A 57671-nucleotide genomic window follows, 5' to 3' on the forward strand; every position below is an offset into this window, starting at 1 on the left:
GAGCGCAACATGCCCGCCGCCTCGGCGACGCTCCGCAGCGCGGCGGTCACCGCCGTGGTCCTCGGCAGCCCCTTGGCCGCCGCCGAAATCCGCCCCAGCTCCGCGGTGGCGGCCTGTTCGTCGGCTTCGGCGGTATCAGCCTCGCCCACAGCCGTTTCGATGGCAGTGGCCAGCTCGGCCAGCCGCAACTCGCGCCGGCGTGCGCGGGCGGTGGTGCCGATGAACTCGGCGTCGGCCTTGATGTGCCGGCCGACCTGAACCCCCTGCCGGTACCGGCCGTCGGTGGCGATGGTGAGCTGCCCGTCCGCGCCGACCGGCTGCGCCTCGGCCCCGGTGACGGTGCGTCCCTTGCCATCCGCGCCGTCCGCCGTCACCGACCCGGCGGCATCGCCGGTCCCGGGCGTATCGGCCGCCACGGCATTCGCGTCCGGGGTGGCGACCTCGTGCAGCGCGATGGACGCGAGAATGCCGGAGACGATCTGGCGCGGTACGGTCAACGTGTCCGAATCATCCTCGACCACAAGCACATCGGCCAGCGTGCGGCCGGTGGGGCGCAACTGCTGCGGCAGCGGCGTCAGGAACTGGTCGGAGGCATGGTCCGGCAGGTCGGCATCCGCGCACACCCAGGCGTCGAGCAGGTTGGCGGCCTGTAGCGCAGCCTCGATCCCAGCTGCCTCGTGGGCACCGACGCCGTCGGCGAAACGCACCAATCGCCACAGCGGCGCGCCGGTCCGATGCGGCCGCACATCGGTCCGCGCCGCGAAAGCCGGTGGCGCGTCGTCGCGTTCGGCCGCGACCCGCTCCCGCTCGGCGCGCAGTTCGCCCGCCCGTGCGGTCGCTCGGGCCGCCCGTGCCCGTGCCTCCTGCCGCCGCGCCCGGATCTCCTCGCTCAGCGGCTCGGTGCGTTCGGCGAGCACTTCCGCCGGTGTGGCCGGAACCGAGCCGTCGTCGCCGCTGTCGGGGCGCGGGGCGTGCTCGGTGCCGACCTGCCCGAAGGCGCTGTCGAGCGCCTCGAAGAGACCCTTGCGAATCGGCGCATACACGTCGCGGTGCGAGTCCCACCAGTCACGCAGGGACACAGCGGTATTCGACCGCGCCAGGGTCACAGCGGCCTCCGCCTCGGCCAGTTCGGCGGCGGCGGATTCGCGCAGCTCCACCGCGCGCTGTCCGGCGCGTTCGGCCCGGGTGCGTTCGGTCACGGCCTGGTCGACCAGGGTGAGAGCGCGGCGGACGGCGCGGACGTCGGCGTCGCGCTCCTCGGCGTGGGAGCGGACGGAGGTGGTGAGGTGGTCGGCGCGGGCCGATTCGGGCAGGGCCGACCAGCCGATGCCGGCTTCCTCTGCGGCGGCACGGAGTTCGTCCTCGCCGCGGGACAGCGCGGAGGCGGCGTTGGCGACGGCGGCCCGGGCGCGTTCGGATTCCTCGAGCCGCTGGTCCACGGTCTGACGGGACTTGAGTGCCTTGTCGCTGTGCACGGCGGCGGAGGTTTCCAGCCGGCGGACGGCGTCGGCGAGATCGTCGAGCTGCTGCTTGCCCTCGTAAGCGCTGGAACGCTGCAGGGTTTCACGGTCGGCGAGGGCCTGCTCGTAGGCGCGATCGGCGTCCTCGGCGCGAGTCTCGGCGCCCGCGCGCTCGGTGTCGCGGCGCTTGCGCAGGGCGGCGGCCGCGTGCAGGGCGGTGCTGGAGTGGGTGACCGCGTCCAGGCGCACCCGCACCTGATCGATGTCCGTCTTCGCCTGCACGGCAAGGTATTTGCGGTAGACGCTGACGAAATCGCGGGTCGCGGTGTCGGCCTGGACCAGGCCCTCGAGGGTGCGGCCGACCTCCTCCATATCGCTGAAGGAGCGGGCGGCGTCCAGGATCAGTTGCTCGTCCAGGGGGCGCAGACCATCGGTGAGCGCCTGCGAGAGGCCGCGCGGGTCCAGGTTCTTGGCCAGCTGCGGGCGGCGCAGCGTCAGGATCAGATTGATGAGCTGGTCGTAGCGCTGCTGGCCGAGCCCGAACATGCGGGCGTCGATGGCCGTCCGGTACTCGACCGGCCGGTCCACGATGGCGTCGGAGCCGATCTGTTCGGCCAGTTGCTTGCGGGTCAGCGGTCGGTCGTCGGGGCCCAGTAGCGAGAAGTCCACGCCCACCCGGCCGTCGGCGACGAAATACCAGCGGGTCACCTTGTCGTTGGAGCGGGTGGCGCGCATGCCGATGCCGATGGTCACCGTCTCCGGCTCGGTCCAGCTGCCGCGCGCGAACTCCATCCACACGTACGAGTAGGCCGATTCCTGCTTGCGGTACAGCAGGTTCGACTTCATCGTGCGCTCTTCACCCGCGAACGGATTGAGCCGCCGCGGTTCGATCCGCCCGTCCAGCACGAACGGGAACAGCACCTCCAGGGCCTTGGTCTTACCCGAGCCGTTGGGCCCGCGCAGCACCAGCCGCCCGTCGGCGAAGCAGAACTCCTGGTCGCGGTAGTCCCACAGGTTGATGATGCCCGCCCGGGTGGGGACGAAGCGCACTCCACCGTGAATGTGGTCGGCCATCAGTTCCCGGATCCCTTCTCTGTCGAGCTTTCCGCGGGCGCAATCGAACTGTCCGCAGGCACGGTGTTCGCGCCGAGTTGTGTGGGGGAGATGAACAATTCGGTTTCCGCGCGGGTGCGGATCGTGACGATCGCGCCCCGGTACCGGGCCAGGGCGGGCAGGATGAGCAGGCCGCCGTCGACCAGCTCCACCAGCCGCAGCCGTTCCAGCAGCGAGACCGCCTCGGCGGTCAGGCCCGGCACATCGGCCTGCCACTGGGCGGCGAAGGTATTGCCGTACCGGTCGGTCAGCATCTGCACGGTGTCGCGGATCCACGACGACTCGAGGAACGGGAAGTCCGGGATCTCGGACTCGGCCGCTTGCACGTCCGAATCCTCCTGCGGCCCGAAGACATCCATCGGATCCGCGAGCGGTGCGAACACGGAATTCGACGGAATGGCGGTGTCGAGCTGCTCCACCAGATCCAGCAGCGGACGGTCCGGGCGCGGCCGGCGTTCGACCGGATTGTCGATATCCAGCACCAGATCCGCGATCTCACCCGCCAGCAGCAGCGCCACCTGCGCGAGCGTGCCCGTGCCCGGGAACCGCACATCCGACAGCCGACCTGAACTGTCGATCAGCGCAACGCCTTCCGCGCGCCGCTCGGCCCGCAGCCCGGTGAGGGACTCGACCTCGGCGACCAGCTTCTCCTGCGCCAGCAGCGAGCGTTGCGGTTCATCGAGCTCGTCGGCGTAGACCACGGGCCGCTCGACCAGTGCCCGCCGGACCTCGCGTGCCGCCAACGCCATTGCGGGGGAACGGGTATCGGATCCACCCGCCTCCTCGCCGAGCAGTCCGGTGACGCTCCGGAGATGCTGCAGCGCCCGCGGCGGCCGGAACAGCGCGAAGACCACCGATCGGTCGATGTCGTAGAGCGCCTCACCGGCTTCCGGGTCGCTCGCCCAGCCCCCGGCATCGCCGTCGGCCAGGGTGACCGCGCCGCGCGCCGCCAGCCAGCCGACCGCATCCACGAACGCGTCCCGATCCGCGGCCCGATCCGGCGCGAGATCCAGGCCCTCCACCCGCTCGGTGTAGGCGCCCACCTGATCGGCCAACTCCGACAACGTGATCTGATCCCCGGCGCGGCCCAGCGCGGCCAGGGCCAATGCGAGATAGGCGTAGCGGCGGCGATCGAACAGCCGGTCCCCGGTGGTCCGCGCGGGCCGCCCGGCGTCGAGGCGATCCAGCACCGGGAACAGCCGCGCCGTGGTCTCGGTGACCTCCAGCCGATACCCGAACAGCTCGGCCAGATCCTCCCGCAGCTCCGTCGCCCACCGCCGCAGCAGCGGCAGCGCAATGCGATCCGGATACGTGCGGGTGACCAGGTGATTGGCCAGGATCACCCGAGCCGCACGTTGATAGCTGTCCAGCGCGAGCGAATCGATACTGCGCGCGTGCATCAGCCCACCTCCCCGGCGCCGCCGACGGCTCCGCCCGCCAGCGTGACCGACGGATCCGGTTGTGCCGCTGGCGAACCGGGTGTTCCGAGCGGTGCACCGGGCTCGTTGTCCTGGACGGTCAAGGTGGCCGGGACCGTCGATCGCGCCACGGTGGCCGAGGGCGTCGGCTGCACAGTCGTCGAACCGGGCGTGCCGACGGGCGGCCTGGGCTCGGCAGGGGCGGGTTCGTTCGTAGCGCGCACTGCGGCCGAGGCGGCGGCCCGAGCCGAGGAGTCCGGCCGATTCGTCTGCGCAGCAGGGGATTTGCGACCACGCAGGGCAGTGGTCTCGCGAACCTCGAGTCGCCGGTTGTTGAGGTGCAGCACGCCCTTGGACGTACGGACGAGCGTGGACCCCTCGTGCTCGGACACGGTGAGCGTCACGCCGTTATCGGAGCCGGAGGTACCCGGCACTCGCCCGCTCACCGGCACCCACGCGGTGGACGCGGCGTCGAGCAGTTTGAGCAGCACCTCGGTCTCGCCCTCGTCGAGCTCCCGGTCGTGGAGGTCGGAGGCGGCCAGCGACCGGGCGGCCTCGGCGCGGGCCCGCTGGGCGTCCAGCTGCACCTGTCGCAGCCGGCGGATCCCGGCGTCATTGCGCTGGAGTCGCGCGGGCGCGCCCGGCGTCGGTGGTCGTCCGGTCTCGGCCAGAGTGCGGGCGATCTCCAGAGGTGGTGCGTCCCACCAGGATCGGATGGCCGGAATCACATCGGCGTCGGGGTGATGCATGGCCAGATGACGGGGCCGGCCCAGGCCGAATACCGCGTCATAGAGGGCGTGGGCGGCGTCGGCGGTCGGCGCGGCGGTGAACCACCCGGCCAGATGCCGCAGCGCGGACTCCCGGCTGACCCCGCCCTTGCGGGTCTCGGTCACCCGCCGCAGCAGCGACAGCACGGCCGCGATGGCGCTCATGGTGGCCTCGCGCAGGCGCTCGCACTCGGTGAGCCCGCCCTCGTCATCATCTATGAACCAGCCCCGCAGTCCCTGCCAGCGCGCCCGCCAATCCGCTTGGCGCTCAGCGGTATCCAGCAGTACCCGCTCGTCGCAGCGGGCCGCGCGCTCGATGAGATCCTCGACCCCGGTGTCCTCCACCTCGCGAATGGCGGTGGCCAGCCGCGGCGCGAAACGTGCCAGGTCCATGGAGAATTCGCGCATGTGCGCCAGCAGCGCGTCCTTGTGCGCGAGGAAGGCTTCGGGCGTGGCCTCGGTGGTCCGCACCAGATCACCGAGCGTGAGATAGAAGTGCGCCGCCCGCTCGGCCAGGTCCGACAGTGCCCGGTCCAGCCGGTTCAGCACCCGGTAGACGCGCGGCGCGTCCGCGCTCTTGTTGGCCTCGGCGAGGGTGTGCAGATCGGCCAGCAGCTCGGGCAGTACCAGCCGCGAGAGCGCGGCCTCGTCGAGCCGCGCCGCCAGCACATCCGAAACCGCCCGATATGCCTGATATCCCGCCTGGGAGAACTGATAGACGAAATGCCGGTTCCGATACTCGGCCAGCGTTGCCGCCCGGGTCCCGTCGTAGCTGCGTTCCAGCACACCCCACTGGTGCAGCTGCTCCAGCAGCGGGCCCACCTCGGTGGCGGTCAGCATGGGCGCGCCCGGGCAACGATCGAGCGTGTCGGCGACGTCGGAGGCGTGCAACAGCACCAGGTAGGCGGCGCGGGCGGTATCGAAGGCCCGCAACACCCACAGGTAATCGGCCCGTTTCTCGGCGGTGGCGAAGGAGAACAGACGCAGCCGGTCGGCGTGCGGAATCTCCTCGGACCCGACCCCCCTCGGGTCGGGCAGCAATCCGTCAGCGGACTCGGTCACCGGGAGAAGGTTAGTACTCCCTCCCGACCGGCTCGGAATCGTGCCGAGTGTCGGCGCGCCCGATCCGGCTCCCGGTCACCGATTCCGGGTCCGTGATCGCCGGTCAGTTGCCGAGCGCGGCCACGCCCGCCTGCGCGAACTTCTCGTCCTGATCGCCGCTCGGCGCACCCGCGACCCCGATGCCCGCGATCGGCGCACCACCCTTGGCGGCCACCGGGGCGCCACCCGCGAGGAACAGGGTGCCCTGGATATCGGCCAGATGCGGTGCACTGTCGAGGCGCTTGGCCAGCTGCGAGGTCGGCGCGTTCCAGGAGACCGCGGTGAACGCCTTCTGCTGCGCGGAGGAGTAGGACTGCGGCCCGGCGCCGTCGCCGCGCAACGTGACGACGGTGTTGCCGTCCCGATCCACCACGGCGATCGTCACGTGCTGGTTCTCCTTCACCGCGGCATCCAGCGCGGCCTGCGCGGCCCGGGTGGCGGCGGCAATGGTCAGATGGGTGCTCTGCTGCAGGTTGGCACTGGCGACATCGGCCGCCACCGGGGCCTTGCTGCCCGGATCCGGATCCTGTGCGTTCACCGACACCACGCCGATCACCCCGGCGGCCACGACGGCCGCGGCCGCGCCGCCGATGACGAGGCGCTTGCGGTTGGAGCTGGACTGCTGCGGGGTGGTCATGATGTCCTCCACGGATTCTCGGGTGAAAGCTGTTCGCTCTGTTCGCATTCCAGCTTGCTGCCCAGGTCGGCCGGGCACATCGGCGCAGTGGCCAGGAATTCGCACGCGGTCCGGCTGATCCCCGTATCAACCGATCGGATGACCCGGGAGCGGGTGGGGCACGGCAGAATGAGGGTGTTTGTCACTGCCACCGAGGTGGTTACCCACGTCACTGCCACCGAAGTGGTTACCCACGTCACTGCCACCGAGGAGGTGCCCGCATGCCGTCTCCAGGCCAGGTGAGCGCGCAGCCCCGTGACGACACCCGGTTGCTGGGCACCATCGTGCACAGCGCTTTCTACGTCCTGCTGGCCGCGTCGATGCTGCGGTTCGTGCTCCGCCATCCCGACAGCGCACGCATGCCCTGGGTGATCGGACTCTCGCTCGGACTCGCCGTGCTCTATGTGGTGAGCGAACTGCGCGCCTCCCGTCGCGTGCTGCTGTTCGCGCTGCTGGCGACCGCGTGGGCGGTATTGGTCGTGCTCGCACCGAGTTTCGCCTGGTGTGCGGTGCCGCTGCTGCACACCGGCCTGCGGATCCTCCCGCTGCGTGTCGCCCTCGCCCTGGTCGCCGGGCTGACCGCGCTGGTCGTCTTCGCTCAGCTGAAACTCGCCGGCTGGGCCGACCCCAACCTGCTGCTGGCCCCGCCCGCCGTCGCCGCCCTCAGCACCGCGCTTTTCGTCGGCCTGATCCGCCAGACCGAACGGCAGGCCGCACTCATCGACGACCTGCGTGCCACCCGGCGGGAACTCGCCGCCACCGAACGCCGCGAAGGCACCCTCGCCGAACGCCAGCGCCTCGCCATGGAGATCCACGACACCCTCGCCCAAGGACTTTCGAGCCAGCGCATGCTGCTGCAGGCGGCCGACCGGATCTGGGCCAGCGAACCGGACCAGGCACGCGAGCACATCAGAAGCGCGGCAGCCGTCGCGGAATACAACCTCGCCGAGGCACGGCGCTTCGTGCACGACCTCGCGCCCACAGATCTGGCCGCGGGCGGATCGCTGGTCGCGGCGTTGGAGGCGATGGCCGAACGGGAGAGCGGTGACTCGCTCAGCGTGCGCATCCACGTGGAGGGCGCACCGGTGGGACTGCCCGCGGGCGTGGAGGCGGCGGTCCTGCGAATCGCGCAGGGGGCGTTGGCGAATACGCGCGAGCACGCCGCCGCGACCTCGGTCACCATCACCCTGACCGACCTCGGCGACCGGCTCGTCCTCGACATCGCCGACGACGGACAGGGTTTCGACCCTGCCGAGACTGTCGGCACCGCCGACCGCGCCGAGACTGCCGGCACCGCCGACCGCGCCGAGACTGCCGGCACCGCCGACCGCGCCGAGACTGCCGGCACCGCCGACCGCGGCCACGGCCTGCCTGCCATGCGCGCCCGGCTGCGCCAGCTGGGCGGCACCCTCACCGTCGAATCGGCGCCCGGAGACGGCACGGTCGTCTCCGCCGAAGTCCCCCTGGAGCGGTCGTGACCGAAGCCGAAACCCCTGTCCGCCTTGTGATCTGCGACGATCACGTGGTCGTCCGCGCCGGATTGCGCGCGCTGCTGGGCAGCACACCCGGCATCGACGTCGTCGGCGAAGCGGGCAGCGGCCCGGAGGTCGTCGCCCTCGCCGAGCGTCTCCAGCCGGACGTCGTGCTCATGGACCTCCAGCTCGGCGGCGACATGGACGGCATCGAGGCCACCCGTCGCATCACCGCGGGCGGTGGTGCGACCCCGCACGTGCTGGTGCTCACCACCTACGACACCGACGCCGACATCACCCGAGCGATCGCCGCCGGCGCCACGGGCTACCTCCTCAAGGCCGAACGTCCCGAGGAGCTGTTCGCGGCGATTCACGCGGCCGCGCAAGGACATACGGCGCTGTCCCCGCCCATCGCCGACCGAGTGCTCAACCGCATGCGAAACCCGCAGCCCGCGTTGACGGCCCGGGAACTGGATATTCTCGGCCAGCTGTCGCGGGGGCTGGGGAATCGGGAAATCGCCCGGGCGCTGCATGTCAGTGAGGCGACCGTGAAGACGCACCTGGGGCGAATCTACGACAAGCTAGGGGTCGATAATCGCGCCGCGGCAGTCGCTGTCGCGAACGAGCAACGGCTCCTGAAGTGAGTCACAGCCCCTTGGGCGCAGCCTGGTGCATGAAACCGAAGAGGTATCCGGCCACTCGCCGCATCTGAATCTCCTCGCTGCCCTCGGTGATCCGATACCGGCGATGATGCCGGTAGATGTGCTCGAAAGGCGTGTGGCGGGAATAGCCGAGCCCGCCGTGAATCTGCATAGCGCGGTCGGCGGCTTCACAGCACAGGCGGTTGGACCAGTAGTTGCACATGGACACCTGGGCCGACTGCGTGAACGCGCCGTAGCGGTCCATGGCCCACGCGGTCTTGTGGATCAAGGTCCGCAGCATCTCGCACTGGGTGCTCAACTCCACCAGCGGAAACTGGATCGCCTGGTTGGCGGCCAAGGGAGTTCCGAAGGTCTTGCGGTGCTTGGCGTAGTCGATCGACCGGTCGATGCAGTATTGCGCCGCACCGAGGCTGGACGCTGCCTGCCGGAGCCGATTCTCGTTGAAGAAATGCTGGACGACCGCCAGCCCGCGCCCCTCCTTGCCGAATACGGCGTCGGCCGGCACCCGCACGTCCTTCAGGACGACGTGGGCGTGGTCGGTGGGCATATTGAACGTCCACAGGAACTCGGCGATCCGGAAGCCGGGCGTGCCGACCGGGACGAGGAAGGCGGTGATACCGACGCCGTCTCCCGGGCTCCCGGACGTGCGAGCGAAGATCAGGTCGGCGTCGGCGCGGTGCATGCCGGTGTTGAAGGTCTTCTCGCCGTTGATGATCCAGGAATCGCCGTCGCGGACCGCCGTGGTTTCCATGAAGGTGGCATCGGAACCGTGCTCGGGCTCGGTGATGCCGAAGCCGAAGAACTTCTCGCCGGTCGCCAGGTCGCTGATCCACTCCGATTTCTGTGCGGGCGAACCGTATTCGTGCATCAGCAGCAGTCCGACATTGTTGGCGACGACGGCGTGCTCGGTCTGCAGATCGCAGTGCAGGCCCAGGCCGCGGCGGGCCAGATGCTCGCGGATGACGGCCATGTCGAGGTTGGAGCCGTCGTGGCCGCCGTATTCGGCGGGATAGGCGTAGCGCAGGTGGCCGGCGGCGTCGGCGCGGCGGCGGGCCTCGGCCAGCAGGTCCTCCCAGTCGGCGCTGGGGAGGCCGCCGCGATGCCAGTCGGTGCGGGCGTCCTCGCGGCGGTGATCGAAGAAGCGGACGTTGTCGCCCGTCTGTTCCAAGGGAACGATGTCGCGGTCGATGAACTCGTCCAGTTCGGCCAGATACTTCCGCAGCTGGTCGGGCAGCTCGAAATCCATGATGGTCACCTCGATCCGGTCGGGCGGATCTGCATGAGCAGATCCCATTCGATCTCGGGAATCCGTCGCCCGCTGGCGGCCATGACAATGCTGGGGACGGTGCCGTCCAGGAACGCGGCGGCCTGGGCGGCCAGCATGGCGCCCCACCCGAGGGTGCAGGCCACCTTCCACCAGCGGAAGCGGTCGGCGTCGAAATCGCCTCCGGCGGAAGCGTATCCGCGTACGAAAGTGGCGCGGTCGGTGAAGCCGCCGAACTCGTGGCCGTCGACGCCGAAGCGCCACATGCGCAGGGCGGACCAGGCGGTGTCACGCATGGGATCCCCGAAGCGCTGGGCGCCTTCCCAATCCAGCACCGCCTCGATGCCCTCGGGACCGACGATGAGGTTGCCGTTGCGAATATCGGTGTGGACCAGGGTGAGCCGCTCCGGGGGCCCGGGTAGATGGCGGGTCAGCCAGCGCAGCGCGAGGGCGAAGACGGGGCGGTCGGCCAGGAGCCGGGCGACCAACGATTCGGCTTCTCGCAGAAACGATTCGGCGGGATTGTCCACAAGGCTGCCGGGTAGTTCGGGAGAGCCCTGCTCGGGGTCGATCGCGTGCAGCAGGGCCGCGGCCCTGCCGAGTTGCTCGCCCACGAGGTCGCCGATACCGGCCTGCCGCACCAGCCTCAGGACCCGGCGCGGCACCGTCTCGCCGTCGAGACGCTCGGACAGCATGAACGGCTCCCCGACATACCCGGTGTCGGTGCACACGGCCAGCACATGGGGAACAGGTACCCCGTGCTCGCGGGCCAGTTCACGCACGCCCGCCTCGACATCGACCGGGAGCAACTGAATACTTCCGGGCACGAGCGTGGCGACCAGTCTCAGCACGCACCCGCCGAGATCGGCGTCGAAGGCGACATTGCGCCGCCGCGCGCCCGCCGAGAGCGGCCGCAGATCCGAGATCGTCACCGCGCGGCCGATGTCCTCGGACAGGAATCGGGCCAGACCGGCCGTCACATCGCCGGTCATTCGCCCTCCCAGGCGTCATAGCCGGGTTTGGCGACGGCCAGGTCGGCGCGCACGATGGACACCAGCACCGTCCACAGCGCCTCGTCGTCGGCCGTGTCGGGTACCTCCGGCGGCTGTGTTGCGAGGGTGACTTCCCGCTCCAGCATCCGGGCCAGATGCGCGCCGACACGGGCCTGGTGCCGCAACTCGGGTGGAAGGGCGGGCAGGAGCGTCGTCTCCAGCAGATCCGCGAGCGCGGTCAGCAACTCCGGTGCCGTGGGCCGATACTGCATGGCGTGCCTCCGGCATGAAATCCGTTGTTCGGCAGGTAAACCGGGATGGTACGGGACCACGCGGCGCGATGGCCGTGAATTGCGGGCGATTGCCCGCAGTTGTGGGTCGATGTCGCGGCCGGGGCAGTCCTGCCGAGTCGTGATTGCCGAGACTTCGCCCGAACAGGCGGGGCTTTCCGCGGCCCCGCCGGTCGGACGGCGGGGCATGCGTCACTCGCCGGACCCGTCCTGTGTCGAGCATCGAACCCCATCGCCGATTTCATGGAATGATCAGCCCGTCCTGATCATTTGCTGCACTCGGACCGCGACCGCGACACCGGACAGGTGGTGACAGTGGAGAACCAACCCCAGGACAGCGGCGACACGGAATACCCGGAGCTCGACTACCGATTCACCCTGGCGAACGAACGGACGTTTCTCGCGTGGATCCGCACCGCGCTCGGCCTGCTGGCCGCCGGCGTCGCGGTGCACACGCTGGTGCAGCCGTTCCATCACGCCGGAGTGCGGCGGCTGCTCTCGCTCAGCTGCATCGTGCTCGCGGTCGTGCTGGCCGCCGGCGCGTACACGCACTGGCGCGATGTCCAGGACCGGATGGTGCGCGGCGAGCGGCTGGGGAACACGATGCTCGTCCCGATTCTCGCGGGCGGCATCGCGATCGTCTCCATCTTCGCGGCGATCGCGACGGTGTGGCGGTGACCGCGCCGCCCACCTATCCCGCCGAGCGCACCGCGCTGGCCTGGCGGCGCACCGCGATCGCCGCGATGGGGACCGCGGTGCTGTTCGTCAATCATGCGGCGACCAGCGGCTGGCATCCGGTGGCCATCGCGCCCGCTCTGGCGGCGGTCGGACTCATGTTGGTCGCGGGGCTCAGCTTCCTGCGCAACAACTCGCTGCACCACGGACACTGGGCGCACGGGTCGCGGGTGATCGTCATCGCGACGGTGGCGGTGCTGGTGGTGTGCGTGGTGGCGCTCGTCATCGGTCTCACCGATCCCGGTAGGAGGCAAGCCTTTTCGACCCCATCGACGTCGGAGATCCCGGCAGTCACCGGAGGCGGACAGTGAGTGCGGTCACCGAACCGAGCAAGTTCATCATCGAGCAGAACCAGCGTGCGCTGAAAGAGCTGCCGTTCGACGACACTGCCGACGAGGAGGATGCCGACCGCGGCTTGATCGCCAAGCTGGAACTCGGAATCGTCAAGGACGACAAGGGGACTGGCATCTGGGACGACGACTCCGACAGCTCCCTGTAGGGCGCCTGCCCCCGGGTTCGTGGCGTGGGCGCCTCGGCGAACCACCGAGCTGAAGATCGCTGTAGGTTTGCCCTATCGACACCGCGATGCGGACCGGGCGGCCGAAGATCGGGCTCCGAGACCACGTCACACGGGCGGCAATACCGGGCAAATCGCCTGTTCATGCGACACGCTGGAAAGTTGCTGCATATCGTGCGGCGATACCTCCATGATCGACGGGTGCCCGTGGTGTGAGGTTCTGCGATCAGCGAGTTCTCATCGAATGGAGGATCGAGGGTGAGCAGCGGCACGAAGCGACAATTGCTTGTCGGCAAGGGATGGATCCAGGCGTGTGTGCTGGTCGCGGTATTCGGGTTCTTCGTGATGGGACTGCTGGCATACCGCACCTATTCCGGCTCGGCCCCGATTCCCGAGCGGGTGCAGGCTCCGACCGGGCAGACGCTGTTCACCGCCGCCGATGTCAAGCACGGTCAGCAGATCTTCCTGGCGGCGGGCCTCATGCAGTACGGGTCGATCCTCGGGCACGGGGCGTGGCTGGGGCCGGATTACACCGCTGACTATCTGCGCCGATCGGCAGACTTCGCGCTGGAGCAGCGTGGGAATGACGATCGGGCGCGGGCGCGCATCCTCGCCGATTTCCAGGCCAATCGCTACGACGAGAACACCGGTGTGCTGGTTTATAGCACTGAGCAGGCGCAGGCGTTCCAGCATCTCGTCGACCACTACGCCGACGTGTTCGGCCGCACCGGAACCGGGCTGGGGCTGCGGCCGGAGCTCCTCACCGATCGGGCGCAGATCCACGATCTGACCGCATTCTTCTCGTGGACGGCGTGGATGTCGGCAGCGCATCGGCCGGGTCACGACTACTCCTACACCAATTCCTGGCCGGCGGAACCTCGGGTCGGCAATAGCCCTACCGCGAACGTGGTGGTGTGGAGCGTCATTTCGCTCATCGCCCTGCTGGGCGGGATCGGACTGCTGTTCGCCGCTTTCGGCCGCTGGGGTAGCCGGCTCGGGTGGAAGGGCCGGGAGGCGGCCACCTTGTCGTTCCGGGCGCCCGGGGACGTGGCGCTGACCCCCGGGCAACGATCCACCCGGTGGTATTTCGCGATCATGGTGATCCTGTTCGGCGCGCAAAGCCTGCTCGGCGGCGCCACCGAACACTATCGCGCCGACGTGGCCAGTTTCTTCGGCCTCGATCTGGCGAAGATCCTGCCCTACAACCTGACCCGCACCTGGCATCTGCAGCTGGCGCTGTTCTGGGTGGTGGCGGCGTTCCTCGCCGCGGGAATCTTCCTGGCGCCCTTGATAGCCCGGCGCGAGCCGCGCGGGCAGGGCCGGTTGTCGTACATCCTGCTCGGGGCGGTGGCGGTGGTGGTGTTCGGCAGCCTGATCTGTGAGGCGCTGAGCATCCACGGCAAGGTGTCGTACGGCAACTTCTTCGCCGCACAGCAATTCACCTTCCTCGACCTGGCCCGCGTCTGGCAGATCCTGCTGGTGGCCGGCCTGGCCATCTGGGTGATGATCCTGTGGCGCGGGCTGCGCGGGCGACTGGCAGACGAGCACAAGGGCAATATGCCGTGGCTGTTCTTCCTCTCCGCGCTCGCCATTCCTGTGGTCTACGCGGTCGGGCTGCTGGCGAGGCCGGGCGACAACTTCACCCACACCGAGTTCTGGCGGTTCTGGGTGGTGCACCTGTGGGTGGAGGACTTCCTGGAACTGTTCACCACCGTGATGGTCGCCTATATGTTCGTCCTGCTCGGCGTGGTGCGCGAGCGGGTCGGCATGATCGTCGTCTATCTGGACATCATCCTGTACTCCGCGGGCGGGGTGATCGGCACCATGCATCACCTGTACTTCAACGGAACTCCGGTGGAGCACATGGCACTCGGCGCGGTGTTCTCCGCGCTGGAGGTGGTCCCGCTGACCTTCCTCACCGTGGAGGCGTGGAGCTTCCTGCAACTGGCGTCGAAGCAGGAGTCGCGGTCCGCCGCAGAGTTCCCGCACCGGTGGGCGGTCATGTTCCTGGTCGCGGTCGGATTCTGGAACTTCTTGGGCGCGGGCATCTTCGGGTTCCTGATCAATCTGCCGATCGTGTCCTACTACGAGATCGGCACCGCGCTCACCGCCAACCACTCGCACGCGGCGATGATGGGCGTCTACGGCATGCTCGCCTGCGCCTTCGCGCTGTTCTGTGTGCGCTATATGATCCCGGTCCACAAATGGCCGGACAAGCTGGCGAGAATCTCGTTCTGGTCGTTGAACATCGGGCTGGCATGGATGGTGTTCGCCACCCTGCTGCCGATCGGAATCCTGCAGCTCTACAAGGCCGTCGACAGCGGATATTACGAGGCGCGCGAGCTGAACTACATTCGAAGCCACGCGAATTCGGTGCTGGAGTGGCTACGCATGCCGGGCGACATCCTGTTCATCGTCGGTGGTATCGCGCCGCTGGCATGGATCATGTGGCTGGCCGTGAAATACCGCGGCACGGGCGGAACGCCACCGCCGCAGGATACGAAGATCACCGCCGACGACCGGCAGGTGCCGGCCGACGAACTGGTAAAGCTGACCGGCGGCGAGAGCGAGTGATGGTGGTGCACCCGGCGGTCGAGACACTGCTGATGGGCGGGTACGCGGTGCTGCTCATCGCCACCGCATTCGGCCTGGATCTGCTGGCGCGGCAGATCCATCGGCGCTCCGATCGGCACCGGAACGCCGGATTCCGGTATCTGCCCGAGCACGATTACTGGATGTGCCCGGCGCATGAGCCGTTGTGGCCGCACAGCATCGACGACCAGGCCCGCCTGGTCCGCTATCGGGCACGTCCGTCAGTGTGCAACGCTTGCCCGGGGAAACGCGACTGCACCGACTCCGCGGCGGGCCGGGAGATCACCAGGGCCGTCGACCCCTGGCCGCATTCGGAGGCCGGTCGTTTCCATCGGGGGATCGCGTTGGTGCTGATCGTGCTGGCCTCCGCGTTCCTGATCATCGCCGCGGCCGGACATCCCAGGTCGCCGGATCTGATTGTCCTGGCGCCGATCACACTCGGCTGGGTGCGCGCCGCCTGGGTACTGACCGCCCACTTCCGCCACACACCCGCCGGCTTCCCCACCGGAATTCCGGTGGCCGAAAGGAGCTCCCGATGATCATGATCGGCGTCACCGCGGCCGTGGCCGCCGCCCTGCTGGCCCCGGTGTCCACCCTGCGCATTCTGCGCGAATACGAACGGGCCGTGGTGTTCCGGCTGGGCCGGCTGCGCCCGCTGCGTGGTCCCGGCATGGTGGCGTTGATTCCCCTCATCGATCGGATGGTGCGTGTCGACCTGCGCACGATCACACTCACCATCCCGCCGCAGGAGGCCATCAGCCGCGACAATGTGCCGGTCCGAGTCAACGCCGTCGCATACTTTCGCGTCATCGATCCGGTACGCAGCATCATCGAGGTGGAGAACCACGCCGTCGCCACCTCCCAGATCGCCCAGACCACACTGCGTTCCGTGCTCGGACGCGAGGACCTCGACACCCTGCTGTCCGAGCGCGACCAGCTCAACACCAACCTGCGGAAGATCATCGACGAGCAGACCGAACCATGGGGCGTGAAGGTCGCCCTGGTCGAGATCAAGGATGTCGAGATCCCAGAGGCCATGCAGCGCGCCATCGCCCGGCAGGCGGAGGCGGAACGCGAACGCCGTGCCCGCATCATCCACTCCCGTGGGGAAGTCGAGGCCGCCGAAAACACCCGCGATGCAGCGCAACTACTGGCCGCGACCCCAGCCGGCCTCCAACTACGCTACCTGCAGGCGCTCGGGGAGCTGGGAGCCGAAGGCCGTTCCACGGTCGTCTTCCCCATGCCCGTCGACCTCACGGAACCGCTCAAACGCGTGTTGCGTTCCGGGACAATCGAATAGGCGCAACCAGACCGCCCCGATCCACCGGTCGTTCGAGGGAGCTCGATCGTGCGTCGGTGGTACGGGATCGATGACGACGGAGGCCCAATGTGAGGGTATCGACGTGCAGGGGAAGTGCGAGGTCGTGTCCACAGTCACCGAGGAGTGCTGATGCGCCGAATCATTGATCTGTCCGTCCCGTTGCAAGCGGGCATCGCATCGGATCCGCCCGGTTATCTACCCGAGATCGACTATCTGGACCATCGCCAGACCCGCGAGGACATGCTGGCGTTCTTTCCTGGTGCGCAGGTCGACGACCTGCCCGATCGAGAGGGGTGGGCGATCGAGCGGGTCCGGGTCAACACCCACAACGGCACCCATGTCGACGCCCCGTATCACTACGCGTCGACGATGGATGGCGGCAAGCGGGCCATCACTATCGATGAGGTTCCGCTGGAGTGGTGTTTCGGGCGTGGCATCAAGCTCGACTTCCGGCACTTGGACGACGGCTACGTCGTCACTCCCGAGGACGTGGACAACGAACTCGACCGGATCGGCCACACGCTGCAACCGCTGGACATCGTATTGGTCAATACCAGTGCGGGCAGCCGCTACGGTCAAAACGACTACGCGGTCAAAGGGTGCGGCATGGGCCGCGAGGCGACTCTGCATCTGCTGCGCCAAGGCGTACGGATGGCCGGTACCGACGCATGGAGCTGGGATGCGCCGTTTCTGTACACCGCGCGCCGCTATGCCGTCGACCATGATCCCAGCATCATCTGGGAAGGGCACCGTGCGGGGCGGGAGATCGGCTACTGCCACATCGAGAAGTTGCACAACCTGGAAGCAGTTCCTGCCCATGGCTTCCAGGTGGCGTGCTTCCCGGTGAAGATCCACCGCGCCTCGGCCGGGTGGACTCGCGCGGTGGCGATCCTTGACGAGGTCGAGAGTTGAGGATCGGGGGCTGGGGGTTCCTGCGGTCTGCCATTTGTCCTCCCTGCGCTGGGATCGCGCTTTCAGTTCGGACCGTGAAGTTGGCCGTCGCGGTTGACAGTGGTGGTCGAGATCCCGCCCGGAGGGCAACGCTATTCCTGGGATCGCCACCGGCGAGATCGCTGTGAATGCGATGCCGGTGCTGGAGTGCGCCGCTGCCTTGGTTAGCCCGACGCGCCAGCCGCCAAGATAATGAAGCTAAATTGTCGCTATCTCGATATGTGCTGCGAGAGAAGGGTAGGAACGCCGCCTAACAGCATCAATGTCAAACATCTATTGATGCCATTTCGACCAATGAGCCACTCGCTGAGGAGTAGTTTCTCCACAGCAACCTTGTTCGGGTCAACTCCGCACGGCAACTTTGTTCGAGTCGACGAGGAGCATCATCAATGGGTGAACGTGTCGTCGATGCTCACAAGGACCTGCACAGCGACGAGGGTGCGCGCAGGGGTGAGCATCCTGGACGCTCGCGCAACCCGATCATCAAGGTGCACGACGTCGCTTGGTTGGAGTTCGAGAAGCCCGACTTGGCCGGCGCCGAGGCCTTCGCCCACGCGTTCGGCTTCACCACCGCGCTGCGTACCGACGATGAGCTGCAGTTGCGGGGCAGTGACGCGGGCCCTGCGTGCCTGGTGATCCGCCGTGGCCCGAGCGCGCGGTTTGTCGGGCCGACGTTCGCCGCCACGGACACGTCCGATGTGCAGCGCTTGGCCGAGGCAACGGGGGCCAGCGTCTTCGGGCTGCCCGAAACCCTCGGCGGGGTGGCGGTCGATCTGGTCGACCCCAGCGGGTTGCCGGTGCGGGTGGCGGCTGGGATGCATCAGCTTCCGGCGCTGCCTGCCCAGGAGCCGCACGTGTTCAACTTCGGGCACGACCTGGTCCGGGTCAACGCTGCCCAGCGCCCGCCGCGGGTCCCCACCCGGATACAACGGCTCGGGCACATGGTCTGGCAGACCACCAAGTACGTCGAATCGCTGAACTGGTTTCTGGACCACTTGGGGTTGATTGTCAGCGACTTTCATTTCTTCCCTGGCCAGCGCGAGCGCGGACCGATCATGAGCTTCAACCGCTGTGACCGCGGGACAACCCCGGCCGACCACCACACCCTGGCGTTGGCGCTGGGCCCTGCCAACCGCTACGTGCATTCCGCCTATCAGGTGTGTGACCTCGACGCAATGGCCGCCGGTGGCCAATACCTGGCTGAGCACGGGTATCGCCGCTCCTGGGGCATCGGCCGCCACGTACAGGGCAGTCAGATCTTCGACTATTGGCGCGACCCGGACAGTTTCCTGGTCGAGCACTTCACCGACGGCGACGTATTCGACTGCACGCTCGAACCCGGCTGGGGGCCGCTCACCGCCTCTGGGCTGTACCAATGGGGACCCAAGATCACCAAGGACTTCCTCGGCATCAACCCGGGCCCCGAAACTGCGCGCGAAATTGCCATGATGCTGGACGCGCTGCGTCAGAACGACAACGAATTCGACCTGGCCGCGCTGCGCGGACTCTTCGCCATGGCCAATTCCTGACCGGCACCACCCAACCGAGAGAAAACGGGGGACCCCGTTATGACTGTCTCGATTCTGCGCACCGCCGACGCGTGGTGGGTGCAAACCGCGTCCCGGGCCGCCCGCATCGCCACCGACGCCACCACCACCCGCGAGCTACTGGCCAACCGTGGGGCTATCGACGACGCCGCGGGCAGCACCGACACTGTGCCGGTCAGCGGACTGAAGCCGCTGTCGCCGGTGACTGTGCCGTGTCGGGTGGTGGCCCAGGCGGTCAACTACGCCTCTCATGTCAGAGACGTCGGCCGTGATCCCGCCAAGACACAGCTGACCTTCTTCCGCAAGGCAGGCGGTTCGATCACCGGGCCGTTCGATGCCATCGTCAAACCCGAGCACGTCCAGCTGCTGGACTACGAGGTGGAGATCGGGCTGGTCATCGGCCGCGAGCTGCCGGTGGGCACCGAGGTCACCGAAGCCGATCTGGCCGAGTTCGTATGCGGGCTGGTGGTGACCAACGACGTGTCGGCGCGCGATGTGCAACAGGCCAAAGGGCAGTACTACGAAGCGAAGTCCTATCCGACCTTCACTCCAGTCGGGCCTGCGCTGGTGCTGCTGGACGCCGATGAACTCGACCGTTTCGGTGAGCTGCGGGTGAAGCTATCGGTCAACGGCGAGGAACGCCAGAACAGTGTGGTCAAGGGCGACATGATTTTCCCGCCCGTCGAAGCCCTGCAGGCGCTGTCCCGTTTCCAGCGCCTCGATGCCGGCGATCTGGTGCTCACCGGCACGCCGGTGGGCACCGCGGTCAGGAAGCCCAAAGCGGCGTCCGCCGGCCCGCCCACGCTGGAAGGGTTCCTGGCGAGCCAGGCCCAAAACCCCTTGTACCTGCATGACGGCGACGTCGTGGAGGCGGCCGTGGCGACCGACGACGGCACCATCAACCTCGGCACCCAACGCAACGTGGTCCGGTACGCGTGAGCACGGGCGAGCCCTCAGCCAAGCACGGCCGCGCCACGCCGGCATCAGTACCGGTCGTCATTGTCGGCGCCGGCCCCGCTGGCGTCACCGCGGCCACGCTGCTCACCCGGTACGGCGTCTCCTGTCTGGTGCTGGAGCGCCATCCAGACATCTATCCGCAGCCGCGCGCTGTGCACTGTGACGACGAGGTCTGCCGCATCCTGGCGCGTCTCGGCGTCTACGAGGAATTCGCTGCCATCTCCCGGCCGAGCCTGGGCATCCGGTTGGTGGACCCGCGGATGAGGGTGCTGGACGAAAACCTCGTGCCGCCGAACAGTCCGCACGGCTTCCCCAAGGCCAATATGTACGACCAGCCCGGGTTGGAGGCATTGCTGCGCGCCAACCTCACCGAACAGCCCGGCACCCTGTTGCGGGGCAATGCCGAAGTCACCCGTATCGCTCAACAAGGCGACGGTCGCGTGCGGGTCAGTTTCACCGACCGCGACAGCGGCAGCGAGCACAGTGTCGAGGCCACCTATGTCCTGGGCTGTGACGGCGCCAACAGCACGGTCCGCTCCGCGATCGGCGCGGCCATGGCCGATCTGCACTTCGAGCAGCGGTGGCTGGTGATCGACGTGGACACCGACGCGGACCTGCACCAGTGGGACGGGTTGCACCAACTCTGCAGCTCCGTGCGCGCCGGCAGCTACATGCGGGTCAGCGACACCCGGTATCGATGGGAATTCGAGTTGCTCGACGGGGAGACCGCCGCCGACTACCAGAGCATTCCCGGCGTGCTTCCATTGATCTCGCCCTGGTTGGGAGACGTCTCGGCCGAGCAGTTGAGCCTGGTGCGGGTGGCCGAGTACACCTTTCGTGCCCGGGTCGCCGACCGATGGCGCGACCGGAATGTGTTCATCCTCGGCGACGCCGCCCACACCACTCCGCCATTCATCGGCCAGGGTCTGTGTGCGGGCCTGCGCGATGCGATGAACCTGGCCTGGAAACTGGCCGGCGTGCTCAGCGGAAGCCTGCCCGACAGTGTGCTCGACACTTACCAGCAAGAACGAGAACCCCACGTCCGCACAATGATTCGGCTCGCGATCTCGTTGGGACGGGCCATGACCGCTGGCGGGCCACTGGGAGACTATTTCCGAGGGTTGGTCTTCCCGAGGGTGCTTCACCTACCCCCCATACGCCGCTTCGCAACCCCGGGCATTGCCCCGGCGCTGCACACCTCCGCTCTGGTGGTCAAGTCCCACAGCCGACGAGACCCCGCCGGCAAACTGTGCCCCAATCCCGTTCTGCCGCAGGGCATTCGGCTCGATGAGGTGATCGCAAACCGATTCGCGCTGATCACCTCCTCAGCGCTGAGCGAGCAGCAGCGCGACGAGCTGGAGCGCCGCGGCGCCGTCGTCGTCTCCGCGGCTCCGGGAAGCGAACTCGCCAAATGGCTACAGGAAAGTCGGGCGAGCGCCGCGATCATCAGGCCTGACGGCACCGTGATGCAGGCGGGTCGTCACACCCGAACGATCTGCGACGCGGTGCCCTCGTTCGCCGGACTTCACCCAACGGCCACGCGTCCTGGGCCGAGTGCTCGAGCCCCCCGGACGAATTAGGGAGCGATGTCGATGACCGAGCTGCTGGTACTGAACGTAGCCGGACAGGAGATGCAGGCGGTGTCTTTGGACGGCACCCGGGTGCGGACCCTGATCGCCGGACTCGATGAGCGGCCCGACGGTATCGTCGTCGACCAATCCCGGGGCCATGTGTACTGGACCAACATGGGCGCGCCCGATCCCGGCAGTGGCCCCCGTCCAGAAGCGGCCTACACCCGTAACGCGTCACTCGAACGGGCCGACCTCGACGGCGGGAACCGTGTCACGATCGTGCCGCGCGGGGCGTTCACGAGCGGCAAACAGCTCACCGCCGATTTCGACCGGGGCGTACTGTACTGGTGCGACCGGGAGGGCACGCAGGTGCTGTGCAGCAACCTCGACGGAAGCGATCTGCGCCCGCTGGTGATCGCGGCCGTTGGTGAACAGGCTGCGCACATGGCCGGCAATCATTGTGTCGGCATCGCTGTCGATTTGGATCGGCGTCTGCTGTATTGGACTCAGAAGGGCGCACCGAAAGCCGGAGAGGGCAGGATCTTTCGCGCCCCGATCGATCTGCCGCCCGGGACCAGCGCGCAACACCGCGACGATATCCAACTGCTGTGGAAGGACCTGCCCGAACCCGTAGACCTGCACCTCGTCGGCGGCGCAACCCTGGCGTGGACCGACCGTGGCGCTGAACCTTCCGGTAATACGCTCAACCGCGCGATCGTGCAGCCGACAGTCGGTGCGCCCCAGATCCTTTCCACCGGCTACCGGGAAGCGATCGGCCTGACCGCCGTATCCGAATCGGAGTTCTACGTCAGCGATCTCGGTGGCAGCATCCGCCACGTCGACCTGGACAGCGGCCTCGACACCGAACTGGCGCACCTCGGCCCCGGCCTCACCGGCATCGCGCTGGCCGACCTCTGATCAGAACTGCAACGAACGCGGCAGGTGCGGGAAGAATGCCGACAAGGCCGCCAATTCGGCGGTAGGTCAACCTGATCGGTCGACAGCGTTCCGTTCTTCCCGCCGATTCCGTTGTGCCCGACGGGCATCGAGATGGGCAAGGGTGGGCCGCCGTGGGCTCGGGGCCACGGCCCAGGCCCGGTGGGTGCAGTTCCGGACGCTGTTGATGAGTGTGCGGAGATTGATTGCGGCACAACGGAATCGCAGCCAAGCGTGGTTCTTGTCGATACCGAGTTAGCGGAGTTCGATCCGCCGTCGGCTCGAGTGACGATGAGCACAATGCGAAAAAGCTCAAAATCGCCTGTTGCGCTGCTAGTGCGCACAAGCGAGCCACGATCGCTGCCACTCCGTAGTTTCGAGCGGACCAGGGTGTCGGGAACCATCTCGACATCGACACCGGGAAGGAGTCCACGGTGGTGGTCCGACCGAATCCGACTATGGCACCTGCCACAAATGCTTCGACGACGTCGTTGCCCACCGCGGGCGGTGGGGATCTCGCCATCCCGGCGGTGCGCCGGCAGCGAGTGGACGGGGCGCGGGATGGCTATGTCGAGCGAACGGTAATGACGAGTGATGGCGTGCGGTTATCGGTCCGCGACTACGGCTCTGCCGGCGCCGGCACCCACACTGTCGTCCTGCTGCACGGTCTGTGCCTGACGCAGGAGAGCTGGGCACTCCAAATCCGTCAGCTGGTGCGGCGGTGGGGCGACCGCGTGCGCATCATCACCTACGATCACCGCGGCCACGGCTGTTCGACCGGCGCTGCAATGCGGACCTACCGGATCGACCGGCTCGCTGCCGACCTCGCCGAGGTCCTCACCGCTCTGCGCGTGACGGGGCCGCTCACGCTGGCGGGACACTCGATGGGCGGGATGACGGCGCTGGCATACCTCGGCCGCCCCGTCCTCGATCGTCCTGTGGAACCGCAAGGCCTCGTATTGATCGCCACTGCGGCCGGCCGACTCGCCGAGCGAGGATTGGGCCGCTTGCTCGCGACTCCCGCCACAAGGATGCTGTTCGAACTGGTCAGCCTCATGCCTCGTGGCGCTACCGACCGGGCATCCAAGGCTCTCGTGCGGCTGGTCGGCGAAGCCCTGAGCAGATATTCCGGCCATGGCAGCGCCGAGCGGGGCGCCGCCGCAGTCGCGGCATCCGCCATCCGCGGGAGTTCGCTGTCGACTGCGGTCGGCTTCCTTCCCGGCCTGAAGCGATACGACCACCACCACACCCTGCCGTCCATCGCCGCCGAAACGATCGTCATCAGTGGCGGAGCGGACGTGACGACGCCAACCTCCCACGCACGCGACTTGGTCGCTGCCATCCCAGGTGCTACCCACCTGCACCGACCCGCCGCCGGGCACATGCTTCTCCGAGATGAACCACATTGCGTCAGCGCCGCAATCGACCGCGCAATGGGGATGCGCCGGCGACCCGACATCCGCCTCCCGATGCTCATGCGCCCACCCTGCGCGAGGGGTTGCGTGAACGAGGTTATCGACCTCGCCGGTGAGCACAATGCGCAAAACCGTGAAACTGCATAAAACCGCAAAATCGTCGCTTTCGTCGGCCATTGCCTACAAGCGCGACATTGCTGCAAGTGCACCGTAAGTTCGGTTTCGGAAAATAACCGAATACGCCAGACGATCGCAGCGCGAAACAAGGTTCACGCCAATCGGCAAATTACTCGCAATTAGCCTTTCCGGCATTCCTGTGTCGCGCAAGAAACCTGGGCATCTCAGAGAAAAGGATTGAAGAATGGTTACGCTGGGCAACATCGATGAATGGCAGCCGCCGCACGGTCCGGTTACCACCTGGACCGCCTCGGTCGCGGCACGCGAAGCGGCTCGGACTGCGATACGAAGCGATCTACCGCCGAGTTATCAGCAGACTCAACACCTCCGCTTCGCGCACGACGGCAAGGCGACGGATAGGCAGCTACCTCGCCTGATGGTCGTGGCGTGGGATATTCCCGGCCTGTGTGACATTCCGTCGATGACGGCAGCGATCAATGCGCATGTCCGTCGTCACGACACCTACCACAATTGGTTCGAATTCGAGAACGACGCCATCGCCCGCCGCACGATCGACAACCCCGAGGCCATCGATTTCGTTCCGGTGGAGTTCGGACATATGAACGCCGACCAAATACGCACACATGCGTTGACGACGACGCCGGAGACGCTCGAGTGGGATTGCTTCACATTCGGCATCGTCCAGCACGCCGACTACTTCACGATGTACGCCAGTGTCGATCATCTCCACATCGACCTCATGTCCGCCGGTCTGATCTTCCTCGACATCCACCTGATGTACCGGGATCTGCGGCAGGTCGTGCACCAATACCGGCCCAGCGCGCCTGCGCAGATTGGGAGCTATCGCGACTACACCGTGCGGCAGCGAGGGGAAGTGGCGAGCTTGACCCTGTCATCCCCCGAGATCAAGGACTGGATCGAGTTCGCGCGCGACACCGACGGCGACTGGCCGAGCTTCCCGCTGCCGCTCGGTGACGCGTGGGCCGACAACAAAGGCGACTTGCGGACAGTCGAGTTGCTGGACACCGCCGAGACCGAGTTCTTCGACACCGCCTGCCGTGCGGCCGGTGCCCGGTTCAGCGGCGGAGTTCTGGCGTGCGCAGCGCTGGCCGAGCACAAATTGGCAGGCACCGAGACCTATCACGGATTCACGCCCTACGACACCCGGACGCCGGGCCTCGACACGATGACTGTGGGTTGGTTCGCCAGCCTGATCCCGTTCACCGTTCCGACCGACACCGGCTCGTTTCCAGAGGCGGCCCGGGCAGCGCAGAAATCGTACGACGACGCCAAGCATCTCGCTCGCGTGCCGATTGAACGGGTCCTGGAGCTGGCGTTGCCTGATCAACTGGGGATCAAGCTGCCCACGCGTCCACCAATGATGGTGTCGTTCCTCGATTTCCGCAAAATCCCCGTCGGCGCATTGTGGGAAGAGACGAATTTCGGTATCTACGGCGACAGTCTGTCGTACGGCGGCATCAACATGTGGATCAACCGGCACGCCGGAAAAACCACAGTGACGATCTCCTTTCCGGACAACCCCGTCGCACGTGAGTCGGTGCACCGCTACTTCGCGGCACTGATCGAGACGTTCGCGAGCGTCATCAAGAACACCCCGGCTCGGGTAGATGCGATTGCGGGCCAAGCGAATTCATACGCCCAGCCCGGCATGTAAGTAACAAGAAAAGGACCTCAGGAATAATGAGCAACGTACTCGATCCGTTCGACCAGACCGCCTTTCGCTTCGAGCGGGCGACCGCAATGACCAGCCTGATCCAGTGTGTCTGGATGTACAACCGCACGGTTGATATCGACGGTCTGCGCCAGTTCCATCACCACCTCGCGCGAGGACGGTTATCCCGCCGCATCGAACGCTCACCGTTGCCGTTCGGCCGCCACCGCTGGGTCTCGCCCAGCGATCGGCCCGACCTCGAAATCGCAACGCCGCGGCCGCGCGACGAATTCGACGCCTGGCTCAACGAGCAGGCAACTATCCCCGTAGATGCCGAGCACGGACCCGGATGGCATCTTGCGGCGCTGTCGTTCACCGACGGCGGCGTGGGGATGAGCTTGGTCACTACACATACCCTCACCGACGGCGTCGGGTTGTACGAGGCGTTGGCGGATGCGGCTTGCGGCCGCCACGACCCGATCAGCTGGCCTGCTGCCGGGTCACGCCGACGGTGGCAAGCACTGTGCGAAGACGCCCGCCAGACTGCGCACGACATCCCCGCCATCGGCCGCGCCGTCATCGGCGCGGCACGGTTGGCCCGGCGCAACAGCACCCGTGGCGGATCTGCAACCCGGCTTCCTGCCAAGCCACCTGCGCCGCCCGCCGGAGCCGACGAACCCATCACGCTCCCAACGGCAACGATCTTTATCGACGCCGACGAATGGGACGCCCGCGCACACTCACTCGGAGGGACCAGCAACACTCTTCTCGAAGGATTGGCGGCCCGACTCGCCCAGCGAATCGGAAAGGTCACCCCGGACGGCTCGGTCACCTTGACGCTACCCATCAACGAGCGCACCGCCGGCGATACCCGCGCCAACGCGATCACCAATGTCGACGTCACGGTCGATCCTGCACCCGCGACGACGGATCTGCGCGAGATCCGGGCCGCAACCAAGCAGGCGCTGATCCGCCATCAGGAGTCGCCCGACGAGCTGCGGGAGTTGGTGCCCCTCGTTCCCCTGGTGCCAAATCAGCTGGTCAGGCGCATAGTCAGCGAGGCCGCCGGCGGTGTCACCACCGCCGTAGCATCCAACCCTGGTGCGGCCCCCCCGGCCGCCAACCGGCCGGACGGCACCGACGCCGACTTCTTCGCCATGCGGTCTCTCTGCCCAGGCGTGACCAAGGCGACGATGTGCCGCGCCGGCACGGTCTTGGCTTTGCTCTCGGGAAGAGTGCGCCGACAGGTCTTCGTCTCGGTCCTTGCCCATCAGCCGGGACGTGGCAACTCGAATGACGGCTTGCGACAGGACCTTTTGAGCGCGCTGAGCGACTTCTCACTCACCGCCGCGGGCTGGCCATGCCCTGAGCCGGTAAGCGGGCGGCGGTAGGCGTCCGACCTCGACGAACGGGTGACACCCCGCTCGTGCTCCCGCATCTCATCCCTTTTCGACCACCCCGAATGAAGGTTCACCATGTCCACCCGATCCGCCGCTCGCAAAAACTCGACACGCATCGATGTGTTTTCGGTGCTGGGTCGCTTCGTGGTGCGCAAGCCGTGGCTCGTGATCGCCGCCTGGATCGCCGTGGTCGCGGTGCTCGCCGTGGCCTTCCCCGCATTGACGAAGGTGGTCGAAGGCCGGACAGCACAGCCGCTGCCGGCCGAAGACATGGCGGCAGTAGAGCAGATGGCCAAGGATTTCGGTGAATCCGCCCAGAACAACCTGATTGTCGTACTCACCGACAGCCGGGGTCTGCAACCTGCCGACGAGGATGTCTACCGCACGCTGGCTACCACCCTGCGCGGCGAGACCAACGATGTGACCGGTGTACAGGACGTCCTCACCACACCCGCGCTGCGTCCATTGATGGTCAGTGCCGACAACAAAGCGTTCTATCTGGCGGTCAACCTCAGGGCGCCTGCCGGGTCCCCGGAATCCTCACAGGTCTACCAACGGATCACCGAAATCGCCAAACGCTCCACCGCGGGCTCCTTACTGACCGCGGACGTGACCGGGCAGGCTGCCACCGTCGGCGACCTGTCGATCGTCAGCGCCCGCGACATGCGCATGATCGAGATTGCCACCGCATTGCTGGTGCTGGTCATCCTGTCAGTGATCTACCGACGACCCGTGACCGTGCTGCTGCCCTTGATCGCCATCGGAATTTCGGTGGCAGCGGCCCAGGGTGCGGTGTCCGCGCTGACTCAGATCGGGCTCGGGGTGTCCGCGCTGACGATCGCGTTGATGACGGCGATGATCGTCGGCGCCGGTACCGACTACGCCGTCTTCTTGATCAGTCGCTACCACGAGTACATCCGGTCCGGCATGGACTCCGACCTGGCCGTGCAGAAGGCACTACGTGCCATCGGCCCGGTCATCGGAGCGTCGGCGGCCACTGTCGCCGTCACCTTCCTCGGCATGGTCTTCACCCGCCTGCCCGCGTTCCTGAGTGTGGGCCCAGCGCTTGCGGTTTCGATCGCGGTCGCGTTTGTTGCCGCCGTCACGTTGTTGCCCGCCACTCTCGTGCTTGCCGGTCGACGCGGATGGGTGGCGCCGCGCCCGGCACTCACCAACCGGCTGTGGCGACGATCAGCTGTTCGGATCGTTCGCCGGCCCAAAGTGCATCTGCTGGTCAGTCTGGCGGTGTTGATCGCGCTGGCCTGCTGCGCGGCTTTCATGCGTCCCACCTTCGACGACCGTCTGCAATTGCCACGGTCGGCGGAGAGCAACGTCGGCTTCGCGGCGATGGAGGACCACTTTTCGACGAGTACGCTGTCGCCGCAATACCTCTACGTGCACTCGCCGCACGACCTGCGGACATCGCAGGCCCTCGCCGACCTCGAGCAAATGGCGCAACGTGTGTCTCAACTGCCCAATATCGCTGCGGTGCGCGGCATTACGCGCCCCACTGGCCAGCCGCTCGATCAGACCGAGCTCAGCTCTCGAACCGGGCAGATCGGCACCAACCTGCTCACCTCCGAGGACTTCAAGAACGCCGCGACGATGTTCATCTCGCCCGACGGGCATTCGGTGCGCTACGTCGTCGAAACGAAATTCGACCCGTACAGCGCGGCCGCGATGGACCAGGTGACATCGATTCTCGACACCGCGCACGGCGTGCAGCCGAACACCTCGCTCGCGGATGCGTCGATATCGGCCCTCGGCACCACCGCGACGTACAACACGATCCGCAGCTACTACAACGACGACCTTCGACTGATCGTCATGGTGACGCTCCTCGTTGTCTTCGCCATCCTCATCCTCCTGCTCCGGGCGATCGTGGCGCCCCTGTATCTCATTGCCTCAGTGGTGATCTCGTTTCTGTCGGCGTTGGGCCTGGGAGTCCTTTTCTTCCAGTTGGTACTCGGTAACGCGATCTATTGGAACGTGCCGGCGATGGCATTCATCGTGCTGGTCGCCGTCGGGGCGGACTACAACCTGTTGTTGATCGCGCGAATTCGTGAAGAGTCAGGCTCCGGCATCCGCCCCGGCATCATCCGCGCGGTCCGTTCAACCGGTGGTGTCATCACCTCGGCCGGCATCATCTTTGCCGCCTCGATGTTCGGCCTGCTGTTCGGCAGCGTTTCGACCATGGTGCAGACCGGATTCATCATCGGCATGGGTCTGCTGATCGACACATTCGTGGTGCGCACCATCGCGGTGCCGGCGCTGGCGGCAATGATCGGGCGGGCGAACTGGTGGCCTTCCAAGCCCACTGCCACCGGAGCGGAATATCTGGACGCAAACCCGGGTCGGCAAATGCCGACTCAGCGCGAGGACCGGGGTGATCGGTCCTCAGTCGCCGTGAATTCTTGCTCGGGTCTTCCCGTGGTGCCGTAACGTAGCCCGACGGTGACGTCATCGGTGGTGGCAAGCGTCGCCAGATACCGTTGGGCAGTTGCCCTTGATATCCCGATCGCCGCGGAGACCTCCGCCGCCGACATCGGCTTCTCCGATGTTCGCAAAGCCTGCAGCACAAGCTGTTTGGTGGGGGATGCAGCGATGGTGGGGGACTGAGCGGGGGTGATCCTGGGGCGAAGCGCATCCAGCGCCGCGTCCACGTCGCCGGCACTGAGATTGGGGCGGGCCAGGATCTTGCGGTAGCGAGCATAGCCGGCCAGACGGGCGGCGAGCTCGGTGGTCGCGAACGGCTTGACGAGGTAGCTCACCGCCCCGGCAGCTATGGCAGCGCGGACCGTGACCGACTCGGTTGCGGCTGTCAATACCATACTGTCGCAGCGTAGTTCGCGGATGAAGTCGATTCCGGAGCCGTCGGGCAGGTAGACGTCGACCAGGGCGAGGTCGACGGGATCGGCCTTTCGCGCGGCCCCGAGGGTGTTCACCGTGGCGGTCACCGTAAAGCCCGCAAGCGCTTTCACGATCTCGGCGTGCATATTGGCGACGCGGAAGTCGTCGTCGACCACCAGCACCGTCAGGTCTGTGCCGCTCATTGCGCCTCCTCTACCATCACGCCCGGCAGCCGGGCGATGAACTCCGCGCCCTGCAACCGCAGCTCCGTGTTACCGAGGCTGGCCAGCCAGAGGTCGCCACCGAGCGCGCGGCTGATCTGGCGCGACAACGCCAGCCCGATACCCCGGCCGCCTGGTATCCCGGAGTCCGGCTTTGTCGTCTCACCCTCGGTGAACAGCTGCTCCACGAAGTCGGGTGCCACGCCGTCGCCACTGTCGGCGACCGTGGCATGCAGCGTCGAACCATCTTGCAACAGCTCGACTTCCACCTCCTTGATCGCGTTGTCGCTCGACCGCGCCGCGTCGATGGCGTTGTCGAGCAAGTTGCCCACCACGGTGGTGACGTCGACGGGCAGTGCGAGTCGGCCAGATACCCAGGTGTTCTCACCGATCTTCAACCTCACCCCGGCTTCACGGGCGGCTGCGGCCTTGGCCGCCAGGAATGCTTGCAGGTAGGCATCGCCGATGGAGTCGATACCGGGTAGCGAGGACCCCAGCGGGCCCGACCCGAGAAGCTCTTCCAGATACTGCAACGCCTCCTCGACGTGACCGCCGCGCAACAGCCCGTTGAGCAGGTGCAGACGGTTGGCAAACTCATGGCGCTGGGCGCGTAGCACCGCGCTCATTGCCTGCACCGCGTCGAGTTGCCGGGTCAGTAACTCGACATCGGTTCGGTCCCGCGTCACCAACACGGTTCCCAGTTCGCGTCCGTCGCGCGATACCGGCCGCGCCGAGACCACGACGATGCGTTCACCGACGGTGGCCAGAGCGGGTATCCCATCTGCCGCCTCGAGCATCCCGAGCACACGCGGGGTGAACCCGATCTCCTCGATGCGCCGGCCCGCTTTGTTATCGATCCCGAGCAGTCGGCACGCCTCTTCGTTGACGAAGGTCGTCTTCCCGGATGTGTCGACCATGACCACGCCCTCGCCGAGCGCGTTCCCCGCGAATTGGCTACGCGCCAGCTCGGTCATCTCGGCCGATCGCAAACCCAGTGTCAGCCCTCCCCACCGCCGGCCCAGTCCGACCAAGCCGACGACACCGATCAGCAGCGTCACACCGCCCAGCCCGCCCAGCACGCGCAGATTACGCACCCAGCGTTCACGAGCTTCCTTCGTGGAGATGCCCACGCTGACCATTCCGACCACACGATCAGAACCCGGTTCCAGCACTGGGATATTCGCGCGTATCGACCGCCCGAGGCTGCCGGATTGCTCGAGCACCTCGTCGTGTCCGGCCAGCACCCGGGCGGGATAGGTCCTGACCTCACGGCCCAACTTGTCACGATCGGGGTGCGCGAGCCTGATGCCGTGCGCGTTGGTGATTACCACGAACAGCGCACCCGTACGCTGCTCGACCAGTGAGGCAATATTCTGCAGCGGACCGGCCGCCAGTTCGTCGACGAGCGCAGGGGTCGGAGTCAGCGGAGCGGCGTTGTAGCGGGAGATGTCGGTAAGTACCTCAGGGGCAGAGGCAACCGCGTGGGCGATATCCATCGCTCGAATGCCGGTGTCGACTTTCAGACGTTGGCGACTGAAGTTGGCGAACAGCCCGAACGCGATGATCAACGTCAGTGCCACGATGACGAGTTGCAGCAGCAGCACCTGAGTAGCGAGCCGCACGTTGATACGACCTTCAGAGGCCATGAAAAGACCCTACCGTGCTCTTGAGCAGAATGCGTGAAAGTCCGACGGTGTTCCGGCCGCTGCTCGAACTATCTCGCCACGCAGGCCGACGTCACTCGCCGATAATGGGGACGAAAAGGCGCGAGGGGTATTGATCGCCTGTGTGCAGTCCCGCGGCGATGGCTGCCTATTGCCGGATTTCGCCACCTTCCCATTGGCCTGGCATCGACCATGATCGATTGACCGAGCGCAGGGGCTCACCCGAGCGAAAGGTGGTGCCCGAGGGCATGATTGCGACGTTGGCTTCGAATATCCGACGATAGACGCTGCGGCCAAATAGATTCCGTCGCGTATTGGCATGTCTCACTCCTCGGCAACGACCACCGAGCTTGCCGGCCGGTATCAGTCGAGATCGGGGCGGCCCAGCCAGGAGACGAACAGCTCGCCGGGGTCGTAGATCGCTCGGATTTCGTCGAGACGACGCAGATGATCGTCGGTGACGAAACGCCTCGGACGGTTGATCAGGTTTTCATCGGCCAGTTGGATGCCGGTCTCCACGTACTCCATGGCGCGCATGCGCTCGGTGACGAAGCGTCGGTATATTTCGTCGTCGGCCTTGTGATCCCATGCGGTGTAGAGCGCGATGTAGAGCTCATCCTCCACGGAATAGGCCATCGAAGGCCGCTGCGGGGTCAGCGTCCATGGCATCCACACCAGGTGTGAGGGAGCGGGCGGAAAGTCTTGCCGGATGGCCCGCAGGCCGGGCAGCAGCTCATCGAAGCCGGCGTGCGTCCACATGTTGTCGGCGATGAAGCGTTTCGCTGGCGGATAGTGCAGCAGGCTGCCGACTCGGGTGAGCTCACTCGTCGTGGTTGGTTCATTCAGCGCGGCGACCAACGCCTTCTGCCGGACAGGGCAGGTCTCGAAAATCGCGAGGGCTTCGCGGGCTTCGGCCTCGGTATCGGTGAACGCCGTCGCGCTTACCGAAACGATGGGGCCGTCCGTGCCGGCCGTCTCGTCGCGATACAGCAGGTTCCACAACTCGACCTGCGCGGGCAGCTCGGCTTCGATCGACCTCGACCAGCGGAAGTACTCTTCCCACACCGCGGGAGGATAGCGATAAGAACTCTCGAGGGTGACTCGCTGCAGCGGATACAGCCGTAGGTGAAAACGCGTCACCACACCGAAGAATCCCGGCCCGGCTCCGCGTGCGGCCCAGAACAGGTCCGAATGGTGCGTTTGATCCGCGCAGACCAGCTCACCACCCGCCGTCACCACCTCGACGGCGGTGACGCTCATGCACGACGGTCCGAATTCGCGGCTACGCCAACCAAATCCGCCTTGCAGCAGGTATCCCCCGATACATACCGTCCGGCAGTGGCCGACCGGAAAGAACAAACCCCGCTGCCTCAATGCCTCGCCGAGTTCAGAACCCAATAAGCCGGGTTGGGCAGTCGCACTCATCTGCTCGGCATCGATGAAAACCTCCCTCAGTCCCGAGACGTCGAGCAGCAATGTCGCATCCCGTAGATGCGATCCAGCCCAGCTGTGTCCCCCCGATCGCACCGCCATCTTCAGGCCTTCGTCATGCGCGAGCCCCACTGCCGCTACCACGTCGTCGGTACTGCTGGCCTGCACGATCACCGCGGGGAAACGGTCCGGCGTGCCGGCATGCCAGGTGGCGGCCCGGCGGGTTGCCTCATACCCTCGATCGCCCCGCCGGAGCACGCGGCCCTCGATGCGTCGCGTCATCGCACCCCTTCCAGCGCATGATGTGGGTCTCAAGTTTATTAGCTGGAAGATTGCGTGTTATCGGTTCGCGTATGCAATCAGCCGCAGTCGGCAACGCAGCAGCAACACGCATCGATCTTTACTGAATTCCGGACCCCCGAGTCACCCGCGACCGGTGCGGCCGGGTCGGTCCGGTCAGCGTTCGAGGGTGAGCATGGCGGTGAGCGCGCGGCCGACGGCCTCGGAGGCGGCGCGTTTGGACAGGCCGCGCCGGTCCATCAGGTGGTGGCGGTACGGCCAGCCCACGGTGGCGTCGACGAGATCGAGCAGCTGCTCGCCCTCGGCGTCGTCCAGTTCCGGTGCGAAGGCGCGGGTGAGCGCGTCCCGAATCCGCTTGTCGGTCAACCGCATCCGGGTGTCCACTGCCGGGGTGCGCAAGGATTCGATGAGCCCGAGCACCCGGGGCTCGCGCTGCAGCGTGAAGATGGCTTCGCTCTGGCGTACCACCGCCTCGATGCGCTGGGCCAGTGGCAGTTCCGGGTCGATCTCGGCCAGCAGCGCCTCGACCTGCTCGGACTGCTGATCCACCGCCGCGGTGATCAGCGCTGTCCGGGTTGGGAAGTGCACGAAGATACTGCGTTCGGACACCCCGGCGCGCTCGGCGATGCTGCGGGTGGTGGGGTCGAACTCGCCGTCGTGGACCGCCGACAGCAGGCCCTCGATGATCGCCCCGCGGGTCTGTTCCGGGTTGCGCCGCCGCCGTGGGCCGTCGCCTTTGCCCTCGCTCATGACGAGAATCCGATCACATCTGGTCGGAGCGCGTGCACGCAGGTCCGGCGGAGGGTTCGCGGGGTCATGGGTGATGTCACGCAGCCATCATATTGCAGTAGTACTGCAATAGTGATGTACTGTGGCGGGCACGGCAGAATTGCAGCGAATGATCGGCTACTCGTTCTGTCCGGCACATCGACCGCATGGAGACAGGAGAGCGCTGATGACCGACGCGGACCTCACGAACAACGGCGACGACCGCAAGCCGGGCGGCTTCACGGTGTCGCGCCGAGGGGCGTTCGGGGTGGGCGCGGCCGCACTGGTGGCCGCCGGCGTCGGAGCCGCCGTCGCCGGGTGCGACAGCAACGGCGACAACGGTTCCACTGCCGAGCAGACCAGCAAGGATCCGGTCGATCCGAGCGGCCACATCGTCGACCAGCAGCATCAGGCGCAATCCTCATTGCCCTTCTCCGACAAGCAGGACTTCACCGACACCGACAAGGGCTTCATCGCCGCGCTCGAGCCGGACGTGGTGAAGGATGCCAATGGAAAAGTGGTGTGGGACAACGATTCCTACGGATTCATCCAGGGCGCCTGCCCCAACTCGGTGCACCCCTCGCTGTGGCGGCAGTCGCAGCTGGTGGTGAAACAGGGCCTCTACGAGGTGGTTCCGGGCATCTACCAGATCCGCGGTCTCGACCTGTCGAACATGACGATCATCGAGGGCAGGACCGGCGTCATCGTCATCGACCCGCTGATCTCGACCGAGACCGCCGCGGCGGGCATGGACCTGTACTTCGCGCACCGCGGTCGGAAGCCGGTCGTCGGCATGATCTACACCCACTCCCATGTCGACCACTTCGGCGGCGCCCTCGGTGTCATCAGCCTGGAAGACGCTGCCTCGGGCCGGATCCCGGTGATCGCGCCGCAGGGCTTCATGGAGCACGCGGTCGAGGAGAACGTCTTCGCCGGCACCGCCATGGCCCGCCGCTCGGCCTACATGTACGGCGCGGCGCTGCCGCGTGGTGCGAAGGGGCAGGTCGGCGCGGGCCTGGGCATGACCACCTCGGTCGGCACGGTGAGCCTCATCCCGCCGAACAAGGACGTCACCCACACCGGCCAGGAAGAAACCATCGACGGGATCAAGGTCGTCTTCCAGATCACCCCGGGCACCGAGGCGCCATCGGAGATGAACTTCTACTTCCCCGACTTCCGGGCGATGTGCATGGCGGAGAACGCCACCCACACCCTGCACAACCTGGTCACCCTGCGCGGCGCGCTGGTTCGCGACGCACACGTGTGGTCGCAGTACCTGACCGAGACCATCACCATGTTCTCCGACAAGTACGACGTCGCCTTCGCCTCGCACCACTGGCCCATGTGGGAAGCGGACAAGGTCACCGAATGGCTGTCGCTGCAACGGGATACCTACGCCTACCTGCACGACCAGACCCTGCGCATGCTGAACCAGGGCCACACCGGCATCGAGATCGCCGAGATGATCCAGATGCCGCCGGCCATCGAGGGCAAGTGGTACAACCACGGCTACTATGGTTCGGTCAGCCACGACGTGAAGGCCATCTACCAGCGCTACATGGGCTGGTTCGACGGCAACCCGGCGCACCTGTGGGAGCACCCGCCGGTCGAGTCCGGCAAGCGGCACGTGGACGCCATGGGTGGTGCGAGCGGGGCGTTGAAGGTGGCCCGCAAGGCCTACTCCGACGGTGATTACCGGTGGTGCGTCCAGGTTCTCAACTACCTGATCTTCGCCCACCCGGACAACGAGAAGGCGAAGATGCTGCAGGCCAGCGCTTTCGAGCAGCTCGGCTACGGCTCGGAGAACGCCACCTGGCGCAATTTCTTCCTCTCCGGCGCCTATGAGCTGCGCAACGGCACCTTCGGCACCCCGATCAAGGCCAACTCCGCCAGCATGATCAGCGCCCTGAGCGTGGACCAGGTCTTCGACTCGGCCGCTTTCCTGATCAACGGCCCCAAGGCGTGGGACCTGCACCTGGTCAACGACTGGATCATTACCGACCAGAACCGGACCTACCGCACCGAGCTCCGCAACGGCGTGCTCATCCACTACGTGCTTCCCGCCGATTTCAAGGGCTCGGCCCCGGACGCCACCTTCACCCTGTCCCGGCTCGAGCTGATCGCCACCATGACCGGAGCCAAGGACATCGTGAAGGAGATCCTGGCCGGCGCGATCAAGGTCAGCGGCGACCCGGCCAAGCTGAAGCAGTTGAAGGACGTCATGGACAAGCCCGACCCGAACTTCAACATCGTCACCCCGTAATACTCCGCGCGGTGGAATGTCGCGGCGCGACGGGAGTTACCGGGGGCGTCACGCCGCGACATCCATGAATAGATGTGCGGGTTACAGCCTTCCGGTCGTGGACGAGTCGACCTCACCATCGATCTCGGGGGGACCAGTGCGGCATCGGCTGCGGAGCGCTGCGATCGTCGGGTAGCTGGCCGTCGCGTCCCTCGCCGCACCGGTGGCCGCGCGGGCCGCGCCCGCCGATTCGGTCACCGAAACCGGTGCGCTGCTGACGGATTCGGCGAACGCGATGCCTGGGCCGTCTTCCGCGACGAACTGATCAAATCCTGGCCCACCCTGGACCATGGTCTCGGCGTGCCCGGGTGACCGGGCCGCCCGTGGTCACTGTGCGCGCTGGGTGACGATGCGTTCGGTGCGCTGCTCGGATTGCGCTGCGACGGCCGCGCGTTCGACGGTCATGAGGCTCTCGGAGTGATGCTCCGCGTGATACTTGGCGGCCCCGCCGTTCAGTCCGAACAGCCGCTTGCTCCACAGCAGCCAGATCACCGCGGCGACATTTACCAGCAGCGCCCCTGCCCGCAGCACGGTGACCTTCTCGGTGAGCTCGTAGATCTCCAGCGGCAGGAAGATGGAGGTGGCGATGACCGCGAAATATTCACCCCACCGCTTGACCATCCACAGGCCCACCGCTTCGATGAGTTCGATGGTGGCATAGGCGAACAGGCCGACCGCGATCCAGATCAGCACGTTCGGCGAGAGCGTGAAGGCCTTGTCGATGCCCCGGATGATCTTGGAATGGTCCGGGTTGAAACCGATCTGGTCGGCCAGCTGCCGGATCAGCGGAAGATCCTTGTCCCAGTTGGACTTCCAGTGCTCGCGGGAACCGCGCAGCTTCAGCACGCCCGCGCCCAGCAGAATGAACACGATGCCGCGGATGATGCGCTCGGCGGCCAGCAGCCGCATGATGAGGCGGTCGCGCAGCAGCCGGCCGCGTGGCACCTCGGGCGCGTCGTCGGCGGCACCGGTGCGGCGCGGCTCGCCCGGCACGAAATCCCCGCAGCGCAGGCAGCGCCAGGATTCACCCGCCGGGGTGGCGACGTGGAGGCGTGCCGCGAGCTCGGGCTCGGTAGGGGCGTAGGTCTCGTGCCCTCGGGCAGCGCAGGTCCACAGACTGAAGTCCATGCGCGTGAGCGTAACCGGTGGGCGCGCCCGAGGGGTGTCCGCACGTGCTGCGAGGGATGTGTCAGCCCGCGGCGAGTGCGCGCAGCTGATCCAGGTAGGTCCGGGTGCGCGGATCGCCGGGGAAGCGCTCGATCATCTCCCGTGCCGTCTCACCCGCGATCCACATGAGCGAGGGCAGCGAGCGGCGCTTGCCGGCGAAGGCCCGCGCGCCCTCGTCGAGGGCGAGTTCCAGATTGCGATCGCGGATGGCGACCACCGCCAGCGTCAGGTGCGCCTCGGCGACCCGCATGGGTTTGCGGATGCTGCCGTCGGGACGGGTGGAGGTCAGGATCACCTGCCGGGCATAGTTTTCCGCGAGCCGATCGTCCCCGGCTACCCGGCAGCAGTCCATGGCGTAGAAGTCGAACTTCTGCGGATCGACCACGAAGTGATTGTCCAGATTGGACGGATGCTCGATGGTGTCCAGAATCGAACGGCCCTGGGCGAGTGCCCTTTCCACCTCGCGCCGATCGCCCAGCCGCGCCCACGCCTTGGCCCGCTGTGCCGCCAGCTGGACGCCGACGCCCAGGCGGTCGGTAGTGGCGTGCGCGGCCTCGGCGGTGTCGATGGCGCCCCGGTAGTTGGCCTGGGTGAGCGCGAACCAGGCGGCCATTTCGGCTCCCCAGCCGATGATTTCGGCATGCTCGGCCTCCTGGCCGAGGGCGAGCGCGGCCCGGCGGGTCGCCTCGGCGGCGGTGCGCCAGCCGAGATCGTAATCGGCGCAACCGACCAGGAGGGCAACCCATCCGGCCAGCACCAGTACCTCCCGATGCTGCGCGAGAGTCAAGCGACCGTCCAGTAGCGAAGTGATCCGCCGCAGCCACGCCGTGCCCTCGGCGTGCAACTCGTGGGGATCGGCGCACGGATACTCCGAACACAACCGATCGGCGGTGATGCGAATCGCGTCGAGCGTAGAGGCGGACACATCGGACATACGTAGCCGCCCAATGAATTCCAGTGTGTCCATCCCCGTGGCCGAGAGCATCTCGTCGTCCCGATTGGGCCGGGCCTTGGGAAAGAAGGCCGGCGTCACCGTGTCGAAAGCCGCCGCGATGATCGGTGCGTAGAAATCGTCCGGCCGCGATTCCCCGGACTCCCAGCGCCGCCAATTGCGCAGAAGTGTGCTGTCCGTTGGCAGATTGTGGCTCGACTTGCCCCGCATGGCACGGACCGCATCGGCTTGAGACCACCCCCGAGCATCACGTTCGGTACGCATTCGGACAGCCCAGACAGGTCGATCGTCAGCGGCGGACACGCTCTGTAGTATCTCACCAGTTAACGACAGATGGACCCGGATAGGGCATCTCGATGTCAGTGGGTTGACATCTGCAATTGCATTCGTGATTACGTCAAACTGTTCAACAGGGCACATTCATGACAGCGGTCCCCAATCCAACGGAGGTTCGGGTGGAAGCGTTGATCTATGGGTACGTGCGTGACGATCTGGCCGACGGCCGCAGCGAAGAGCTGGAGAATGCCATGTGCGGGCTCGCCCGATCCGCCGGCCTCTGCTTCGCCGCCACGTTCCATGAATCGACCCCCGGCGACGGCACCGCGTTCGCGGAGCTGACGGCCGAACTCAAGCGTGCCGATGCCCACCACGTGGTGGTGCCTTCGCTCGATCACCTTGCGGGGCAAACCATTCCGCGCGACATTCTGATCGCGAAGCTGGCCCACGAGGCCTCTGTCAAGATCTGGGCCGTAGAGCACTAGCCGTCGAAACGATGCCGCACCTGCGCCGAAACGCAGGTGCGGCAATGGTTTTGGTGCCGCAGATGCGGCAATGGTTTTGGTGCCGGAGCCCGGTATCAGAGACCGAAGCCGCCTCGTCCGCGGCGGCGCAGGTACTTCTCGAACTCGGCCGCGATGGCGTCGCCGTCGATCTTGCCCATGGCGTCGTTGATGTCGACCTCGGCATCGCCGCGCTCCTCGAGCGAGCGCACGTACTCGGCGATCTCCTCGTCACCGGCGGTCATCTCGTTGACCGCGCCCTCCCACTCCTCGGCCTGCTCGGGCAGACCGCCGAGCGGCACCTCGACATCGAGGACGTCCTCGACCCGGTGCAGCAGGGCGATGATGGCCTTGGGGTTGGGCGGCTGGGAGACGTAGTGCGGCACCGCCGCCCAGAAGGAGATGGCCGGGACGCCCGCGCGCACGCACGCGTCCTGCAGCACTCCGGTAATACCGGTAGGTCCCTCGTAGCGGGTCTGTTCCAGGTTGAAGCGCTCCGCGGCTTCCTTGTTGTAAGCGGTCCCGGTGACCGGAACCGGCCTGGTGTGCGGGGTGTCGGCCAGCAGCGCGCCCAGGATCACCACCGTGGACACGCCGAGCTGCTCGACGAATTCGAGGATGTCTTTGCAGAAACTGCGCCAGCGCATATTCGGTTCGACGCCACGCAGGAGCACGACGTCCCGATCGCTGCCCGGGGGCGAGCAGACCGACAGCATGGCCGAGGGCCACTGGATCTCGCGGGTCACCCCGTCCACCTGCCGGACCGTCGGCCGGTTCACCTGATAGTCGTAATAGTCCTCGGAGTCGAGCTCGGCCAGCGGCTGCGCGTCCCAGATCAGTTCCAGATGCTCGACCGCGCCACTGGCGGCATCGGCCGCATCGTTCCAGCCTTCGAAGGCGGCCACGAGCACCGGATCCCGCAGCGTAGGCAGGTCCGACTCGGGTGGCACCGGGGATTCACTGGCGTTCACCCGGTCAGCCTACGGTGTGGGCAGACCTGGTGTGCATGCGACGCGCAATCGTGCAGCCCGCCGCGACTCGCCGTGGTTCACCCATGGTTCGCGGCCTGTCTCGTCCTGGACTGCGGCTTGATCGACCTCCGCCTTGGAGCGGGGGAGCGAAGCGGAGGAGCGGGGGAGGGACGAACGAGGTCTCCAGGGCCGCGAACCCGCCGCAGCGGAGCGGAGGCAGTCAAATTCAGCTTGTCGGCGTCTCCCTCTACTCTTGAGTACATGTCTGTACGCAGCCGCGCCGAATTCGACACCACCCTCTTGGACACGCTCAGACGGCGTGTCGTGATCGGGGACGGTGCGATGGGCACGATGCTGCAGGCCGCGGATCTCACTCTCGACGATTTCCGTGGCCTCGAGGGATGCAACGAAATCCTCAACGACACCCGTCCCGACGTGCTGCGTCACATCCACCGGGCCTACTTCGAGGCCGGCGCCGACGCCGTCGAGACCAATACCTTCGGGTGCAACCTGCCCAACCTGGCCGATTACGACATCGCCGACCGCATTCGCGACCTGTCCGAGCGCGGCACCCGCCTCGCCCGCGAGGTGGCCGACGAGATGGGACCGTCCGCAGACGGGACTCCCCGGTACGTGCTGGGGTCCATGGGTCCGGGCACCAAGCTGCCGACCCTGGGCCACGCGCCCTACGCCGCGCTGCGCGACGCCTACAGCGAGGCCGCGCTCGGCATGCTCGACGGCGGCGCCGACGCCATCCTCATCGAGACCTGCCAGGACCTGCTGCAGGTCAAGGCCGCGGTCACCGGTAGTCACCGGGCCATGGACCAGGCCGGGCGCCGGATCCCGATCATCACGCACGTGACGATGGAGACCACCGGCACCATGCTGGTCGGCTCCGAGATCGGTGCGGCGCTGACCGCGCTGGAAAAGCTCGGCATCGACATGATCGGGCTCAACTGCGCCACCGGTCCGGACGAGATGAGCGAGCATCTGCGGCATCTGTCCAAGCACGCGCAGCTGCCGGTGTCGGTCATGCCGAACGCTGGTCTGCCGATCCTCGGCGCGCACGGCGCCGAGTACCCGCTCACGCCGGAGGAGCTGGCGGTCGCGCTGACCCAGTTCGTGTCCGAGTTCGGGTTGTCGCTGGTCGGCGGCTGCTGTGGCACCACGCCCGAGCACATCCGGCAGGTGGCCGAGGCGGTGCGCGAGGTCCAGCAGGCCAAGCGGGATCCGGTGCACGAGCCGAGCATCTCGTCGATCTACAGCTCGGTGCCGTTCGAGCAGGACGCCTCGGTCCTGATGATCGGTGAGCGCACGAATGCCAACGGCTCCAAGGCTTTCCGGGACGCCATGCTGGCCGGCGACTGGCAGAAGTGCCTGGACATCGCCAAGGACCAGACCCGCGACGGCGCGCACATGCTGGACCTGTGCGTGGACTACGTGGGTCGCGACGGCACCGCCGACATGACCGAGCTGGCCTCCCGGCTGGCGACCGCGTCCACCCTGCCGATCATGCTGGACTCCACCGAAACCCCGGTGCTGAAGGCCGGTTTGGAACACCTGGGCGGGCGCTGCGCCATCAACTCGGTGAACTACGAGGACGGCGCGGGCCCGGATTCGCGGTTCCAGCAGACCATGGCGCTGGTCGCCGAACACGGTGCGGCCGTGGTGGCGCTGACCATCGACGAGGAGGGCCAGGCGCGCACCGCCGAGAAGAAGGTGGAGATCGCCGAGCGGCTCATCGCCGACATCACCGGCAACTGGGGGCTCGACGAGTCCGACATCATCATCGACACACTGACCTTCACCCTGGGCACCGGCCAGGAAGAGTCGCGGCGTGACGGCATCGAAACCATCAAGGCCATCCGTGAACTCAAGAAGCGGCACCCGAATGTGCAGACCACGCTGGGTCTCTCGAACATCTCGTTCGGCCTGAACGCGGCCGCGCGGCAGGTGCTCAACTCGGTGTTCATGAACGAATGCGTCGAGGCGGGCCTGGATTCGGCCATCGTGCACGCCTCGAAGATCCTGCCCATGTCGCGGATTCCGGAGGAGCAGCGGCAGACGGCGCTGGATCTGGTCTACGACCGCCGCACCGAGGACTACGACCCGCTGCAGAAGCTCATGGCGCTGTTCGAGGGCGTGTCGGCGGCCTCGTCGAAGGCGTCGCGGGCCGAGGAACTGGCGGCGCTGCCGCTGTTCGAGCGGCTCGAGCGGCGCATCGTCGACGGCGAGAAGGCCGGCATGGACGCCGATCTCGATGCCGCCATGACCGAGGTGCCGCCGCTGCAGATCATCAACGAGACGCTGTTGGCGGGCATGAAAACCGTTGGCGAGCTGTTCGGTTCGGGGCAGATGCAGCTGCCGTTCGTGCTGCAGTCGGCCGAAACCATGAAGACCGCGGTCGCCTACCTGGAACCGCACATGGAGGCCACCGACGATTCCGGCAAGGGCCGCATCGTGCTGGCCACGGTCAAGGGTGACGTGCACGACATCGGCAAGAACCTGGTGGACATCATCCTGTCCAACAATGGCTACGAGGTCGTGAATCTCGGTATCAAGCAACCGATTTCGACGATCCTGGATGCCGCTGTGGACAAGAAGGCCGATGTCATCGGCATGTCCGGGCTGCTGGTGAAGTCCACCGTGGTCATGAAGGAGAACCTCGAGGAGCTCAACAGCCGCGGTGTCGCAGAGCAGTTCCCGGTGCTGCTGGGCGGCGCGGCACTGACCCGCGCGTACGTGGAGAACGATCTCACCGCGGTGTACGACGGCGAGGTGCACTATGCGCGTGACGCCTTCGAGGGCCTGCGGCTCATGGACGAGATCATGACCATCAAGCGCGGCGGCGCGTCCGACCCGGATTCTCCGGAGGCCATCGCCGCCCGCGAGAAGGCCGCCGAGCGCAAGGCCCGCCACGAGCGGTCCAAGCGGATCGCCGAGCAGCGCAAGGCCGCCGAGGTGCCGGTCGAGGTGCCGGCGCGTTCGGACGTGGCCGCGGAGCTGCCGGTGCCGACGCCGCCGTTCTGGGGTTCGCGCATCGTGAAGGGCCTGTCGGTCAACGAGTACTCGAGCCTGCTCGACGAGCGGGCACTGTTCCTGGGCCAGTGGGGCCTGCGCGGCCAGCGCGGCGGCGAGGGGCCCTCCTACGAGGAGCTGGTGGAGACCGAAGGCCGTCCGCGCCTGCGGTACTGGCTGGACCGGCTGACCGCCGAGGGTGTGCTGCAGCACGCTGCGGTGGTGTACGGCTATTTCCCGGCCGTCTCCGAGGGCGACGATGTGATTGTTCTCACCGAACCGAATCCCGATGCGCCGGAACGCTTCCGGTTCACATTCCCGCGTCAGCAACGCGACCGGTTCCTCTGCGTCGCCGATTTCATTCGCTCGCGCGAGTACGCGAAGCAGACCGGGCAGGTGGATGTGCTGCCGTTCCAGCTGGTCACCATGGGTAAGCCCATCGCCGACTTCGCCAATGTGCTGTTCGCGGGCGACAATTACCGCGACTATCTCGAGGTACACGGCATCGGCGTGCAACTCACCGAGGCACTCGCCGAGTTTTGGCACCGCCGGATTCGGGAAGAGCTCACACTGGAAGGGCATTCGGTCGCAGACGAGGATCCCGCCGATGTGTTGGACTACTTCAAACTCGGATACCGTGGCGCACGGTACTCGTTCGGCTATGGTGCCTGCCCGGATCTGGAGGATCGGGCCAAGCTCGTGGAGCTCCTGGACGCCGGCCGGATCGGAGTGATGCTGTCGGAGGAGTTGCAACTGCATCCGGAGCAGTCCACGGACGCGTTCGTGCTGCTGCACCCGGAAGCCAAGTACTTCAACGCTTAATATTTTCACCAGATTTCCGGGCTTTCGCGCAGAGTTGCAGGGGTGCTCGGCGCGAAAGCCAGCAGGAGGGGCACAACCACATGAGCGCAGACCGGCTGATTGCGGGGCGGTACCGGCTAACGGATCCGATCGGCACCGGTGCGATGGGGGTCGTGTGGCGCGCGACCGACGTTCGGCTGCGGCGCACGGTCGCGGTCAAGCAATTGCTGCTGACACCGGGGCTGACCCGGTCTCAGGCCGTCGAGGCCAGGATGCGGGCGATGCGCGAGGGGCGCATCGCGGCGCGACTGCATCACCCCAACGCCGTCACCGTGTTCGACGTGGCGGAGGAGGACGGCCAGCCCTGGCTCGTCATGGAATACGTGGACGCCGTCAGCCTGGCGGCGCGCATGCGGGAGAAGGGGCGACTCGAACCGGTCGAGGTGGCGCGGATCGGGGCCAAGGTGGCCGATGCGCTGGCCGCGGCGCACAAGGCCGGGATCGTGCACCGGGATGTCAAGCCCGCCAACATCCTGGTGGCCGACGACGGGACGGTGAAGATCACCGACTTCGGCATCTCGCGGGCCACCGGGGACGTGACCGTCACGTCCACGGGGTTCCTGGCGGGTACGCCCGCCTATCTGTCGCCGGAGGTGGCGCGGGGCGAGAACCCGGAGCCGACCTCCGACGTGTTCGCCTTGGGCTCAACGCTTTACGCGGCGGTCGAGGGGAAGCCGCCCTTCGGTGAGGGCGACAACCCGCTGGCGGTGCTGCACTCGGTGGCGCGCGCCCAGGTGCCGCCGCCGACCCATGCCGCGGCGCTCGCGCCGGTGCTGATGGACCTGCTCGCGGCCGAGGGCGCGGACCGGCCGACCATGGTGCAGGCGGCCGAACGGCTGCAGGCGGTGGCGGAGGGGCGGGCCCCGGCCGCGCCGATCCAGCAGACCAAGGTGCTGCCCGCGATGAGTGCCGCTGCCGCCGTGGACGGTTCGGCCGCCACGACGGTGATGTCGACCTCGCGCAGCGGCGCGCCCAGCAATGCCACCGACGCCACCGTGCACGTCGACATGGCCACGGATGCGTCGCCGCCGCGCGGGACGGTGCCGGGCACGCCGCCGCCGGGCGCGACCGGCGGAGCGAAAACCGGTGGCGCGGCCCGGAATCCGCGGCAGCTGGTGCTGGTGGCGGCCGGCGTGGTGGGCGCACTCGTCGTGGCCGTCGTGATCGCCGTGGCGGTCAGCAGCAACAGCGGCGGCGGCAACCAGCCGCTGGCGAACAATGGGGGCTCGGTCACCGCGGCGGCCTCGCCGATTCCGGCGACCTCCCCGGACAATATGGGCCAGGCCGACGGCGGCACCCAGCAGCCCACGCGCAACGGCGAGGCGGGTGCGGCCACACACGCGCCGACCACCACGCCCGCGCCGACTTCGTCGGTGGCGCCCACCTCTTCGGCTCGGCCGAGCACGACCACCGTGCCGCCGTCCTCGACGACACCGTTCGGCCCGCCGCCGGCGACCTCGGTGGCCTCGTTCATCCAGGGCTACTACGGCATGCTCCCCGGCAATGTCAGCGGTGCGTGGTCGGTGCTGTCGCCCGGCTACCAGGCCTCCACGGGCGGCTACAACGCATACGCGCAGTTCTGGGGCGGCATCTCGTCGGTGAGCGTGGGCGCGGTCACGCCCAACGGCGACAACCGGGCGGTGGTGGCGCTGACCTACGTGCTCAAGAACGGGCAGGTGTCCACCGAGAACCGGTGGATCCAGGTCGATTCTTCGACCGGGCACCTGATGATCGCGGCCTCGGGTCTGTGATCGGTCCCCGATAGGCTGAACCGGCTCCGCCCGTGGCGGAGCCGGTTTTTGGTTCAGGTGGTGCGGAAGGAGTTCGAGTCGGTGGCGCGGTTGGACGCGGTGTTGTGGGACATGGACGGAACGCTGCTGGACTCGGAAAAGCTCTGGGACATGGCATTGCGCGAACTGGCCGGGGAGTACGGGCGGGAGCTGACCGACACTGTCCGGCACGCGTTGATCGGCGCGTCCGGTCCGAACGCCTTCCGGATTCTGTTCGAGGGCTTGGGTATCGAGCACACCCCCGAGGCCGTCGCCACGGCCTCGCACTGGATGGAGCGACGGGTCACCGAACTGTTCCACGGTCCGGTGCCGTGGCGTCCCGGTGCCCGCGAGGCGCTGGAAATGGTACGGGCCGCCGGTATCCCGATGGCCCTGGTCACCAACACCAAGCGGTCGCTGACGGAGTACGGGTTGAACACCATCGGCCGTGAGTTCTTCGGCGCCACCGTCTGCGCCGACGAGGTGCCTCACGGCAAGCCCGCCCCGGACATCTACCTCCGAGCCGCCGAACTCCTGGGCGTCGCACCGGAAAACGCGGTTGCCATCGAGGATTCGCCGACCGGCTCGATCGCCGCCCAGGCCGCCGGCTGCGCGCTGCTGGTGGTGCCGTGCGAGGTCGCGGTGCCCGACGCACCGGGCCGGACCTTCCGCGAGAGCCTGGTCGGGCTGACCATGACCGACCTCGGAGATCTCGTCCCCGCCGGAATCGGCTGACCGCGAACACGATGACCCCGCCAGGGTTCCCATTCGTCCAAGGCTGCGGGTTGTTCGTCGCTTAGCCTGCGGGTATGGAGAGCGTGCTGGAGTTGCTGCGGGGCGTGTGCACCGGGCTGCCCGAGGTGACCGAGCGGGTCAGTCATGGGGAACCGTGCTGGTTCGCGGGTGGGAAGAAGATGTTCGTGATGTTCGCGGATCATCATCATGACGAGCGGGTTGGATTCTGGTGTGCGGCGCCGGCGGGGGTGCAGGCGGAGCTGGTGGCCGCTGAGCCGGAGCGGTTCTTCCGGCCGCCGTATGTGGGGCATCGCGGGTGGCTCGGCGTGTATCTGGATACGGCCGTGGAGTGGGACGAGATCGGGGAGATCGTCGAGGACGCCTATCGGGTGGTGGCGGCGAAACGGCTTGTGGCGGAGCTGGATCGGCGCACGGCGTCGGAGTGACGCGGCACGGGCCCGGCGATAGCGCCGGGCCCGGTCGGTTCTGCGGAATCAGCGCAGCGGGCCGAAGAAGGTCTGGAGGTCGCGGGCCAGGTCGGCGGGGGCCTCCATGGCCGGGAAGTGCAGGCCGCGTTCGAATTCGGTCCAGTGGGCGTCGGCGGGGGCGGGGACGACGCGGCGGACGGTTTCGTCCGCCCCGAAGATGGCGAAGCCCTGGGGGACCGACGGGGGAGCGCCCCATTCGGTGGAGTGGGACTGCTCGTAGAGGGTGTGGGCGGCGGAGGCGCCGGAGCCGGTGAACCAGTAGAGGCTGACGGTGGTGAGGAGTTGGTCGCGGTCGATGGGGAGGTCGGTCCACGCCTCGAATTTCTCGGCGATCCAGGCCAATTGGAGCAGGGGGGAGTCGACCAGGCCGTAGCCGATGGTCTGGGGGCGGGAGTTCTGGATGGCCAGGTAGCCGGAACCCTCGCGGCGGAAGGCGTCCATCCGGTCCAGGATGACCTTGTCGATCGGGTCGTTGGGGTCCAGGCCGTCGGCCAGGCCGGGCAGGAAGGTCGCGACATTGGCGGCGGTGAGCGGGTCGGTGACCACATGGACGCCGGTGACGTGCTCGGGGTCCAGGGCGGCGACCAGGCCCGAGACACCGCTGCCGACATCGCCGCCGTGCACGCCGTAGCGGTCGTATCCCAGGCGCGCCATGAGCTCGATCCATGCGCGGGCGGCGCGGGCCATGGTCCAGCCGATGGCGCTCAGCGGCGTGGACAGGGTGTAGCCGGGCAGGGACGGGGCGATCACGTGGAAGGCCGGGCCTGCGGCCGGGTCGGTGAGCAGGCCGATGAGGCCCATGAACTCGGCGATCGAGCTGGGGAATCCGTGGGTGATCAGCAGCGGCCGGGCATCGGGGCGTTCGGAGCGGACATGCAGGAAGTGGATGAGCTGGCCGTCGATCTCGGTGGTGAACTGGGGGAAGGCGTTGAGCTCGGCTTCCTGAGCGCGCCAATCGAATTCGGTGCGCCAATAGTCGGCCAGCTCGTGCAGGGCGGTCTCGGGGATGCCGCGCTCCCAGCCGGTGCCGGGCAGCTGGGCGGCCCAGCGGGCGCGGTCCAGTCGGTCGTGCAGATAGTCCAGGTCGGACTGGGGAACGTCGAGGGTGAAGGGGCGAATCTCGGTGCTCATCAGGCTGTTCCGTTCACTAGGGAGAACCTCGCCGGAGGCTCTTCGTCTGCAGTTCGACACCACGGTATGGACTATTGCGGAACAGTTCGTTCCGCGATTCGCGGATACCATCGAAAAATGTTGGAAACCTCCGCCCGTCTGCTGCGGCTGCTGTCGCTGCTGCAATCCCGGCGCGACTGGACCGGGGCCGAACTCGCCGCACGGCTCGAGGTCACCCCGCGCACGATCCGCAAGGACATGGATCGACTGCGCGAACTCGGCTATCCGGTGCACGCGCGGCCCGGCGTGGACGGCGGATACCGGCTCGGGGCCGGTGGCGCGTTGCCGCCGCTGCTGCTCGACGATGACGAAGCGGTCGCGGTGGCCGTCGGATTACACACCGCCGCAAGCGGTTCGGTCCTCGGCATCGAGGAGACATCGCTGCGTGCGCTCACCAAACTGCAGCAGATCCTGCCGTCACGGCTGCGGCACCGGGTCAGTGCCTTCCAGCACGCGCTGCCGGTTCCGATGCGCGGGCCGCGGGTCGGCGCCGACACGTTGACCGCCATCGCCGCCGCGTGTCGCGACCACGAACGCCTGCGGTTCGACTATCGGACCCACGCGGGCGCATCCTCCCGGCGTGCGGTCGAGCCGTACCGCCTCGTCAACCACCGCCAGCGCTGGTACCTGCTGGCCTGGGATCTCGACCGGGGTGACTGGCGCACCTTCCGCGTCGACCGCATGGACCCGCGCACCCCGGCCGGACCGCGCTTCACCCCGCGCCCCCTGCCGCCCGACTCCGAGATCGCGTCACGGGTAGAACGCGGAGTCGGCTCGGCGACGTGGCATTTCCGTGCCCGCGTGATCGTGCACGCCCCCGCCGCTCACGTCCGTGCCCGCATCCCGATCCCCATCGACATCGAGGAACTCGGCGAGAACCGCTGCGCCTTCGAGCCCGGCTCCGACCACCCCGAAATGCTCGCCCTCTACCTGGGCCTGCTCGACGCCGACTTCGACATCGTCGATTCCCCCGAACTGGTCGCCGCCCTGCACACTCTGATCGACCGCTACCAGCGCGCCGTCGGCCCCGCCGGCCGAGTCACTGCCCGCGATAGTGCTCGTCCAGCACGGGCACCGGATCCAGTTCCGACACCTGATGCCCCGCATTGCAGTGATCGGTGAGATCCTTCCCGTCCCGAGCCTGCACCACCCGCAGCTCATCCACGCAATCAACCAGTGACTCGGCAACTTTCGCCGCATGCCGATACCCCGGCGCATCCCGATCGGCGACCACCCACACCCGATGCGCGCCGCACAGCCATGCGGCATGCTCCCGATGCCACCCGTTCGCCCCGCCCGCATTGCAGGTGGCGGTCGATCCGGCATGCGTGGCGGTGAGGACATCCGCCTCACCCTCGCAGACGAAGATGTCGCGGCCGGCGTCGACGGCGTCGATCACCTCCGGCAAATGAAACGGAAGGTGCGCGAATCCGCCGTATTCCCAACCGGTTTCGGTCCTGTGCTGCTGATAGAAGCTTTTCACATACCCCTGTCGATGCAGCGTCCGAACCCGGAACACACACCCCGCCGGACTGCCATCCGGCCACCGGTAGATGTACGCCGCCACCCGCCGCGGCCGTCCGATCGGCGGACCGAAGTCACGCTTGTGCACCGAAAGCGCCAGCCCCGCAGCCAAAATGGCCCGATCCGCCAGCCCGGTCTCCACCGTCCCCCGCGTCAGCGACCCCCGCGGCTCCGCCGGCGCATCGAACAGGTCCCGCACCCGCAGCCCGAGCCGCTCCAGCACCTCCTCATCCGAGCACCCGGCGAAACACCGGACGACCGTCCGCTGCCGCTGCAGGTTGTACACGACCCCCAGTGAAGGCCGATGGCGCCGCCCATCCGCCTCGTGAACGGGACACAGATAGGTGGTCCACTCGGTGCCGCGCCTCCCCGGCCCGGACACCCGATTCAGCGCCCGGTTGATGGTCTCCCACGATCCCTGACTGCCCATCACGCCGGTCCTCTCACTACCGGTGTACCCCGTTGAGGAGCGTTGTCAACCGTTATGAATTCGGTTGTAGCGCAACCGAAATCAAGCGCCTGATGTCGGTGTCACCCGGGCGCGGGATGGACCGGCCCGGGCGGTGGATATCGGCTGATCCGGGTGGCGTAGAGTCGCGACGGTCGATGGCGGCTGCCAGATAGCGGACGACCTTTACCGCATGAAACCTGCTGGGGCGCAGGAATAGTGAGTATCCACAATCGAAGTGGAACTCGGGCGTGTCGGGCATTCGGGCGGCAAGAATGGGCCGCATGGTTGCGGTCGGGGGTCGGGCAGACTCGTGGGAAGCCGATGCGTTGGCGGGCGGTGGGCCGGTGCCCGGGGTGGATGTCGGGAAGTATCCGCTGGACTCGCCGGGGAGTGCGGCGTGGCTGGCGGCGGTGGGAGAGGCGCGGGCGGAGCTGGCCGCGGATGGCTGCTGCGTGTTGCGCGGGTTCATCAGGCCCGAGCTGCTGAATACCTTGCGTAGCGAGGGGGTGGCGTTGGCTCCGCACGCGTATTACACCGTGGAGGACGTCAACGCCTACAACATTCCCCTCGATGCCGATCTCCCGCCCGATCATCCGGGACGGATCGTGCTGCACCGCGGGAACGCGTTCGTGGCAAGGGATCTCATTCCCACGGACGCGCTGATCCAGCGGCTGTACACCGACCGCCGGTTCCAGCGGTTCGTGGCGGACTGCTTCGGGCTTGCGGAGCTGCACGAGTACACCGATCCGCTGGCGGGGTTGTGCCTCAACGTCGTCGCACCGGGAATGTCGCATCCCTGGCATTTCGATACCAACGAGTTCACCGTCAGCATGCTCACGCAGGAACCGGAATGCGGTGGGGTGTTCGAGTATTGCCCGAACATCCGGTCGCGGGAGGCGGAGAACCTCGCCGATGTGCGGGCCGTGCTGACGGGGCAGGGGGAACGGTTCATCCGGCGGCTGGAGTTGCGGCCGGGGGATCTGCAGCTGTTCCAGGGGAGATTCTCGTTGCACCGGGTCGCGCCCGTAGGCGGGACGGTGCAACGGCATTCGGCGATCTTCGCCTACAGCGACACCCCAGGACTGATAGGCACCGCCGAGCGGACCCGGCAGCTGTTCGGGCGGGTGCTGCCGAATCATCTGGCCGTCGGTGAGGTCCGCGGCGATCGACTGCTCGACTGAGAAGGGACCAGCGCGTGCCGGTTTCGTTACACAGCTCCACCGGAAAAGCCTCGTTCGACGACATCTACGACCGTCCCGATCCACGCGATTATTACGCGCGCATGGCCGAATTGGATTACCAGATACCGGAATTGGCCAAACCGCATTTCCAGCGACTACTCGCGGAATTCCGGTCGGCCACCGGCATCGCCACCCCCACCGTCCTCGATATCGGCTGCTCCTACGGCGTGAACGCGGCCCTGCTGCGCCTCGACACCACCATGACCGACCTCGCCGAACGGTACCGCGGCCGCGACACCGACGACACCGCCACGCTCATCGACCGCGACCAGCGGCTGCTGCGCACCCACGATCAGCTCCCCGGGGTCCGGTTCATCGGCATGGACGCCTCCCGCCCCGCCCTCGACTACGCCACCGCCGCCGGCTTCCTCCAGGACGCCGTGCACGCCGACCTGGAATCGGCCGACCCCACCGAGGCCCAGCGCCACGCCCTCGCCGTCGCCGACCTCATCATCTCCACCGGCTGCGTCGGCTACATCACCGAGAACACGCTGCTGCGGGTGGCCCGCGCCCACGGCGGAAAACTGCCCTGGATGGCGCATTTCGTGCTGCGCATGTTCTCCTTCGACCCCATCGCCGCCCACCTGGAGACTCTCGGCTACCGCACCGAACGCGCACCCGGCGTGTTCCGGCAACGGCGCTTCGCCTCGCCCGACGAGCAGGCCCGGGTGCTGAACACCCTGTCGGACAGCGGAATCGACCCGACCGGCGGTGAATCCGACGGATGGCTCTACGCCGAGTTGTATCTGTCCCGGCCGAAATTCAGCGTCGCGACCGAACACTGATCACGTCGCACACTGAATTCACATCCCGGATTCACCTGAAAACTCCCCGCGATTGTTACGGTGAATCGGTGGCACCAGCGAAGATCGTAATTGTCGGCGGTGGTTTCGCGGGCGTCGAGTGCGCCCGATATCTGGAACGCCGAATCCGGCCCGACGAGGCGTTCATCCAGCTCGTCTCGCCCGACGCCGGGCTGCTGTATCTCCCGCTGCTGCCGCAGGTCGCCTCCGGCACCCTCAACCCTCGGTCGGTCTCGGTATCCCTGCGCCGGATACTGCGCCGCACCGAGGTGGTGCCGGGCATGGTGGTCGGGGTGGACCACGACACCCGGCGCGTGGTGGTGCGCAGGGGAGCCGCCGGCCGCGAAACCGCGCTCGACTACGACCATCTCGTCCTGGCCCCGGGCTCCATCACTCGCGTCCTCGATGTGCCCGGGCTTCAGGAACACGGCTTCGGCATGAAGACCCTGCCGGAAGCCATGTACCTGCGCGACCACGTGCTGCGGCAACTCGATGTCGCCGCTCTGCGCGGTGGGCTCGACGAGGACAGGGAACGGCTCAACTTCGTCACCATCGGCGCCGGCTACGCCGGGACCGAGACCGCCGCGGTACTGAACAAGGTCTGCCATGCTGCGGCCGATCGCTTCTTCCCCGAGACGGAACGCGGCATGGTGCGGTGGCACCTGGTCACCCACGGCGACCGCATCATGCCGGAACTGGGGGAGCGGCTCGGCGCGGAAGCGAAAAGGATTCTGGCCGAACGCGGTATCGAACTCATCTCCGGGGCGTCGGCGGCGGAGGTCACCGCGCACGGGGTGAAACTCACCAATGGGCGATTCATCCCCTCCCGCACCGTGCTGTGGACCGCCGGCGTCACCCCGAGCCCGCTGGCCGGACACCTCGGCGCGGAGACCGACAAGGGCCGCATCATCGCCGCCGCCGACCTCTCCGTGCCCGGCCTGCCCGGGGTGTGGGCCATGGGTGACGCCGCCGCCGTGCCTGATATCGCCGAAGGCGGCGACAAGGTGTGCGCGCCCACCGCCCAGCACGCCATGCGCCAGGGCAAGCACATGGCCAGGAACCTGCTCGCGACCCTGCGCGGCGGACAGCCCGAGCCCTACCGGCATCCGGATCTGGGCATGGTCGTCGACCTCGGCGGCCGCGATGCGCTGGCCCGGCCGCTGGGCATCGGATTACGGGGCATCCCAGCGCAATTCGTCGCACGCAGCTACCACCTGATGGCGCTGCGCACGGTCGTCGCCCGCGCCCGCGTGGCCTTCGACTGGACCGTGCACGGCCTCAGCGGCGACGACTTCCTGCGCATCGGCTACGGCGACTACAAGACCCACACCATCGGCGGATTCGAGCAGTCCGGCTGCTATCTGCAGGCCGATGAGGTGCCGCGGACGCTGAAGGGGCTCAGCGATCCCGAGTGACTCCGGAACTCGCATGAAAATTATTGTGGCGCAAGAATTCCACATCCCGGCCGGACCGTGTGTGGTTTCGGGTGAAAGCCTGGCGCTCGGACGGTTTCGATGGCAAGAATGGGTGCGGTGACCGCCAGGGGGACGGTCACGCGTGTGCAAAAGCCAGGTTGCCCCTATCCGACGAACCCACGAGGACACCCCTTGAGCGACAGCACCTTCGCCTTCGACGAGCAGCTGCCCCGCGTCCCGCTGCCCACCCTGGAGGAGAGCTGCACCCGCTTCCTGCACTGGTGCGCGCCCCTGCTGACTTCCGACGAGTACGCCGCGACCGCGGCCGCCGTCGAGGATCTGCTGCGCCCCGACAGCCCCGCCCGCACCCTGCACGCCGATCTGCAGCGGTTCGACGACACCCCGGGCGTGGGCAGCTGGCTCGACGAGTTCTGGCCCTCCCGATACCTGGGCCGCCGCGACCGGATCGCGTTGAATGCGAACTTCTTCTTCCTGTTCCGCGACGACACCGCCCTCGCCTCCTCGACCAGCGCCGACCAGAGCGAGCGCGCCGCCGCCCTTATCGCCGCGACCGTCGGCTACAAGCTGCGCCTGGACAAGGAGGAGATCCCGCCCGCCACCCAGCGCGGCACGCGACTCAATATGGCGCAGAACAAGTTCCTGTTCTCCGAGACGCGCATACCGGACGCGCCCCAGGACACCGTGCGAGTGCCCTACAGCGATGCCTGGCCCGGCCCCTCGGACGCCCGCCACATCGTGGTCTTCTACCGTGGCACCATGTTCCGCATGGACGTCATCGGTTCCGGCGGCGTCCCCTACACACCCGAGGACCTCTCCGACGGCCTGCACGCCGTCATGAAGGCCGGTGCGCGCCGCGCCGCCACGAACACCTCGCCCGGGCACCTCACCACCCTCGCCCGCGCCGACTGGGCGCCGGTCTATGCCGCCCTGCGGCCCGCCAATGCCGCCGCCTTCGACACCATCGAGACCGCGCTGTTCTGTGTCTGCCTCGAGGACTTCGCGCCCCGCGACACCCTGCACGCCTGCGACCAGCTGCTGCACGGCGACAGCGGCAACCGCTGGTTCGACAAGTCGGTGTCGTTCATCGTCTTCGCCGACGGCGAGGCCGGCATCAATGTCGAGCACTGCGGCCTGGACGGCACCACCATCCTGTCCTTCGTCGATACCCTGCTCGAGGCGCCGGTGAGCGACCACGCCGAACGGTCGGGCGCGGAAGCGCAGGGCCTGCCCGCCATCGAACCGGTCGAATTCGTCCTCGGCCCGGAATCCAAGACCGAGATCGCCTCCGCCGCAGCGTCTTTCGCGCAGTACGCCGCCGACAACGCCACCACCACGGTGTCCTTCGACTTCGGCACCAACCGCGCCAAGCGGCTGGGCATCTCCCCGGACGCCTTCGCGCAGCTGAGCTATCAGCTCGCGCATCGTCGCAGCAAGGGCCTCAACGGCGCCACCTACGAATCCATCGCCACCCGCCAGTTCCGCAACGGCCGCACCGAGGCCATGCGCGTGATCACCGCGGAGATGCTGGATTTCGTTGCCGCCATGGAGGATCCGGCCGTGGACCGGGACCGCAAACTGGTGGCCCTGCGCACCGCCGCCGAGGCACACGTGCGCCGCGCCCAGGAATGCCAGCGCGGCGAGGCCCCCGAACAGCACCTGTGGGAACTGCAGTGGATCCAGCGCCGCCGCGGCGAACAACTCGGCGCGACGGCCCCGATGGCCTTCTACGACAGCCCCGGCTGGACCATCGCCCGCGACGATTACCTGAGCACCAGCTCCGCGCCGTCGGTGAACATCCAGTACTTCGGGTTCGGCTCCACCAGCCCCAAGTGCATCGGCATCGCCTACGTGCTGCTGCCCGACCGCTGGAACCTCTACCTGGCCACGCCCAAGCACGTTGCCCAGCAGATGCACGACTTCGCCGAGCAGCTGCGCGGGGCAGTCGCCGAACTCGCCGAACTGCTCACCGTATAACCGATTGCGGGGAGTGTGCGCCCGTCTGAAAGAATCACTCCCCGTGAAATCTTTCGAAGCCCTGTTCGCCGAGCTGCAGGATCGTGCCGCCAACCGCCCCGAGGGGTCGGGCACCGTCGCCGCCCTGGACGCCGGCGTGCATGCGCAGGGCAAGAAGGTGCTCGAGGAAGCCGGCGAGGTCTGGATCGCCGCCGAGTACCAGAGCGACGAGGAACTCTCCGAGGAGATCTCGCAGCTGCTCTACTGGGTGCAGGTGCTGATGGTGGGCCGCGGGCTGCGGCTCGAGGACGTGTACCGACATCTGTGACGCGCCGGTGCGCCGTACACCGTGCCCATCCAAGGGGCCGGGTGCGGCGCACCGTTCGCCCATTCCCCCGTCGACACGTCTTCCCTTCCCGTTCCGAAAGGACCTCCCATGCTTCGCGTCGCCGTCCCCAACAAGGGCGCACTCTCCGAATCCGCCCTCGCCATCCTGTCCGAGGCGGGCTACCGCAAGCGCACCGACTCCCGTGAGCTGAGCGTGCTGGACCCGGCCAACCAGGTCGAGTTCTACTTCCTGCGGCCCAAGGACATCGCCATCTACGTCGGCTCCGGCGAGCTCGACCTCGGCATCACCGGCCGCGACCTGGCCCTGGATTCCGGTGCGCCCGTTCAGGAACGGCTCGCCCTCGGCTTCGGCCGCTCCACCTTCCGCTACGCGGCCCCGGCCGGGCGCGAATGGAAGGTCGAGGACCTGTACGACAAGCGCATCGCCACCTCGTACCCGAACCTGGTGCTCACGGACCTGGCCCGGCACGGCATCGAGGCCGAGGTCATCCGCCTCGACGGCGCGGTCGAGATCTCCATCCAGCTCGGTGTCGCCGACGCCATCGCCGACGTGGTCGGCTCCGGCCGCACCCTGCGCCAGCACAACCTGGTCGCCTTCGGCGAGTCGCTGTGCTCCTCGGAGGGCGTGCTCATCGAGGCCAAGGGCGCCGACCAGCACGACAAGGCCCGCAACCAGCTCGTCGCCCGCATCCAGGGCGTGGTCTTCGCCCAGCAGTACCTGATGCTGGACTACGACTGCCCCAAGGCGCTGCTCGAGGAGGCCGTCAAGATCACCCCCGGGCTGGAGTCGCCGACCGTGTCGCCGCTCACCGATCCCGAGTGGGTCGCGGTGCGCGCGCTGGTGCCGCGCAAGAACGGCAACGAGCTCATGGACCGGCTCGCGGACCTGGGCGCCAAGGCGATCCTGGCCACCGACATCCGGTCCTGCCGCGCCTTCTGATTCCGGTCGGGTCAGGACGGGCCGGACTCCGGCTCGTCCTCGCCGGACGGGAAAGGCGGTGGGGTGCCGCCGAATTCGGGGCATAGTCGCTTGAAATCGCAGTACTCGCACAGCCAGCTCGGGCTGGGCGGGAACTCCCCGGTCTCGGCGGCGGTCACGATGGCCGCCCACAGTGCCGACAGGATCCGCTCGAAGCGCAGCAGTTCCTCCGGGTCCGGCGCGTAGGTGAGGGTGACGCCGTCGGCGAGGTACATCAGCCGCAGTTCCGCCGGGGCCCGGCCCTGGGTGCGCAGCAGGACCAGGGCGTAGAACTTCAGCTGGAACAGGGCCCGGGTCTCGTAGGTGAGGCCCGGGGCGCGGCCGGTCTTGTAGTCGATGACGTGCAGCTCCCCATCGGCCGAACGGTCGATGCGGTCCACGATGCCGCGCAACGGGGTGCCATCGGGGAGATCGGCCTCGATGAAGGTCTCGCACGACTCCGGATCGAAAGCGGACGGATCCTCCAGCCGGAAGTACACGCCCACCAGCTTGCGTACCTCGGCCAGGAACCCGGGCAGCTCCT

At 67.3% G+C, this 57671-nt stretch carries 46 protein-coding genes and 1 pseudogene (2 of these 47 only partly in view); 30 read left to right on the forward strand and 17 right to left on the reverse strand.

Translation table 11 applies throughout. The features are described 5' to 3' along the window. The 4 genes from ABZ909_RS06135 to ABZ909_RS06150 form a co-directional block, all read right to left on the reverse strand. Nucleotides 1–2534, reverse strand: the 5' portion of a protein-coding gene (locus ABZ909_RS06135; RefSeq protein WP_356996530.1) for an SbcC/MukB-like Walker B domain-containing protein. 1828 nt of this gene lie to the left of the window's left edge; 2534 of the gene's 4362 nt are visible here — the first part of the coding sequence; it begins with the start codon at nt 2532–2534; the stop codon falls past the left edge of the window. Further along, on the reverse strand, nt 2534–3973 hold the full coding sequence (locus ABZ909_RS06140) for a TIGR02678 family protein (RefSeq protein WP_356996531.1): 1440 nt from the start codon (nt 3971–3973) through the stop codon (nt 2534–2536). Before ABZ909_RS06140 ends, ABZ909_RS06135 begins: the two co-directional genes overlap by 1 nt. Continuing rightward, a complete protein-coding gene (locus ABZ909_RS06145) occupies nt 3973–5799 on the reverse strand; it encodes a TIGR02677 family protein (protein ID WP_356996860.1) in 1827 nt (608 codons plus the stop codon). Before ABZ909_RS06145 ends, ABZ909_RS06140 begins: the two co-directional genes overlap by 1 nt. 124 nt (nt 5800–5923) lie before the next feature. After that, entirely contained in the window at nt 5924–6496 is a 573-nt protein-coding gene (locus tag ABZ909_RS06150) for a heme-binding protein (RefSeq protein WP_356996532.1), read from the reverse strand. A gap of 260 nt (nt 6497–6756) precedes the next feature. Here ABZ909_RS06150 and ABZ909_RS06155 point away from each other — a divergent pair, with 260 nt between their 5' ends. Together ABZ909_RS06155 and ABZ909_RS06160 are read left to right on the forward strand one after the other, a co-directional pair. After that, nucleotides 6757–8013 (forward strand): sensor histidine kinase, encoded by a 1257-nt coding sequence (locus ABZ909_RS06155; RefSeq protein ID WP_356996533.1) that lies wholly within the window; start codon nt 6757–6759, stop codon nt 8011–8013. Continuing rightward, nucleotides 8010–8651, forward strand: a complete 642-nt coding sequence (locus ABZ909_RS06160) for a response regulator transcription factor (RefSeq protein ID WP_356996534.1) — start codon at nt 8010–8012, stop codon at nt 8649–8651. Before ABZ909_RS06155 ends, ABZ909_RS06160 begins: the two co-directional genes overlap by 4 nt. 1 nt (nt 8652) lies before the next feature. Here ABZ909_RS06160 and ABZ909_RS06165 read toward each other — a convergent pair whose 3' ends face one another. From ABZ909_RS06165 to ABZ909_RS06175, 3 genes are read right to left on the reverse strand one after another with little or no spacing between them, the layout of a single operon-like run. Further along, nucleotides 8653–9915: an acyl-CoA dehydrogenase family protein gene (locus ABZ909_RS06165; protein WP_356996535.1), complete on the reverse strand. Its 1263-nt coding sequence runs from the start codon at nt 9913–9915 to the stop codon at nt 8653–8655. A gap of 5 nt (nt 9916–9920) precedes the next feature. Continuing rightward, entirely contained in the window at nt 9921–10925 is a 1005-nt protein-coding gene (locus tag ABZ909_RS06170; protein ID WP_356996536.1) for a phosphotransferase family protein, read from the reverse strand. Beyond that, on the reverse strand, nt 10922–11197 hold the full coding sequence (locus ABZ909_RS06175) for a hypothetical protein (RefSeq protein ID WP_356996537.1): 276 nt from the start codon (nt 11195–11197) through the stop codon (nt 10922–10924). Before ABZ909_RS06175 ends, ABZ909_RS06170 begins: the two co-directional genes overlap by 4 nt. 333 nt (nt 11198–11530) lie before the next feature. Between ABZ909_RS06175 and ABZ909_RS06180 the strand changes: the two genes are divergently transcribed. From ABZ909_RS06180 to ABZ909_RS06250, 15 genes are all read left to right on the forward strand, one after another. After that, a complete protein-coding gene (locus tag ABZ909_RS06180; protein ID WP_356996538.1) occupies nt 11531–11893 on the forward strand; it encodes a DUF202 domain-containing protein in 363 nt (120 codons plus the stop codon). Beyond that, nucleotides 11890–12261, forward strand: a complete 372-nt coding sequence (locus tag ABZ909_RS06185; RefSeq protein ID WP_356996539.1) for a DUF202 domain-containing protein — start codon at nt 11890–11892, stop codon at nt 12259–12261. The genes ABZ909_RS06180 and ABZ909_RS06185 overlap by 4 nt, the downstream gene beginning before the upstream one ends. Then, nucleotides 12258–12449 carry a hypothetical protein gene (locus tag ABZ909_RS06190; RefSeq protein WP_356996540.1) on the forward strand — a complete coding sequence of 64 codons (192 nt, stop codon included), beginning with the start codon at nt 12258–12260 and terminating at the stop codon, nt 12447–12449. The genes ABZ909_RS06185 and ABZ909_RS06190 overlap by 4 nt, the downstream gene beginning before the upstream one ends. Before the next feature lie 363 nt (nt 12450–12812). Then, nucleotides 12813–15041: a cbb3-type cytochrome c oxidase subunit I gene (locus ABZ909_RS06195; RefSeq protein WP_356996861.1), complete on the forward strand. Its 2229-nt coding sequence runs from the start codon at nt 12813–12815 to the stop codon at nt 15039–15041. Continuing rightward, a complete protein-coding gene (locus ABZ909_RS06200) occupies nt 15041–15598 on the forward strand; it encodes a hypothetical protein (protein WP_356996541.1) in 558 nt (185 codons plus the stop codon). The genes ABZ909_RS06195 and ABZ909_RS06200 overlap by 1 nt, the downstream gene beginning before the upstream one ends. Beyond that, nucleotides 15595–16359, forward strand: coding sequence for a slipin family protein (locus tag ABZ909_RS06205; protein ID WP_356996542.1), 765 nt, complete (start codon nt 15595–15597; stop codon nt 16357–16359). The genes ABZ909_RS06200 and ABZ909_RS06205 overlap by 4 nt, the downstream gene beginning before the upstream one ends. A gap of 150 nt (nt 16360–16509) precedes the next feature. Next, entirely contained in the window at nt 16510–17292 is a 783-nt protein-coding gene (locus ABZ909_RS06210) for a cyclase family protein (protein ID WP_356996862.1), read from the forward strand. Between the two features lie 428 nt (nt 17293–17720). Continuing rightward, nucleotides 17721–18860, forward strand: a complete 1140-nt coding sequence (locus ABZ909_RS06215; RefSeq protein WP_356996543.1) for a 2,3-dihydroxybiphenyl 1,2-dioxygenase — start codon at nt 17721–17723, stop codon at nt 18858–18860. A gap of 39 nt (nt 18861–18899) precedes the next feature. Beyond that, nucleotides 18900–19817, forward strand: a complete 918-nt coding sequence (locus ABZ909_RS06220; protein ID WP_356996544.1) for a fumarylacetoacetate hydrolase family protein — start codon at nt 18900–18902, stop codon at nt 19815–19817. After that, nucleotides 19814–21415, forward strand: a complete 1602-nt coding sequence (locus tag ABZ909_RS06225) for a bifunctional 3-(3-hydroxy-phenyl)propionate/3-hydroxycinnamic acid hydroxylase (protein ID WP_356996545.1) — start codon at nt 19814–19816, stop codon at nt 21413–21415. Before ABZ909_RS06220 ends, ABZ909_RS06225 begins: the two co-directional genes overlap by 4 nt. A gap of 12 nt (nt 21416–21427) precedes the next feature. After that, a complete protein-coding gene (locus tag ABZ909_RS06230) occupies nt 21428–22324 on the forward strand; it encodes a hypothetical protein (protein WP_356996546.1) in 897 nt (298 codons plus the stop codon). 476 nt (nt 22325–22800) lie between these two features. Further along, a complete protein-coding gene (locus ABZ909_RS06235) occupies nt 22801–23904 on the forward strand; it encodes an alpha/beta hydrolase (RefSeq protein WP_356996547.1) in 1104 nt (367 codons plus the stop codon). Between the two features lie 214 nt (nt 23905–24118). After that, nucleotides 24119–25570, forward strand: a complete 1452-nt coding sequence (locus tag ABZ909_RS06240) for a condensation domain-containing protein (protein ID WP_356996548.1) — start codon at nt 24119–24121, stop codon at nt 25568–25570. Nucleotides 25571–25596: 26 nt separating this feature from the next. Then, nucleotides 25597–26958, forward strand: coding sequence for a hypothetical protein (locus ABZ909_RS06245; RefSeq protein ID WP_356996549.1), 1362 nt, complete (start codon nt 25597–25599; stop codon nt 26956–26958). Nucleotides 26959–27042: 84 nt separating this feature from the next. Continuing rightward, nucleotides 27043–29409, forward strand: a complete 2367-nt coding sequence (locus ABZ909_RS06250) for an MMPL family transporter (protein WP_356996551.1) — start codon at nt 27043–27045, stop codon at nt 29407–29409. Here the strand turns inward: ABZ909_RS06250 and ABZ909_RS06255 are convergent. The 4 genes from ABZ909_RS06255 to ABZ909_RS06270 all read right to left on the reverse strand — a co-directional run bounded on the left by ABZ909_RS06255 (nt 29337) and on the right by ABZ909_RS06270 (nt 34183). After that, nucleotides 29337–30020: a response regulator gene (locus tag ABZ909_RS06255; RefSeq protein WP_356996552.1), complete on the reverse strand. Its 684-nt coding sequence runs from the start codon at nt 30018–30020 to the stop codon at nt 29337–29339. The genes ABZ909_RS06250 and ABZ909_RS06255 overlap by 73 nt on opposite strands. Beyond that, nucleotides 30017–31684: an ATP-binding protein gene (locus ABZ909_RS06260; RefSeq protein ID WP_356996554.1), complete on the reverse strand. Its 1668-nt coding sequence runs from the start codon at nt 31682–31684 to the stop codon at nt 30017–30019. The genes ABZ909_RS06255 and ABZ909_RS06260 overlap by 4 nt, the downstream gene beginning before the upstream one ends. A gap of 381 nt (nt 31685–32065) precedes the next feature. Further along, a complete protein-coding gene (locus ABZ909_RS06265; RefSeq protein ID WP_356996555.1) occupies nt 32066–33415 on the reverse strand; it encodes an FAD-binding oxidoreductase in 1350 nt (449 codons plus the stop codon). 174 nt (nt 33416–33589) lie between these two features. Continuing rightward, on the reverse strand, nt 33590–34183 hold the full coding sequence (locus ABZ909_RS06270; protein ID WP_356996557.1) for a TetR/AcrR family transcriptional regulator: 594 nt from the start codon (nt 34181–34183) through the stop codon (nt 33590–33592). Between the two features lie 205 nt (nt 34184–34388). Here ABZ909_RS06270 and ABZ909_RS06275 point away from each other — a divergent pair, with 205 nt between their 5' ends. Continuing rightward, nucleotides 34389–36464 (forward strand): alkyl sulfatase dimerization domain-containing protein, encoded by a 2076-nt coding sequence (locus tag ABZ909_RS06275; protein WP_356996558.1) that lies wholly within the window; start codon nt 34389–34391, stop codon nt 36462–36464. A 366-nt stretch (nt 36465–36830) separates the two neighbouring features. Here ABZ909_RS06275 and ABZ909_RS06280 read toward each other — a convergent pair whose 3' ends face one another. Then, a complete protein-coding gene (locus tag ABZ909_RS06280) occupies nt 36831–37631 on the reverse strand; it encodes a DUF2127 domain-containing protein (RefSeq protein ID WP_356996560.1) in 801 nt (266 codons plus the stop codon). A gap of 61 nt (nt 37632–37692) precedes the next feature. Next, nucleotides 37693–38832: an XRE family transcriptional regulator gene (locus tag ABZ909_RS06285; RefSeq protein ID WP_356996561.1), complete on the reverse strand. Its 1140-nt coding sequence runs from the start codon at nt 38830–38832 to the stop codon at nt 37693–37695. A gap of 245 nt (nt 38833–39077) precedes the next feature. Here ABZ909_RS06285 and ABZ909_RS06290 point away from each other — a divergent pair, with 245 nt between their 5' ends. After that, on the forward strand, nt 39078–39383 hold the full coding sequence (locus ABZ909_RS06290) for a hypothetical protein (RefSeq protein WP_356996562.1): 306 nt from the start codon (nt 39078–39080) through the stop codon (nt 39381–39383). A 95-nt stretch (nt 39384–39478) separates the two neighbouring features. Here the strand turns inward: ABZ909_RS06290 and ABZ909_RS06295 are convergent, their stop codons facing one another. Beyond that, complete coding sequence (locus ABZ909_RS06295; RefSeq protein WP_356996563.1) at nt 39479–40372, reverse strand: PAC2 family protein; 894 nt, start codon at nt 40370–40372, stop codon at nt 39479–39481. A 261-nt stretch (nt 40373–40633) separates the two neighbouring features. Here ABZ909_RS06295 and metH point away from each other — a divergent pair, with 261 nt between their 5' ends. From metH to ABZ909_RS06315, 4 genes are all read left to right on the forward strand, one after another. After that, a complete protein-coding gene (metH, locus tag ABZ909_RS06300) occupies nt 40634–44212 on the forward strand; it encodes a methionine synthase (protein ID WP_356996565.1) in 3579 nt (1192 codons plus the stop codon). A gap of 80 nt (nt 44213–44292) precedes the next feature. Continuing rightward, a complete protein-coding gene (locus ABZ909_RS06305) occupies nt 44293–46002 on the forward strand; it encodes a serine/threonine-protein kinase (RefSeq protein WP_356996566.1) in 1710 nt (569 codons plus the stop codon). Between the two features lie 81 nt (nt 46003–46083). Beyond that, a complete protein-coding gene (locus ABZ909_RS06310; protein WP_356996568.1) occupies nt 46084–46755 on the forward strand; it encodes an HAD family phosphatase in 672 nt (223 codons plus the stop codon). 74 nt (nt 46756–46829) lie between these two features. Beyond that, entirely contained in the window at nt 46830–47201 is a 372-nt protein-coding gene (locus ABZ909_RS06315) for an MmcQ/YjbR family DNA-binding protein (RefSeq protein WP_356996569.1), read from the forward strand. 48 nt (nt 47202–47249) lie between these two features. Here ABZ909_RS06315 and ABZ909_RS06320 read toward each other — a convergent pair whose 3' ends face one another. Then, complete coding sequence (locus ABZ909_RS06320; protein WP_356996571.1) at nt 47250–48374, reverse strand: epoxide hydrolase family protein; 1125 nt, start codon at nt 48372–48374, stop codon at nt 47250–47252. 117 nt (nt 48375–48491) lie between these two features. On the opposite strand from ABZ909_RS06320, the pseudogene ABZ909_RS06325 reads away from it, so the two are divergent. Further along, nucleotides 48492–49433, forward strand: a pseudogene (locus ABZ909_RS06325) (YafY family protein); the annotation flags it as partial. A gap of 19 nt (nt 49434–49452) precedes the next feature. Here the strand turns inward: ABZ909_RS06325 and ABZ909_RS06330 are convergent. Next, complete coding sequence (locus ABZ909_RS06330; protein ID WP_356996572.1) at nt 49453–50367, reverse strand: toprim domain-containing protein; 915 nt, start codon at nt 50365–50367, stop codon at nt 49453–49455. Between the two features lie 302 nt (nt 50368–50669). Here ABZ909_RS06330 and ABZ909_RS06335 point away from each other — a divergent pair, with 302 nt between their 5' ends. The 6 genes from ABZ909_RS06335 to hisG all read left to right on the forward strand — a co-directional run bounded on the left by ABZ909_RS06335 (nt 50670) and on the right by hisG (nt 57109). After that, nucleotides 50670–51569, forward strand: coding sequence for an arpA protein (locus ABZ909_RS06335; protein WP_356996573.1), 900 nt, complete (start codon nt 50670–50672; stop codon nt 51567–51569). Nucleotides 51570–51583: 14 nt separating this feature from the next. Then, nucleotides 51584–52414 carry a class I SAM-dependent methyltransferase gene (locus ABZ909_RS06340; RefSeq protein ID WP_356996575.1) on the forward strand — a complete coding sequence of 277 codons (831 nt, stop codon included), beginning with the start codon at nt 51584–51586 and terminating at the stop codon, nt 52412–52414. A 68-nt stretch (nt 52415–52482) separates the two neighbouring features. Next, complete coding sequence (locus tag ABZ909_RS06345) at nt 52483–53847, forward strand: NAD(P)/FAD-dependent oxidoreductase (protein WP_356996576.1); 1365 nt, start codon at nt 52483–52485, stop codon at nt 53845–53847. A gap of 192 nt (nt 53848–54039) precedes the next feature. Next, entirely contained in the window at nt 54040–55842 is a 1803-nt protein-coding gene (locus tag ABZ909_RS06350; RefSeq protein WP_356996578.1) for a choline/carnitine O-acyltransferase, read from the forward strand. Between the two features lie 43 nt (nt 55843–55885). Continuing rightward, nucleotides 55886–56149, forward strand: a complete 264-nt coding sequence (locus ABZ909_RS06355; protein ID WP_033085388.1) for a phosphoribosyl-ATP diphosphatase — start codon at nt 55886–55888, stop codon at nt 56147–56149. Nucleotides 56150–56257: 108 nt separating this feature from the next. Beyond that, nucleotides 56258–57109, forward strand: coding sequence for an ATP phosphoribosyltransferase (hisG, locus tag ABZ909_RS06360; RefSeq protein ID WP_356996581.1), 852 nt, complete (start codon nt 56258–56260; stop codon nt 57107–57109). An 11-nt stretch (nt 57110–57120) separates the two neighbouring features. Here the strand turns inward: hisG and ABZ909_RS06365 are convergent, their stop codons facing one another. After that, nucleotides 57121–57671, reverse strand: the 3' portion of a protein-coding gene (locus ABZ909_RS06365; RefSeq protein ID WP_356996582.1) for a RecB family exonuclease. 307 nt of this gene lie beyond the right edge of the window; 551 of the gene's 858 nt are visible here — the last part of the coding sequence; the start codon falls outside the window, past its right edge — the gene reads right to left on this strand; the stop codon is at nt 57121–57123.

This window comes from Nocardia sp. NPDC046763 (genome assembly GCF_040645495.1).
Taxonomy (GTDB): Bacteria; Actinomycetota; Actinomycetes; order Mycobacteriales; family Mycobacteriaceae; genus Nocardia.

Excerpts from the sequence above, each read along its gene's own strand:
- ABZ909_RS06245 (WP_356996549.1), top strand. The coding sequence starts at position 25,597 with ATGAGCAACGTACTCGATCCGTTCGACCAGACCGCCTTTCGCTTCGAG.
- ABZ909_RS06195 (WP_356996861.1), top strand. The coding sequence starts at position 12,813 with ATGGGACTGCTGGCATACCGCACCTATTCCGGCTCGGCCCCGATTCCC.
- ABZ909_RS06285 (WP_356996561.1), bottom strand. The coding sequence starts at position 38,832 with ATGCGGGGCAAGTCGAGCCACAATCTGCCAACGGACAGCACACTTCTG.
- ABZ909_RS06155 (WP_356996533.1), top strand. The coding sequence starts at position 6,757 with ATGCCGTCTCCAGGCCAGGTGAGCGCGCAGCCCCGTGACGACACCCGG.
- ABZ909_RS06140 (WP_356996531.1), bottom strand. The coding sequence starts at position 3,973 with ATGCACGCGCGCAGTATCGATTCGCTCGCGCTGGACAGCTATCAACGT.
- ABZ909_RS06230 (WP_356996546.1), top strand. The coding sequence starts at position 21,428 with ATGACCGAGCTGCTGGTACTGAACGTAGCCGGACAGGAGATGCAGGCG.
- ABZ909_RS06210 (WP_356996862.1), top strand. The coding sequence starts at position 16,510 with ATGCGCCGAATCATTGATCTGTCCGTCCCGTTGCAAGCGGGCATCGCA.
- ABZ909_RS06175 (WP_356996537.1), bottom strand. The coding sequence starts at position 11,197 with ATGCAGTATCGGCCCACGGCACCGGAGTTGCTGACCGCGCTCGCGGAT.
- ABZ909_RS06280 (WP_356996560.1), bottom strand. The coding sequence starts at position 37,631 with ATGGACTTCAGTCTGTGGACCTGCGCTGCCCGAGGGCACGAGACCTAC.
- ABZ909_RS06320 (WP_356996571.1), bottom strand. The coding sequence starts at position 48,374 with ATGAGCACCGAGATTCGCCCCTTCACCCTCGACGTTCCCCAGTCCGAC.
- ABZ909_RS06335 (WP_356996573.1), top strand. The coding sequence starts at position 50,670 with ATGGTTGCGGTCGGGGGTCGGGCAGACTCGTGGGAAGCCGATGCGTTG.
- ABZ909_RS06275 (WP_356996558.1), top strand. The coding sequence starts at position 34,389 with ATGACCGACGCGGACCTCACGAACAACGGCGACGACCGCAAGCCGGGC.
- ABZ909_RS06220 (WP_356996544.1), top strand. The coding sequence starts at position 18,900 with ATGACTGTCTCGATTCTGCGCACCGCCGACGCGTGGTGGGTGCAAACC.
- ABZ909_RS06255 (WP_356996552.1), bottom strand. The coding sequence starts at position 30,020 with ATGAGCGGCACAGACCTGACGGTGCTGGTGGTCGACGACGACTTCCGC.
- ABZ909_RS06260 (WP_356996554.1), bottom strand. The coding sequence starts at position 31,684 with ATGGCCTCTGAAGGTCGTATCAACGTGCGGCTCGCTACTCAGGTGCTG.
- ABZ909_RS06330 (WP_356996572.1), bottom strand. The coding sequence starts at position 50,367 with ATGGGCAGTCAGGGATCGTGGGAGACCATCAACCGGGCGCTGAATCGG.
- metH (WP_356996565.1), top strand. The coding sequence starts at position 40,634 with ATGTCTGTACGCAGCCGCGCCGAATTCGACACCACCCTCTTGGACACG.
- ABZ909_RS06235 (WP_356996547.1), top strand. The coding sequence starts at position 22,801 with ATGGCACCTGCCACAAATGCTTCGACGACGTCGTTGCCCACCGCGGGC.
- hisG (WP_356996581.1), top strand. The coding sequence starts at position 56,258 with ATGCTTCGCGTCGCCGTCCCCAACAAGGGCGCACTCTCCGAATCCGCC.
- ABZ909_RS06150 (WP_356996532.1), bottom strand. The coding sequence starts at position 6,496 with ATGACCACCCCGCAGCAGTCCAGCTCCAACCGCAAGCGCCTCGTCATC.
- ABZ909_RS06315 (WP_356996569.1), top strand. The coding sequence starts at position 46,830 with ATGGAGAGCGTGCTGGAGTTGCTGCGGGGCGTGTGCACCGGGCTGCCC.
- ABZ909_RS06240 (WP_356996548.1), top strand. The coding sequence starts at position 24,119 with ATGGTTACGCTGGGCAACATCGATGAATGGCAGCCGCCGCACGGTCCG.
- ABZ909_RS06170 (WP_356996536.1), bottom strand. The coding sequence starts at position 10,925 with ATGACCGGCGATGTGACGGCCGGTCTGGCCCGATTCCTGTCCGAGGAC.
- ABZ909_RS06205 (WP_356996542.1), top strand. The coding sequence starts at position 15,595 with ATGATCATGATCGGCGTCACCGCGGCCGTGGCCGCCGCCCTGCTGGCC.
- ABZ909_RS06165 (WP_356996535.1), bottom strand. The coding sequence starts at position 9,915 with ATGGATTTCGAGCTGCCCGACCAGCTGCGGAAGTATCTGGCCGAACTG.
- ABZ909_RS06215 (WP_356996543.1), top strand. The coding sequence starts at position 17,721 with ATGGGTGAACGTGTCGTCGATGCTCACAAGGACCTGCACAGCGACGAG.
- ABZ909_RS06200 (WP_356996541.1), top strand. The coding sequence starts at position 15,041 with ATGGTGGTGCACCCGGCGGTCGAGACACTGCTGATGGGCGGGTACGCG.
- ABZ909_RS06265 (WP_356996555.1), bottom strand. The coding sequence starts at position 33,415 with ATGACGCGACGCATCGAGGGCCGCGTGCTCCGGCGGGGCGATCGAGGG.
- ABZ909_RS06305 (WP_356996566.1), top strand. The coding sequence starts at position 44,293 with ATGAGCGCAGACCGGCTGATTGCGGGGCGGTACCGGCTAACGGATCCG.
- ABZ909_RS06270 (WP_356996557.1), bottom strand. The coding sequence starts at position 34,183 with ATGAGCGAGGGCAAAGGCGACGGCCCACGGCGGCGGCGCAACCCGGAA.
- ABZ909_RS06250 (WP_356996551.1), top strand. The coding sequence starts at position 27,043 with ATGTCCACCCGATCCGCCGCTCGCAAAAACTCGACACGCATCGATGTG.